The organism is Lutibacter sp. TH_r2 (genome assembly GCF_033101135.1).
Taxonomy (GTDB): Bacteria; Bacteroidota; Bacteroidia; order Flavobacteriales; family Flavobacteriaceae; genus Lutibacter.
The window spans coordinates 230,686-287,535 of the sequence record NZ_JAWMPV010000004.1 but is presented as its reverse complement, the minus strand read 5'-3'; the positions used below and the strand labels follow the sequence as shown (position 1 = coordinate 287,535).

Here is a 56,850-nt window from a genome sequence, read left to right as displayed (position 1 = left end):
TAGTTCTTGTTAAACCTTTTAATGCTTCATAAGGATTTGGATAAGCCTCTCTACGTAAAATAGTTTGAATTGCTTCAGCAACAACTGCCCAATGATTTTCTAAATCTTCAGCAAATTTAGCTTCATTAATTAATAATTTATTCAATCCTTTTAACGTAGAAGTAAATGCAATAATTGTGTGCGCAAATGGCACACCAACATTTCTTAATACTGTAGAATCTGTTAAATCACGTTGTAAACGAGATATAGGTAATTTAGCTGATAAATGTTCAAAAATTGCATTTGCAAGACCTAAATTTCCTTCGGAGTTTTCAAAATCAATAGGATTTACTTTATGTGGCATTGCTGAAGAACCAACTTCACCTTTTTTAATTTTTTGTTTGAAATAATCCATAGATATATAAGTCCAAATATCTCGGTTTAAGTCAATTAAAATAGTATTTATTCGTTTTTGTGCATCAAAAATTCCCGCAATATGATCGTAATGTTCAATTTGTGTAGTTGGAAAAGAGTGGTGTAACCCCAAAACTTTTTCAACAAAGTTAGTTCCAAAAGCTTTCCAATCTATATCTGGATAAGCAACTTTATGAGCATTAAAATTACCTGTTGCTCCACCAAATTTAGCAGCATAAGGTATATTTTGTAGTTGTTTTATTTGTTGTTCAATACGCTCTATAAAAACAAATAATTCTTTTCCTAAACGAGTAGGAGAAGCAGGTTGACCATGTGTACGAGCCAACATTGGAATATCAGCCCAAGATACTGCTAGCTGTCTTAATTTTTCTAATAAAGTTGCTAATTCAGGATAATAAACAACATCAAAAGCATCATTTAATGATAATGGTGTAGCTGTGTTATTAATGTCTTGAGAAGTTAAACCAAAGTGAATAAATTCTTTATAAGGTTCTAAATTTAATGTGTCAAATTTTTCTTTAATAAAATATTCAACAGCCTTAACGTCATGGTTTGTTATACTTTCAATATCCTTAATTTTTTGAGCATCTTTTGAAGAAAAATTGTTGTAAATATTTCTTAATGATTCAAATAAAGAAGTATCGAAGTTAGCTAATTGAGGTAAGGGAATTTCACATAAAGCAATAAAGTATTCTATTTCTACTTTTACTCTGTATTTGATTAGCGCTTCTTCCGAAAAAAAAGCCGCTAAACTTTCAACTTTACTTCTATATCTTCCGTCTACTGGAGAAATTGCATTTAAACTTGTTAAGGTCATTTGTTGTGTTTGTTTTTTAAAAACACAAAATTAATGAAATAAAGCTAAAAAAATGATATTATTTTTTGTTTATCAGTGCTAAAGTCATCTTTCCTCTAGCTTTATATGCTGCGCTTTCATTAAGTATATTTTGTTGAATTATAAGTTTTAATTCTTTGTGTACCCAATCTGAATTTTTTCCAAATAAGTAAAGTGTATTCATTGTATAAGCTTTTACAGCAACTTTATGTTGACTAATCATCCAATCAAAACCAGTTTCAATAATGGCTTCAATATGGGTATTTGTTAATTTTTTTTTAATTAAATTAGTTGTTTTACTATTGTATGCAATTGCTAAAAAATTGCAAATTTTTGAAATTGGTCTAACAGCACTTTCAAAATAAGTTTTGCCAATATTTGAGGTGAATAAATCTAAATAAGGCGCTAACCAATCAATATGTTTTTCACAAACAAGTTCTAAAACCCATGCAGCTTTTATTGAGAGTTTATTGTTAACTTCAAAAATAAGTTCTATTAAATAAGGTAGTAAATTTGGGTTTTCTAGTACTAAATTACTAACTCTATCGCGGTTTATACGTAAAGCAGTTCCGAGGTTTTCTAATTCATTAATTAAAAATTCTTTACTCATTATCTTTTTTATTTTTCTTTTTAGGTGATAGTTTATACATTAAATACCCAAATGCAAGTATTACATGAAGTACAACTACAATAACTAGTGTATAATACCAAAAATTAGAAAGTTCCATAGTAAATAAAAGTTTAGATGTAAAAAAAGAATATTTATCTTTAAGGCTTAAAAATACAAATTATGAGATATTTTAGTGTAGCAATAGCTATATTTTTGTTTTGTTTAAATGGGTTTTCTCAACAAGTATATTCAAAAAAGGAACCTTTTGCACATACATATTCAATTGTAGCTAGAGATACAGTAACTGGTGAAATGGGTGTTGCAGTGCAGTCTCATTGGTTTTCAGTAGGGAGTTTAGTTACTTGGGGAAAAGCAGGTGTTGGAGTTGTAGCAACACAATCGTTTATTAACCCTTCATTTGGACCAAGAGGTTTAAGTTTATTGGAAAATGGACTATCACCAAAAATGGCTGTGAATACGCTTTTAGAATTAGATGAAGGAAGAGAAGTTAGGCAACTAGCAATTTTAGATGTAAACGGAAATGTAGAAGCTTTTACAGGTGCAAATTGTATTCAGCCTGCAGGGCATATTGTTGGGAATAATTTTTCAGTACAAGCTAATTTAATGGAAAAAAACACTGTTTGGCCAGTAATGGCTAAAGCTTTTGAAACTACCAAAGGTACATTAGCAGAAAGAATGTTAGCGGCATTGAAAGCGGCTCAAAATGAAGGTGGAGATATACGAGGTAAACAATCTGCAGCAATGTTAGTGGTAAAAGCTAAAAGTACCGGAAATAGTTGGCAAGATAAAGTGGTAGATTTACGTATTGAAGATCACCAAAACCCTATTGAAGAAATGGAACGATTGCTAACTATCCATAAAGCTTATGAGTATATGAATAAAGGTGATTTGGCTGTTGAAACAGGAAATAACAAATTAGCAAAACAACATTATATGCATGCGCAAGAATTAAATCCAGATAATTTAGAAATGAAATTCTGGTATGCCATTACACTTGCCAATAATGGTGAATTAACAGAAGCTAAACAAATTCTGAAAAAATTGTTTTTGAAAAATGAAAAATGGAAAACCTTAACACCTAGGTTGGTAAAACCAGGATTATTAATTATTTCAGAAAAAGAATTAAACGAATTAATAAGTGATTAATTTATGAAAAAAGTTTTAGTAAGCATACTAGTTTTATTGGTTTTAATACAGTTTATAAGACCCGAAAAAAATAATCTGGAAGATTTAAAAAATGATATTTCAAACGAATTTAAAATTCCAAATGAGGTTCAAGAAATTATAAAAACATCTTGCGCCGATTGTCACTCAAACACTACAAAATATCCTTGGTATAGTGAAATTGCACCAGTTTCTTGGTATTTAGCACTTCACGTAAATGACGGAAAAGAACACTTAAATTTTTCTGAATGGATGGCATACAATAAGCATCAAAAAGAACATATTATTAGTGATTTGGAAGAAGTAATGGAGTCTCATAAAATGCCGTTAGGAAGTTATTTATTACTTCATGAAGATGCTAAAATGACGAATGAACAGTACATTGTGTTTTTGGATTGGGTAAAAACTTTAAAAAAATAAAACTATGAAAATTAATTTAATTGCTTTTATTCTATTTTTTGTTGGAATATCGGTTTCATCACAAGAAAAAATAAATCAAGTGAATGAAAAAGGAGAGCGTATTGGTGTTTGGAAAAAATACTACCCAAACAAAAGAATTAGATATGTTGGTCAATTTCAAAATGGAAAAGAAACAGGAGTTTTTAAATATTATAGTGTTAAAACATCAGAGCATCCTATTGCAATAAAAACTTTCGAGAATAATAGTAATTTAGCTAAAGTTCAGTTTTTTACGGAAGAAGGAATTTTAAAAAGTGAAGGGCAATTAGATAATAAATTACGTGTTGGAAAATGGACATATTATCAATTAGATGGAAAAACATTGTTGTCTTTTGAACATTATAAAAATGGAGTATTGGAAGGAGAATCAAAAACGTTTTATCCAAATAATCAGGTAACTGAAATTTTAAATTATAAAAATGGTAAATTAAACGGAAATATAAAACACTATACAAAAAAAGGAACTATTTTAGATGATGTAAATTATGTAGATGGTGTTTTACATGGTTTTGCTAAATATTATAATGAAAAAGGGGTTGTAATATATGAAGGGACTTATGAAAATGATGAAAAGTTAGATGATTGGAATTTTTATATAGATGGTGAACCTGCAAAAAAAGATAAAATGCGTCAGTAAATTAAAAGTATATTTTTTATAATTAAATTTAAAAAAAAAATGAGTTTTTCTAAAGTTTTTGAAAAGAATACTGAATGGGTTTCAGCTAAATTAGCTGTTGATAAAAAATATTTTAAAAAATTAGCTGAAAAGCAAGAACCCGAGATATTATTTATTGGTTGTTCTGATAGTAGGGTTAAAGTTGGAGCTATGATGGGTGTAGAACCTGGAGATGTTTTTATTCATAGAAATATTGGAAACATGGTACCAAATACAGATTTAAATGTAATGTCTGTAATTAATTATGCTGTTTCTCATTTAAAAGTAAAACACGCTGTAGTTTGCGGTCATTATTATTGCGGAGGTGTAAAAGCCGCTATGCAATCTGAAGATTTAGGAATTTTAAATCCGTGGTTACGTAATATTAGAGATGTGTATAGATTACATCATATAGAATTAGATGCCATTAAAAATGAAGACCAAAAATATAGAAGACTTATAGAATTAAATGTGCAAGAACAATGTGTTAACCTAATTAAAACGCCAGATGTTCAAAAAGCATTATTAGAAAAAAGAATTAAAGTTCACGGTTGGGTTTTTGATTTAGGTACCGGAAAATTGATAGATTTAAAAATTGACTTTGATAAAATATTGAAAGATATTATGCAGATTTATCATTTAGATACAACTTCAGAAAATTAATAGAATGCATACACCTTTAGTTTCATGTCAATGGTTATTTGATCAATTTAATAATCCTGATTTAATAATTTTAGATTGCAGTCCAGCTTCAAATAAATCGAATTTAATTCCTGAATTTACTTCAATTAAAATTAAAGGAGCAAGAATTTTTGATACTGAAAATATATTTGTAGATACTGAAAATGAAGTTCCAAATATGTTTCCTTCTGAAGCAAAATTCACCAAAGAATGCCAAAAACTTGGAATAAATAACAAAAGTATTATTGTAGTTTATGATAATCTAGGTATTTATATGAGTCCTAGAGTTTGGTGGATGTTTAAAACTATGGGACACAACAATGTTTCAGTTTTAGATGGTGGATTATCGGCATGGAAGCATTTAAAATTTCCTTCAGAAAAATATAAACAGGAAGCTTTTACAAAAGGAAACTTTAAAGCTGTTTATCATAGTAATTATGTATATAACGCTTCCTTTATGCTAAAAAATATAACTTCAAAAGCATGTGATGTAGTAGATGCTAGATCTTCTGGTAGATTTTTGGGAGAACTTCCTGAACCAAGAAAAAATATGCAAAGTGGGCATATACCAAATGCTAAAAATATACCATTTAGAACTGTTTTAGAAAATGGGTTTATGAAACCTAAAGAGGAATTAAAAAAAATATTTAATGAAGTTTTACAATCTAATAAACCTTTAATATTTAGTTGTGGTTCTGGTGTTACAGCTTGTATTATTTTGTTAGCTTCAGAATTAATTAGTGAAACACCTAAATCTTTATATGATGGATCTTGGGTTGAATGGGGATTAGGAAATAAATTTCCAGTTGATAAATAAAAAAAACTGCTCCAAATATGAAGCAGCTTTTTCTCTAAACTTATAATTAATTTTTTATTGATCTAAAGAAGGAAGTATTACTTTGTCAATAACATGAATAATTCCATTAGAACTTTGCACATTAGTTGCGGTAATAGCACTAACTCTTCCATTTGCGTCAGTTAATGTTGCTCCACCTGTAACATTAGCTGTAATATCTCCACCTAACGTAGTTATAGTCATATTATCCATTAAAGCAGAATCCATAACATTAGCACCAGCAACAACATGGTGGTTTAAAGTAGCTGTTAAAGTTGCAGTATCAATATCATCTAATCCTTCTACATTTAATTCAGTAAGTAAATCTCCAAAAGCTGTATTTGTAGGTGCAAATACTGTAAAAGGAGCAGGGTCTGTTCCATTAGCAGTTGATAATGTACTTACAAAATCTGGTTGATCATCTCTTGTTAAAGCAGCTACTAAAGTTGAAAAAGTAGAATCAGCAGTAGCAAAAGTTACAACTGTTGGTAGTCCAATTACAGCATCAACTAAATGAATAACTCCATTATCAACAATATTATCTGGGGTAGTTACTGTTGAAACTCCATTTAACGTTACTCCATTAGAAATATCAACAAACATATTCATATTTTCTCCATTTGGAGTTGCTGTAGACAGTGTACTTATGTAACCTGTACTTAAACCTGTTGATTCTACCGAACCACTAACAACGTGATTTAATAAAATTTGAGAAAGAACATCTGTAGGAACTTCATCAATAGAATTAAACCCATTGGCACTTAAAAAAGTTCCAAAAGCAGTGTCATTTGGCGCAAACACTGTAAATGGTCCATCTCCATCTAATACAGTTGCTAAATCTCCATCAGCTTTTCCTAAAGCTTCTAATAACATTCCATAGTTGTCAGAATTTTCAGATACAAAATCTACTATAGTATTAGTAGGTAATTCAGGAAGTATTACTTTGTCAATAACATGAATAATTCCATTGGCAGTTTGAACATCAACAGCAACAATATTACTCATTCTTCCATTAGCGTCTGTAAGAGTTGCTCCACCAGAAACGTTTGCTGTAATATCACCACCTAACGTAGTTACTATCATATTATCCATTAAAGCAGAAGACATAACATTAGCACCAGCAACAACATGGTGGTTTAAAGTTGCTGTTAAAGTAGCAGTATCAATATCATCTAATTCTGAAACGCCTAATTCAGTAAGTAAATCTCCAAAAGCTGTATTTGTAGGTGCAAATACTGTAAAAGGAGCAGGGTCTGTTCCATTAGCAGTTGATAATGTACTTACAAAATCTGGTTGATCACCTCTTGTTAAAGCAGCTACTAATGTTGAAAAAGTAGAATCAGCAGTAGCAAAAGTTACAACAGTCGGTAGTCCAATTACAGCATCAACTAAATGGATAACTCCATTATCTACTATATTATCAGCTCCAGTAACGCTAGAAACTCCATTAATTCTAACTCCGTTTGAAGTGTCAATATACATATTCATGTTTTCACCATTTGGGGTAGCAGTAGAAAGTGAATTAATGTAACCCGTACTTAATGAAGAAGACTGAACTGAACCACTTACAACATGGTTTAATAAAATTTGAGAAAGTACATCTGTAGGAACTTCATCAACAGAATTAAACCCATTGGCACTTAAAAAAGTTCCAAAAGCAGTGTCATTTGGCGCAAACACTGTAAATGGTCCATCTCCACCTAAAACAGTTGCTAAATCTCCATCAGCTTTAATTAATGCATCTAATAACATTCCATAGTTATCTGAATTTTCAGTTACAAAATCTACAATAGAGTTTGTAGTTGGCTCCATAATTTCATTGTCATCATCATCATCACATGATGTAAAAGTAATAGCCATAAAAGCTATAGTAATAATTGGTAAAATTGTTAGTAGTTTTTTCATAATAAGTGTTTTATTGTTTAGGCAAATATAATAATAATTAAACAAAACTGTTTAATAATATGTTAAAATTATTAAACAAGGTAAAAAAAAACAATCAAAATAATTTTTTTAGAGTCGTTAAAAAGCGTTGAAAATAAGGTTGTTAAGGGGTAAATGTAAAGTTTAGGTTAATTATTAAAAAAAGCTAAAAAAAATTCGTAAAGAAATTATAATTAGGTATATTTGCAGTAATATAAATTTTTTAAATAATAATAATGAGTAAAGGAACAGTAAAATTCTTCAATGAAAGCAAAGGATTTGGTTTTATTAAAGAGGAAGGTTCGAACAAAGAGTATTTTGTACACATTTCTGGATTAGTTGATGAGATTAGAGAAGGTGATGAAGTTGAATTTGATTTAGAAGAAGGTAGAAAAGGTTTGATGGCAGCAAATGTAAAAGTTATATAAGCATATAAAATTTATCATTTAGAACTAGAGCCTATCATTTTTATGATAGGCTTTTTTTATGGTTTCTAACAGTTAATTATTAATAGTTATGCTTAAATTTGCATATTAATTAAAAAAAAATGAAACGAGTTATTGTTGGTCTTTCTGGAGGTGTAGATAGCAGTGTAGCTGCATATTTACTAAAAGAACAAGGGTATGAGGTTATTGGGCTTTTTATGAAAAATTGGCACGATGATTCTGTTACTATCTCAAATGAATGTCCATGGTTAGAGGATAGTAATGATGCTATGATTGTAGCCGATAAATTAGGTATTCCATTTCAGGTTGTTGATTTAAGCGAAGACTATAAAGAGCGTATAGTAGATTATATGTTTAATGAATATGAAAAGGGAAGAACTCCAAATCCTGATGTACTTTGTAACAGAGAAATTAAGTTTGATGTGTTTATGAAAATTGCATTGGATTTAGGTGCAGACTATGTAGCAACAGGTCATTACTGTAGAAAAGGAGAAGAAGAAATAAAAGGAGAAAAAATTTATAAACTATTAGGAGGACTTGATAGAAATAAAGATCAATCTTATTTTTTATGTCAATTATCGCAACAACAATTATCCAAAGCATTATTTCCAATAGGGGAACTTACAAAACCCGAAGTTAGAAAAATAGCTGCAGAGCAAGATTTAATCACAGCAGATAAAAAAGATTCTCAAGGTTTATGTTTTATAGGTAAAGTTAGATTACCTGAATTTTTACAACAAAAACTACAACCAAAAGAAGGAGCTATTGTTCAAATTCCAAATAATTCAGAACTATATAATAGAGAAATTCCAAAATTTAATTCCAAAGAAGAAGAATTGGCATTTTTTTCATCAAAATTAAAATATACAATTGCTGATGGAAAAATTGTAGGAAAGCACGAAGGTGCTCATTATTTTACAAAAGGACAACGTAAAGGATTGGCAGTTGGTGGAACCATAGAACCTCTATTTGTAATTGATACCGATGTAAATGAAAATGTAATATATACAGGTGAAGGAAAATCTCATAAAGGTTTGTATAGAAACGTGTTGTTTGTGAAAAATAATGAAACCCATTGGATTAGAACAGATTTAACACTTATAAATGGTGAATCTATGCAGGTTGATGCCAGAATTAGATATCGTCAAAAATTAGAAAAAGCTACCATTTATAAAGTCGAAACTGGCTTGTATGTTGAATTTGAAAACCCACAATCAGCTATTACTGAAGGTCAGTTTGTAGCATGGTATATTGATAATGAATTACTTGGTTCAGGAGTAATTTCATAAAAAAAATGTATTTTAGAAAAATAAAACCCCAAAATTTTAATAAATTATGAAAGTAAAACTACTCATATTTTTATCCCTTTTTTCAATATTCTCAATAAATGCTCAAGAAGATGCTTGGGTATATTTTGTAGATAAACCAAATGGGGCAAACCAAATTGCGGCACCTTTAACCATTCTTACCCAAAGAGCTTTAGATAGAAGAACTAAACAATCAATTCCTTTAGATATAAAAGATGCACCATTAGAAGCAAATTATGTAGCTGCTGTTGCCAATGCAACAGGAATTACCGTTTTAGCACGTTCAAAGTGGTTAAATGCACTGCACATTCAAGGTTCAAAAACAGATATTGATAATCTAATAGATTTAGAGTTTCCAATAGGTACTAAAATTGTAAGCTCTATAGAGTTTGCAGATAGAAGTATTGCAGACACAAAAAATAGAATAGCTAAAACTCAAAAAGTTTCTAAATGGGATAAAATTGGAAAAATTAAAGCGCTTCCAAATTATGGAAATGCAACCAATCAAATTGAAATATTGAATGGAAATGTACTTCATGAAAATAATTTTACTGGAGAAGATATGTATATTGCTGTTATGGATGGTGGTTTTCCTGGTGTAAAAACGTATGAGGCTTTTAGTAACGTATACAATAGTGGACGTATACTTGGTGGTTATGATTTCGTGAATAGAAATGATGAATACGATGCCGGTATTTCTCATGGAATGAGTGTGTTATCAACTATGGCAGGTTTTTTAGAGAGTGATGGAGAAGGAACTTCAACAATAGATTATATTGGAACTGCACCAGATGCAAGTTATTATTTATTTATAACCGAAGATGGAAATAACGAGGTGCGTTTAGAAGAAAGTTTATGGGTTGAAGCAACCGAAAGAGCTGATAGTTTAGGTGTAGATGTTATTAATACAAGTTTAGGTTATTCTATATTTTTTGACAATATAGATCACAATTACGAGTATAGTGATATGGACGGACAAACAACTTTTATTTCTAGAGGCGCAGAAGTTGCTTTTTCAAGAGGTATGATTTTAGTAACATCCGCCGGAAATGAAGGAAATGATTCAAGTTGGCCTTATATTAATGCTCCCGCTGACGCGGAAAATACTTTAACAATAGGTGCAGTAGATTCATCCGGAACTATTGCTGGTTTTAGCTCTTACGGTCCAACATCTGATTTTAGAGTAAAACCAGATGTTTGTTCTCAAGGTCTAGGTTCTTATGTAGTTAATGGATCTACAAGTGTAGGTTCTGGAAGTGGAACATCTTATGCGTCACCTATTATGGCAGGAGCAGTTGCTTGTTTATGGCAAGCGTTTCCAACTAAAACAAATGCTGAAATTGTGCAATTAATTAAGGAGTCTGCTCATTTGTATAATAATCCAAACAACCATGAAGGTTATGGAATACCTGATTTTGAAAGTATTTACAACAAAGTTTTAAGTGTTCCAAATGAAGAATTAGTAAAGCAATTTACGGTTTATCCAAACCCAGTAAAAGATCAGCTTTTTATAAAATTTCCTAATAATTATGAAGAAGTTAAAGTTACCGTTTATAATGTTTTAGGAAAAATGCAACTTCAACAAGTTGTTAAAAAAGAGAGCCCTTCATTAAATATAGCGCATTTTTCAAAAGGACTTTATATGGTCAGTTTATCAAATGGAGATGTAAAAACATCGTTTAAAATATTTAAAAATTAATGACTTCTAAAATAACTTCATTATTTAAAATAAAATATCCAATTATTCAAGGTGGAATGGTTTGGAATAGTGGTTGGAAATTAGCTTCAGCAGTAAGTAATGCAGGTGGATTGGGTTTAATTGGTGCGGGTTCTATGTATCCTGAAGTATTAAAAGAACACATTCAAAAATGTAAAAAAGCTACAGATAAACCTTTTGGAGTAAACGTTCCAATGTTGTATCCAAATATTGAAGAAATAATAAAAATTATTGTTGATGAAGGCGTAAAAATTGTTTTTACTTCTGCTGGAAACCCTAAAACATGGACTACGTTTTTACAAGAAAAAGGTATAACTGTTGTTCATGTAGTTAGTAGTGTAAAATTTGCATTAAAATCTGAATTAGCAGGTGTAGATGCTGTTGTTGCTGAAGGTTTTGAAGCTGGAGGACATAATGGAAGAGAAGAGTCTACAACACTAACTTTGATTCCGATGGTAAAAGAGAAATTAAAAATTCCGTTAATTGCTGCTGGAGGAATAGCAACAGGTAGAGGTATGTTGGCAGCTATGGTTTTAGGAGCTGATGGTGTTCAAATAGGAAGTAGATTTGCTGCAAGTACAGAATCTTCTGCACATATAAATTTTAAAAATGAGGTTGTAAAAGCTGAAGATGGCGCTACACATTTAACGTTGAAAGAGTTAGCTCCAGTAAGGTTAATTAAAAACAAGTTTTACAATGATGTACAAGAGCTATACAAACAAAATCCTTCAATAGAGCAATTAAAAGAAAAGTTGGGTAGAGGTAGAGCTAAAAAAGGAATGTTTGAAGGAGATTTAGATGAAGGAGAATTAGAAATTGGTCAGGTTGCTGGATTAATTCATGAAATAAAATCAGCGGCTGATATACTAAACGAAATAGTTGAAGAGTTTACTTTAGTAAAAAACGCTTTATGCTAAAAACGCTTTTTAAAATTTCGGTTTTATGTATTGTTTTTTGTGTTGGCTTCATTCTAGTTTCAAATTATCAAATAGAAAAAACTACAGAAAATTTAACGTTCAATTCAATTGATACTATTTCTAAAAATAGAGTAGGAATTGTTTTAGGAACTTCAAAATATTTAAATAATGGAAATGTAAACTTATACTACAAATATCGTTTACAAGCTACTTATGAGTTGTATTCAAAACAGAAGATTGAATTTATTTTAATTAGTGGAGATAATAGTACCAAAGAATATGATGAGCCTTCTACTTTTAAAAATGATTTAATTGATTTAGGTGTACCTGAATCTAAAATTTATTTGGATTATGCAGGGTTTAGAACTTTAGATTCTATGGTTAGAGCAAAAGAAATATTTGGGTTACATAAGTTTACGGTAATATCTCAAAAATTTCATAATCAACGAGCGGTTTATTTAGCAAAACAATTTGATATAAATGCCATAGGTTATAACGCTAAAAATGTTTCTTCTAGATATGGTTTTAAAACAAATCTTCGTGAAAAACTAGCTAGAGTTAAAGTATTTATTGATGTTCTATTAAATGTTCAACCAAAATTTTTAGGTGAGACTATAGAAATAAAATAAAAATAAAATTTATTTTTTAATTGAAGGTTTTTTGTTTTTTGGAGGCATTGGACCTCTTAAATGGATTACCAATCCATTTAAAAAATTTCGTAAAAATTGATCTCCACATTCCATATATTTTGGATGGTCTTCACTTCTAAAAATAGCGCCAAGTTCACTTTTGCTAACTTTAAAATCAACAAGTTTACAAATTTCTATTATATCAGTATCTCGTAATTTATGTGCTACGCGTAATTTTTTAAATATATCATTATTAGATAATCCCATAAGGCAAATATAATTTTTTAAAAATCAAAAATCCAATAATTTAAATTAATCATTTTGTTGATTCATTTCTAACTGCATTTGTTTCACGGTTTGTGTACTGTTATCGTGGCTCCATCCTGGAGCGCCAAATACATACATAAATTTATGATACCAATTTTTAGATTTTTTAGTGTCGTTCCAAATGTCTTTATATTCATGCGTTAAAATCACCCAAGGATTGTAAGAGTTTGGAGCATTTGTAACTCCATATTCAATTGCAATTGTTTTATCTAGCTCTTTCCAGGTACCAAAAATTTTATCAAAAATATTTAAAAAACCACCATGATTTTTATCCATATATTCAACATTTTTAGCGTGGTGAACTTGATGCATTGTGTGTGTATTGAATATTTTTTCAATAAAGCCTAGTTTTGGAATATAAACAGAGTGTAATTGAAATTGCCATAAAGCTTCAATTCCCAAACAAACTACTACCATTTCTGGTCTAAAACCTATAGCTGGAATCCACATATAAAATAAAGGCTTGTATAAAATGGTAAACCAACCATTTCTAATAGCAGTACCTAAATTATAATTATCGGAAGAGTGGTGAACAATATGAGCAGCCCATAGAAAGCGTACAGTATGATTTTTTCTATGAAACCAATAATAGGTTAAATCGTCTAATATTTGACAAGCTATCCAAATGTACCAGGCGTACCCAAACGATTCCCATCCTAAAATATTTGTTCTGACACCGTTAATTTCAGGGTTAAACAATTCAAAAACAACATTGAATATTACAATGGCAGAAATTGTTTTAATTAAAGGAGCAATTATGGCGGAACCAAGTCCCATAAAAAAACTAGCACCTAGATCTTTCCATTGGTACAAATCTTTTTTATTGTGAGTTTTGCTATAGGAAAGTTCTACTAAAATTAGTGCTAAAAAGCATGGCACTCCGTATACTAAAGGGTTTGTAAAATCCATTTATTGATTTAATTTTTATGAAAGCTCAATTTTATAACTACCTTAAGTAAAAGTTATTGTTTTAAAGTAATTTGTTTTACAGAGTTAATTGCCAATAGCCAACATCAATCCATTTATTAAACTTAAAACCAACTTCAGTAAAATGAGCTACTTTTTTGAAGCCAAATTTTTCGTGTATTGCTACACTTGCTTTATTTGGTAATGATATTCCTCCAATAACGGCGTGTATTTTTTGTTGTTTTAATTCGTTTAAAAGATGGTTGTATAATTGTTTTCCTATTCCATTTCCAATAGCTTTTTCAGAAATATAAATAGAACTTTCTACGGTTGCATCATAAGCACTTCTAGTTTTCCAATAACTAGCATAAGCATACCCAACAACTTTATTATCTATTTCATACACAAACCATGGATATTTTTTTATAACATTTTGAATAGTTTCTTTCATTTCTGAAGCTGAAACAGGTATTAAATCAAAAGTTACAATAGTATTGTAAACATGAAAATTATAAATTTCAGCAATAGCTGAAGCATCAGATAATTTAACTTTTCGAATCATTAATTTTTCTAATTTTTTGCATTCCAATTAATACAATTAGTATTGAAAACCCGCCTCTAATCGCTAAAAATGTATTGCGATTTTCGGTGGTATAAGAAAAAATAATTCTATAAATATCATGATCTTCTAGATATTGATTTATAGTAATGTAGGTCATAAATAAACCAATAGCTATATAAATAATTCCAATTGTGTATTTCATAATTATTTTCCAAATATTAATTTAATTGCTACTAAAAGCATAAAAACTCCAAATACTTTTTTTAACATGCGTTGGTCTATTTGTAAGGCAATTTTTGAACCAATAAAACCACCAATAAAAAAGAGCAAAGAAACTATTAATGCCATTTTCCAGTTAATTTCACCTGATTGGTGATAATTATATACAGCAAAAAAAGTTACTGGAGGTAACATTACTGCTAAACTCATACCTTGTGCGTTATGCTGTGTTAATCCAAGAAAAAACACAAACATTGGAACCATTAAAATTCCACCACCAACACCAACCAATCCACTTAAAACACCTGCTAAAAGACCAATTATTATAAGTATGATTACTGTAGATAAAGTCATTTTCAAAATTATAAGTTTTTAGGAATTTTTAGTTGATATAATTTACGTGATTTATTGTTTAAATGATTCTCCCTTAACCATGGATTATGCATTTTCATTATTTTGTAATTAATTCCTAATTCTTTAGAAAAGCCTGCAATATCTGTTATTGCAGTATCAATTTCAATTAATTTAGTTGGTTGAAGTTTATACAAATCTTCAGTTTCAAAAATAAAACCATATTTTTTTGGGTTCGATAAAATTTCCTTTACAGCAACTATTCTAGGAATATATCTTTTAGTTTCTTCACCTAATAATAAATCGTAATAATCATCTACTTTTTGATCTTCCATTCTTCTAGAAATACCAGTATTTCCTGCATTGTAGGCAGCAGCAGCAGCAGTCCAACTTCCAAATCGTTTTTTAGAAGCATTTAAATAGTTACAAGCAACTTGCGTAGCTTTTTCTAAATGGTAACGTTCATCTACATTAGTATTAACTTCTAAATTATGTTCACGAGCTGTTGTTTTCATAATTTGCCAAAATCCACGTGCACCAGCAGGAGAAGTAACGTTTTGTAAACCACTTTCAATTACTGCTAGATATTTAAAATCGTTTGGAATTCCATTTTTTTCTAAAATAGGTTCAATAATAGGAAAGTATTTATGTGCTCTTTTAAACAGAAGTAATCCATTTGATTGCCAATAAGTGTTAACCAATAATTCACGATCTATTCGCTCTTTAATATCACTATTTTCTAGAGGAACTCGTTCTCCAGCAAAATCTAATTCACTTGGAACTTTTAAAGCTCGGATTTGATATGTTTCACTTGTATTAGGCGTTTCAGTATCTACATTAGAAACGTTACTTTCTTTTTTACTTGTGCTGAATATTAATAATGAACTTACTAAAATTACAGCAATTAGCCCCAAAATTTTTATTGTGTTTTTCATAACTCTACCTATTTAAAAGCTTAAAATACGATTTTTTTTAGTTGATTTTATAATAATATGATGAATTTAACAATTATACCAAATCAGCAATAATTTTACTAATAATTTTGGCTTTTGTTAGAATCATAATATGCGTTCCTTTTTCAATTTGAATGCAGTTTTTTATATGTTTAATTGGAAAAACATGATCTTCTAAACCATGAATATGAATAAGGTTTTTAGGTGCTTCTATTTGTTTCCAATGAAGTACATTGTATATTGCCCAATGCAAATAGTGTTCATCTCTAACTGAAAGATATTTTTTATAGAGTTCAATTCTTTTTTTAGCAAAATTTCCAAATGCATATTTTGAAAAATCTTCGATATTATTTATAGAAGAAGCTGGAAATAATTTATAAACTCCAGTTTTTTGAATTAGTTTTAATCTGTTTGGTAATTCATTTCTACTTTTTACACTCGAAATTAAAATTATTTTTTTAACCAAAATGTGTTTTGCCATTTCCTGAACCATAATGCCTCCAAACGAAACACCAATTAAAATTGGATTTTTTTCTGAAATTAAATCAGCCATTCTTTTGGCATAATCTTCTAATTTTTCTTTTTCAGAAAGGGGTAGTAGCCATTCTAAATAATGAAGGTCAAATTTATCTTCAGGAAATTTTAAATTTTCAAAAATTTTTGAGCTTGCACCTAATCCAGGTACAAAATAAATATGTTTTTTTGGTTTCATTAGCTATTTAAAATATCAATAACAATAGGCTTTAATCCACTAAAAAAGAACTCAACAGCAATTACCATAACAATTAACCCCATTAAACGCATCATAACTTTATTTCCAGTTTCACCTAAAAAGTCAATAATTTTACTTCCTCCAACATAAATTAAAAAGGTTAGTAAAAGTACAAATGCAATAATTCCAATTAATACAACTTGTTGTAATAGTGTATGTGAATCTTCCATTAATACAATAGCATTTGTAATAGCTCCAGGGCCACATATCATTGGGATTGCTAATGGAGTAATAGAAATATCATCTACATAAGCATCTATTTTTTTTTCATCATCAGTATGTTTTATATGCGCTAATCTAGCTTGTAACATATCCCAACCCATTGCAAAGAAAATAACACCTCCAACTATTCTAAAACTATTCACTGAAATACCGAAAAAATTAAATAATATTTTACCAGAGAAAGCGAATAAAAGTAGTGTAAAAAATGCCACAAGTGTTGCTTTTTTTGCGGTTTGCCTTCTACGTTTTTTACTTAAGTTTGTGGTCATAGACATAAACACCGGCATTGAGCTTAAAGGGTTTATTAACGTAAAAAACGATGTAAATACTAAAATAGCAAAGGTGTAAATATCTTCAGTCATAACTTATACAAATTTAGGTTCTTTTACCCAATCAAACCTTACAATTCCATCTTCATCTATTTTTGTTAATTTTATAGAATGTAATGTATTAACCAATTCAGGATTCCAAGGTGTTTTTACTTTCACATAATTTTGTGTAAATCCGTGAATATAGCCATCTTTATTCTCACTTTCAAATAGCACTGTTAATTTATTTCCTAACTGACTTTCATAAAAAGCTCTACGTTTTTTAACAGATAAACCACGTAACATTTTGCTACGTTTTGTACGTACATTTTGTGGAACAACATTATCCATTTCAACTGCTTCAGTATTAGGTCTTTCGGAATACGTAAATACGTGTAAATATGAAATATCTAACTCATTTAAATAGTTGTATGTTTCTAAAAAGTCTTCATTTGTTTCACCTGGAAAACCAACAATAACATCAACACCAATACATGCATTTGGCATTTTTTGTTTTATAGCAGTAACTCTATTGGTGTATGTTTCTTTTAAATAACGACGCTTCATTAGTTTTAATAATTTGTCGTTTCCACTTTGTAAGGGAATATGAAAGTGTGGTACAAAACTTTTAGATTTAGATACAAAATCTATGGTTTCATTTTGTAATAAATTGGGCTCTATAGACGAAATTCTTAAACGGTGAATACCATTTACTTCATCTAAAGCTTTTACCAAATCTAAAAAAGTGTGTTCGTGTTTTTTATTTCCAAATTCACCTTTACCATAATCACCAATATTTACTCCAGTAAGTACAATTTCTTTAATACCTTTTGCTGAAATTTCTTCAGCATTATTTAATACATTTTGAAGTGTATCACTACGAGAAATTCCTCTAGCTAAAGGAATAGTGCAATATGTACATTTATAATCACAACCATCTTGAACCTTTAAAAATGCTCGGGTTCTATCTCCAATTGAATACGAACCAACATAAAAATCTGCATCTTCAATTTCGCACGAATGTACTTCGCCCATATCGTTTTTAGAAAGATCGTTGATATAATCGGTTACTTTAAATTTTTCGGTAGCACCTAAAACCAAATCAACACCATCTATATTGGCTAATTCTTCTGGTTTAAGTTGTGCATAACAACCAATAGCAATTAAAAATGCTTTGTTGTTCTTTTTTAATGCCGATTTTACAATTGTTTTAAATCGTTTATCTGCATTATCTGTTACAGAACAAGTGTTAATTACGTAAATATCAGCTTGTTTTTCAAAATCAACACGTTCAAAACCTTCATTCTGAAAACTTCTTGCAATTGTTGAGGTTTCAGAAAAATTTAATTTACAACCTAAAGTGTAAAAGGCTACTTTTTTTTGTCCGTTCATTCTTGTACATTTATCGAGTGCAAAAGTACTCAATTAAACGATGATAGCAAAAACAACAAAGCCTCCTTATTATGCGGTAATTTTTACTTCTGAAAGAACTAAAAATAACAATGGATATTCAAAAACCGCTATTAGAATGGAAGAATTAGCTAAAAAAGAAGCTGGTTTTTTAGGAATGGAAGCTGCAAGAAGTGAACTTGGAATTACAGTTTCATATTGGAATAGTTTAGAAGCTATTCAACATTGGAAAGAGAATGTAGCACATTCAGAAGCAAGAGAAAAGGGTAGAAGCGATTGGTATAAAGCTTTTAAAGTTAGAATTTGTAAAGTTGAAAAAGAGTATGGGTTTGAGAAGTAATACGTTGTTGTTGGTTTTTAGTTGTTGGTTTTTAGTTAGTTGTAAAATTGAAACTAAAAAATATAGCGATTCTCAAGTTTTTAGGTATAACGAGCATGCAAATATTGCAACTTTAGACCCTGCATTTGCTAAAGATTTGCGAACCATTTGGGTTACAAATCAGTTATTTAACGGCTTGGTAAAATTAGATGAAAAGTTAGAGGTGCAACCTGATATTGCAACTTCTTGGACAATTTCAGAAGACGGAAAAACATATACATTTAATTTAAGAGAAGATGTAACTTTTCATAAGCATATATTATTTGGAAAAGATTCAACTCGAACAGTTGTGGCTAGTGATTTTGAATATAGTTTTAATAGATTGCAAGATCCAGCAGTTATTTCACCAGGTAAATGGGTTTTGGAGTTTGTAGAAGAGTTTAAAGCATTGAATAATAGTACATTTGTAGTTCAATTAAAACAACCATTTCCTCCATTTTTAAGTTTAATGAGTATGAAATATTGCTCTGTACTTCCAAAAGAAGCTGTTGATTATTTTGGTGATAATTTTAGGTCAAATCCTATTGGTACAGGTCCTTTTCAGTTTAAGCTCTGGATTGAAAATACCAAATTGGTATTTAGAAAAAACCATTACTATTTTGAAAAAGATGAAAACGGAGTTAAGTTACCGTATTTAGAAGCTGTTTCTGTAACGTTTTTACCAGATAAGCAAAGTGAGTTTTTACAATTTATTCAGGGGAATTTAGACTTTATGAGCAGTATTGATGCTTCTTATAAAGATGATTTATTAACTTCAGAGGGAAATTTACAAGAACGACATGCTAATAAAATTGATATGATTTCTGGACCTTATTTAAATACTGAATATTTAGGTATTTATTTAGATGCTGAAGAAACCGAAGTGAGTTCAGTAAAAATTAGAAAAGCTTTAAATTATGGTTTTGATAGAGTAAAAATGATTCGTTATTTACGAAACGGTATTGGAACGCCTGCTGTAAATGGTTTTATTCCAAAGGGTTTGCCTAGTTTTACTAACATGCAAGGATACACATATCAACCTGAAAAAGCAAAAGAGTTAGTACAATCTTATATTAAAGAAACAGGTAATTTAAATCCGTCAATAACAATTAGTACCAATAGTCAGTATTTAGATTTATGTGAGTACATTCAGCGTGAAGTTCAAAAAACAGGATTAGAAGTACATATTCACGTAATGCCTCCTTCAACTTTACGCCAAACAAAAGTACAAGGTAAATTAAGTATTTTTAGAGGAAGTTGGGTTGCAGATTATCCCGATGCAGAGAATTACTTATTTATATTTCATAGTAAAAACTTTTCGCCAAACGGACCTAACTATGTACATTATAGTTCAAAAGAATATGATAATTTGTATGAAAAAGCGATTAAAATTACAGATGCTAAAAAAAGAAGATTGCTATATAACCAAATGGATAGTTTGGTAATGGAATCTGCAGCTGTAATACCTTTATATTATGATGAGGTGGTGCGTTTTACACAAAAAAATATTTCAGGTTTGGGTATTAATCCCATCAACCATTTGGATTTAACTCGTGTAAAAAAAGATGAAGCAATCTAAATAGTAAAATTTTGTCAACCTGAAACAAGTTCAGGTTGACAAGTTTCTAGACTTTTTATAAAGCCTTGTTTTTTAAATGAATAGTTTGAATAGCTCTAGGTGCAATTTGAGTTGCATAAGTATCGGCTTCCAATGCTATTGATATTTCATAAGCTTCATTATTATTGTTATAAACAACAATAACAATTGAGCCATCGGTATTTTTTGCAGCGGTATAAATAAGCCCTTCTGTTTTATCTCCTTTCAATGTTATTCTATGTGCATTTGGACGGATAAACTTACTAAAGTGACTTAATAAATAATAGAGCGGAGTGTAAATAACTTCGTCAGTATTTGGATTGATAAGTACAGGTGCACTATTAAAATTGTTGTAGGGATTTGGTTTACCTTCATTACTTAAAATGCTACACCACTCAACATACCCTTGAGTACCATTATTTAAATCTGTAATTATATCGTAAGCATAAGTTTCAAAAGGTACAAATGTACCAGCATAGTCAGTACTTGCTCTCCAGTATTGACCAATAGGGTCGTTAGCATCAATATCGATACTTGATTCAGAATGAATTATTCCTTTATTTGGCCAATTTTGTTGTAATTTATTTACTTCATCAGCATAGTAATTATTTTCTTTAAGCTTTGAATTTGTATACCAATGAAAAGCAGTTCCCCAAGCATATTTTGAAGCTTCAGGATCATTGTAAGTTGGTTTTACATAATCAATCATAGTTGACTTATTGTGGTCATAAAGTAGTACACGTAATCCGGCATCCAAATCATTAAGGTTAAGATGACCATCTTTTACAAGTTGAGGTCCTAGGTAATCTCTCAAAAAGGTTCTACCTTGTTCAGGAGTAAAACCATTACTATCCCAAGCAGCATCATGATAATGGAGTGGTTCATTCTGTGGTGTCATTCCCCAAAGAGTAATTCCTTTTTCGGCATAAGCACTTACATATTTTGATAAGTATTTAGCCCAAAGTCCGTAATATTTAGGAAGTAAACTTCCGTTAGTCATTTCAGCAGTTTCACCTGATTTCATCCAAGAAGGAGGACTCCAAGCTGAAGCGATAATTTTAAAGTCTGCACCAGGTATACCAGATGCTTCTATAATCATTGGGATTATATCGTAACTAGGTTCTACTAATTCAATACCACGCACTTGATCGTTTTCATCGCCAGTAAATCCTCTTATATCTTCATAAATACTGAAAGTTGAAAGATCTTCATCACCTTCTTCAATGTATGTGTAGTGGTTGTTTGAATAATCACTACTATTAATATGAGTTCGTGTAAGGGTAAATCCAGCACCTTCTGTTGGACTGAACATTTTAGTTAATACTTCTTTACGTAATTCTACTGGGATAGTTGCCAAATTCCATGCTGAAGATTCTGTAAATGAAGCACCGAAACCGATATACTTTTGAAATTCTTCATTAGGAAGCAATTCTAAAGTTACTTTTTTTACTGGTAAAGTGTTGGTTTTAGTTTTTTCATTAGTTATTAATTTTAAGTTATCTCCAGCTTGTGATGTTTGGTAAATATTTGTTGTATAATTTTGATGAGGGCTTTTAGGAGTGCAACCTATAGTTAAAATATAAATAATGAAGGCATATAAAACTGTTGCTTTTATATGGGAATTATTTTCAATTTTTTTAAAACTATTTAATTTCATTGTTTTTATAATGTTGAAAAGTTTGTTAAACGCTATAATTTTTTTATAAAGAACAAATTTAGGAAATAAAATTGCATAGCATTTATAAAAAAGACTGTAATTATTCTCAATTTTTTTATTGAAATGGTTCTATAAAAACGTTAAAAGTGTTGAGCCCATTTGAAGTATTAAACAATTCTTTTGAAAGCATTGCTTTTGCTACGTATGGATAAGCAGTAATTGGCTCTATACATAACATATTATTTACAGGAGTCCACAACATAAAATTTTTAAAACCCGTAGTTTTTATACGTAGATTTAAACCAGTAGCTTTAACTAACAAAATTTCATTAGTATTTAAAACGGGATAAGCAATATCGCCACCTTTTATAATTTCAGGAATAGAAATTTTTTGAGTTTTAGAGGATATTACTTCGTCTAATTCTCCATTTAATTTAAAAGCTGGATGATAACCAAACATAAAAGGCATCTCTTTTTCAGTAGTAATTTCAAACGTAATTTTTAATAATTTATTCGATAATTCTATAATTTTTTTAAATGTAAAACTATACGGCCAAGAAACAAGTCTAACATTAGATTTTTCAGGATATTTTGAATTTTCAATAGCTGTATAGGCAGTATATTTTTTTATAAAAATACAGCTATTTTCAGTTTGATTTTTAAGCGTATAGTTTAACTCTCGTAAAAGTCCATGCTGATCTTGGTTGTAATTTCCTTTTGGAGTTAAAACACTAAAATTATTAGGTTCAGTTGGACCAATAATTGGAAACATTTCCGTGTCAGAATTTCTCCACCCAGGATTTCCTTTTTGATGAATCAATTCTTCATTATTAAAAGCATAGCTAACCAATTCTCCTTTATCAATTTTAACTTTTGAATTTTTGTCTGGGCTAATTAATGTAATTGTATTCATAAAACTTTAAATATTTTTTATATTACAAATATAGAGTATCCTTTTTTTAATTGTTATTTCATTTTTTATTAGAATTTAAAACTGTCTGTAACAGTTGTAAATCTTATTTTTTATGGATGTTATAATTCAATTTATTTTAGAATCATTATAAATTACTATTACCTAAAAAAATCTATGTTACTAAATTTTAGGCTACTATATTTTTTTAGTGGTTTTTTATGTAACATTTGTTCATCATAATGTAACATTTGTTTAATTTTATTTTTGAAATAGTAAGATATTTATACACGTTAAATTTTGATTTAATAGGAGTTAACTATTTTTTTTGTCTTTTTTATTATTAAGACTTTTTACTCTTTTATTAGTCGGAAAATACAAATTTAGAACTCTGGTAGAATAAATTTAAAATGTGTATAAATGTATAGATCAATAGCTATTGTAATCGGGATTATTATTGCTTTGTTGGTGGCAGTAAATGTTTTTCATAGTGATGAACCAGCCAATTTAAAATTGGAAATGTTAAAGCAGGAATATGCATTTAAACCTGTTCCTTCTGTTGATCATCATAAGTTAGCTATTTTACAAGCTCAATTTAAAACTCCTCAAGAAGTAACGGAAACTTGCCTTACTTGTCATACCGAAACTCATAAAGAGATTATGTCTTCATCGCATTGGAATTGGGATAGACTTTCTTACGTTAAAGGTAAAGGTGTTTATACATCTGGTAAAAAAAATGTAATGAACAATTTTTGTCTTGGCTCTAATTCAAATGAAAAGGCTTGTGCTAAATGCCATATTGGGTATGGAATGGGTAGCGACGAATTTGATTTTGCAAATGCTAGAAATGTAGATTGTATGGTTTGCCATGATAATAGTGAAGAATACTTAAAAGGTGCTTCTATGGCAGGATATCCAGATAGATCTGTTAATTTACACAATGTAGCACAAAGTGTAGGTATGCCAACTAAAACAAACTGTGGTTCTTGTCACTTTTTTAGTGGAGGAGGTAATAATGTTAAGCATGGAGATTTAGAAGTAGCTCAACTTTCATGTGATAGAGAGGTTGATGTACACATGGCTTCAAACGGATTGAATATGGAATGTGTTGCTTGCCATACTGCACAAAATCACCAAATAAAAGGAAAACTTTATTCAGTTTCAACAAATAACATAGATCGTTCTAATTGTGCAGATTGCCATACTAGTACTCCACATTTTTCAGATGTGTTAAACCGACATGGCTCAAAAATAGCATGTCAAACATGTCATATTCCTGAATATGCAAAAGTTAATTCAACAAAAATGTCTTGGAAATGGTCTGAAGCAGGAAAATTAAAAGATGGTTTTCCTTACGAAGAAGAAGATTCTTTAGGAAACCATAACTATATGTCTATAAAAGGGGCTTTTGTTTGGGAACGAAATGTAAAGCCAGATTATGTGTGGTTTAACGGTACAGCAGAACAATATAGATTGGGAGATAGTATTACCGAAGTTCCAGTTCAAATGAATACACTTCACGGTTCGTATAACGATAAAAATTCAAAAATAATTCCTGTAAAAATTCATACAGGAGATCAGATTTATGATACAGAATATAATCGTTTAATTCAACCATTATTATATGGTGATGAAAAAGGAGATGGTGCATATTGGAATGACTTTAATTGGGATAAAGCCATAAAAAAGGGAATGGAAATAACAGGTGAGCCTTTTAGTGGAAATTATGACTTTATTGAAACAGAAATGTATTGGCCATTAAATCACATGGTTTCTCCAAAAGATAAATCATTAAGTTGTGTTGATTGTCATACAAGAAATAATGGTCGTTTAGAAAAATTAACAGGTTTTTATTTACCAGGTAGAGATACTAATTCAACGTTAGATTTGATAGGAAAATGGTTGTTAATAATAACGGTTTTAGGTGTAGCTGGTCATGCACTTATTCGTGTAGGTCAAGATTTTATCAATAATAGGTATAAAAAACAAGTTATTGATTATTCTAAAAAAGAATTAAAAGATAGGTTAGATTCATAAAAACAATTTATAGTAAAATTAATATGAGTAAAGTATATATTTATAAGGGATTTGAGCGATTTTGGCATTGGGCACAAGCCTTGCTAATAATGTTTTTAGCAATCACAGGATTTGAGGTACATGGTACTTTTGAAATTTTTGGATTTGAAAAAGCTGTAGAATTTCATAGAACAGCTTCATGGTTACTTATTGGACTTATTATAATTTCTATTTTTTGGCATTTTACCACAGGAGAATGGAGACAATATATTCCAACAACAAAAAAATTGAAAGAACAAATTATGTACTATTTAGTAGGTATTTTTAAAGGTGAACATCATCCAACAGCAAAAACTCAACTTCGAAAATTAAATCCTTTGCAGCGTATTGTTTATTTGGCTTTTAAATTAGTACTTATTCCAATGACTTTAATTTCTGGAATATTATACATGTTATATAAAACATTTGATGAGAATAACATGGTAGTTGTTGAAGACTACCCTTTAGAAAGTATTGCTTTTTGGCATACTTTGGGTGCAATTTTATTAATTGTATTTTTAATAATACATGTATATATGACTACTACAGGAGAAACTCCAACATCAAATATTAATGCAATGATTACTGGATATGAAGATTTAGATGATGAAGAAGAATCTGATGAACAACACAAAGAAGTAAACGAGAAAACAAACAATATAAAAAAGTAAATAAATGAAATCGATAGCATACATGAATCCATATTTGGCAGGCTTTATACTAGGATTAGTTTTACTGGGAACTATTTATGTAACAGGTAGAGGACTTGGAGCAAGTGGAGCTGTAAAAAGTGTTGCATTAAGTACAATTGCTGAAGTAGCACCTGATCACACAGCAAATACAAGTTATTTAAAAGAATATTCAGAAACCCATGATGGACCTTTAAAAGATTGGCTTGTTTGGGAAGTAATAGGAGTTATTATAGGAGCTTTCTTTTCTGGAGTTTTAGCAAAACGTGTAGGTTTACAAATAGAGCATGGACCTAAAATTAATAATAGCTTGCGTATTGGTACTGCTATACTTGGAGGCTTATTATTTGGTTTAGGCTCTCAATTAGGACGAGGTTGTACTAGTGGTTCAGCTTTAAGTGGAATGGCAGTTATGTCGTTTGGAGGTATCATTACAATGTTGGCCATATTTGGGTCGGCGTATGCATTTGCATATTTTTTTAGAAATCTTTGGTTAAAATAATATAGATATGGGACCATTAGTACCTTTTATTTTTAGTAACGAATTTAGTCTTGTTGTAGCACTTATATCCGGAATTGGTTTTGGGTTTGCATTGGAACAAGCAGGTTTTTCATCTACAAAAAAATTAGTGGGTTTATTTTACGGATACGACTTTACAGTTCTTAAAGTATTTTTTACAGCTGGAGTTTCCGCTATGATTGGTGTGTTATTATTAGCACATTTTGGATTTCTTGATATTAGTTTAATATATGTAAACCCTACTTTTTTATGGGCAGCACTAGTTGGTGGAGCCATTATGGGATTAGGCTTTGTTATAGGAGGCTTTTGTCCTGGAACAAGTATTTGTGCAGCATCTATTGGAAAAATAGATGGTTTAGCATTTGTTTTTGGTTCAGCACTTGGAGTTATAATATTTGCTGAAGCATATCCATTTTTTAAAGATATTTATTTAGCTGAAAATTGGGGACCTGTACTAATTAACGAACAACTTGGAATGTCTAAATTAACCTTTGCTTTTGTGCTTACTGCAATTGCTTTTATTGCTTTTTATTTGACACATAAAATTGAAAATAAGGTTAATAATCGTCAATTTAACTTTTCTAAAAAGAAATTAATTGTATATGGTTCTGGTATTTCGTTAGCATTTATATTATTGATATTAATTTCAATAACACCTTCAAAAAATGAAATGATTGCTAAAAGAATACAAGATCCTGAAATACAGCAAAAAACTATTTTTAATGAAATTGATTCAGATGCTCTTGCATTTGAGATAGCTAACAATTATTATAAAATTAATGTAATAGATGTTCGAACACCTGAAGCATACAAAGCATACCATTTACCAATGGCAATTAATATTCCGTTTAAAGATCTTGGAAAAAGAGAATGGCATAAAATATTTACACAAAATTTAAAAACAAATTATTTTTATGCTGATGAAGAAAGTTTAGTAAAATCTACTTATTTGTGGGCAGAGTATTTAGGTAAATCTGATAATTATATTTTAACAGATAATTCTGATAAATTTAAACAGCAATTTTCAACAAATATAAAAATGCCAAATGGAGATTCTAAACATGAATTAGATATTTATAAGTACCGTAAAGGATTAACTGATAAAATGGAAGTTTTAACTGAAGCACTTAAAAATTTATCTGCTCCAATAAAAGTAAAAGTAGTTAAAATTAAAGGAGGTTGTAGCTAGATTTGTTTAGTATAAATTTTAGATAAAAAAACAGGAAAGCTATTTAGTATAACTTTCCTGTTTTTTTTTATTCGATATAACTGAATTGCATACTCAATTCAATAGGAATAAGATTATTTATTATTTTCAACTATATATTCAGTCATTTTTTTTATTAGATGAACTCTATCGTAACCGCGTACATTGTGTTCGTGCATTGGGTAAGTGAAAAAGTCTATTTGTACTTTGTTAGTCACGGCTTCTTTTAGTAAATCCATACTGTGTTGAGGTACAACAACAGGATCTATACTTCCGTGAATAATAAGCATTTTTCCATCTAAATTTTTAATATAGTTAGCAACCCTAGCTTTTTTATAACCTTCAGGGTTTTCTTGTGGCGTATCCATATAGCGTTCGCCATACATTACTTCATAATATTTCCAATCAATAACAGGTCCACCTGCAACAGCTGTTGTAAAAACTCCAGGATTTCGCAGCATTAAACTTGTAGTCATAAAACCACCATAACTCCAACCGTTCACAGCAATTCTATCACTATCAACATAGTTTAACGATTTTAAATATTCAATTCCTTTTAATTGATCACTAATTTCTGCATTACCAACATTTCTATGTATTACGCTTTCAAATTTAAAACCTCTGTTGGCAGAACCTCTATTGTCTAATGTAAATACAATATAGTTTTCTAACGTTGCAAAAGCTGGCATCCATAAACTAGAACCACCAAGCCATGAATTTGTATTCATTTGCGCGTGTGGTCCACCATAAACATATACTAAAACAGGATATTTTTTTGAAGTATCAAAATTGGCTGGTTTGGTAATTTTACCATATAAATCGGTTCCATCATCAGCTTTAAGAGTTAAAAATTCGGTAGTTCCTATTTTGTAATCTTTTAAAGGGTTTTCTTCTGAAAGAATTTGTTTAGATTTTAGCGTTTTTGTTGAAACTATATCAATATTAGTAGGTATTGATAAGCTAGAATAAGAATCTATTAAATATGTTCCGTTAGTATTTAATTGTGTTCTATGTGTACCAACCTCATTAGTTAATTTTGTGTATTTCTCATTTTTTAAATCTACTTTAAACGTGTGTTTTTCTCTAGCGTCTTCTCCAGTTCCTGAAATAAACACATTTCTTCCTTTTTTATCGAAGCCTAAAATATCTTGAACAACCCAATTGAATTTTGTTACTTGTTTTTTAAGTTCACCTTCAACGGTATATAAGTACAAGTTCATAAAACCATCACGCTCACTAAACCATAAAAATTCAGTTTCAGAATTTGGTAAAAAAACGGCATCGTGCTCTGGTTCTGTCCATTTATCGCTAGTTTCTTCAAATAAGGTATTTACTTTTTTTCCTGTTAAAATATCATATCTATTATACCATACATGGTTTTGACCACGGTTTACTTCAGCAACTAACACATATTTTTCGTCTGGTGTCCAAGTTAAATTTGTAAGGTAATGTTCATCTGAAGTATCAATATCTAAATATATAGTTTTACTATTTTTAAGGTTGTAGATACCAATTTTGGCTTTTTCACTTCCTTGTCCAGCCATTGGATATTTTATATTTTTTAATGAAGCAGGATAGGTTGTAATGTCAACTAAAGGATAATCTGTTACGTTGCTTTCATCTTTTTGATAAAAAGCTAAATAATTACCTTCTGGACTCCAAAATATTCCTTTGTAAATACCAAATTCACTTCGGTGAATAGTTTGACCAGAAACTATATTTTTATCTTCAATTGTTGTTACGGCTATTTTAGAATTATTAGTTGTAGCAATAAATAAATTATTGTTAATAGTGTAAGCAACGGCTTTAGCTTTTTTGCTAAACTCTTGATTTTGAGCTTCTGAATCCCAATTAATAGTAAAACTTTTTTGGTTTTGAACAGTGTTAAATACTTCAATACCATTTCTAGTATTAAATGTAATATCAGCTAATGAAATTGAAGCTAATCGTGGAAAACGTTTTAAATCTGGGTAGGTTTTTTGTAATGTTTCTAATGTAAGTTTTTTGTATTCTTCGTTAGTTTCAGCTGCAAAAAAAACTAAATCATTGTTTTTTTGATATACATAGGTGTCAGAATCTTTTACCCATTTTAAGTTTTGCAATCCCATAGGATATAAACCTTTGTAATATCCTAAAACAGCATCGTCAATAGTTAAGGTTTTTTCTTGAGAAAAGCTGATAAAAAAAGTACAGAAAAGTGCAAGCGCAATTAATTTTTTCATAAAATAAAATAGTTTTGTGTAATAAAACAAAGTTATAGAATAATGATTTAAAAAATGATAGAATATTAAGGTTTTACAACGTTATTCTTGCCATTATTGGATAGTGGTCGCTATATTTAACCTTATACGTTTTAAAATTGTTAATTTCTATGCGTTCATCGGGTAAAATAAAATCTATTCTAAAAGGAAAAGCGAGGTCGTAGGTTTTTCCAAAACCAGCTCCAGCTTCTTGAAAAGCATCGTTTTTTCCTTCTATTAATTCATTATAAGCCCAAGAGAATGCAGTGTTGTTGAAGTCTCCACAAATTATTGTTTTATAATGTATTTTAGATTGATGCTGTTTTATTAATTCAACTTGGTTTGCTTGAATTTTAAAAGCGTTTTCTACACGTTTACGTACTTTTTCAGTATTTTCTTGACTTATTTCTTCTTCTTTAAGGTTTATTTGAAGTGATTGTAAATGAATATTGTAAACTCTAACAGTATCTTTATCTTTCAAAATATCGACAAAAATAGCATTGTTGTTTGTTGAGTTAGAAAAGTTCAAAGATCCTTTATTTATTATTTTATAATTGGAAAAAATTGCTTGTCCAAATAAACTTTTTTTATTTTTTGAAAATGTGTGTTTGTATGTAAACTTTAAAGCTGAATTTTGATCGTTAGAGTATTCTTGTAAGCATAAAATATCCGGTTGTTTGTCAGTAATAAATTCAACTATTTTTTTATCAATATTATCTTCATTTATGTTTTTATATTTATTAAACATTCTAACATTGTAGCTCAACACTTTAGTATCTGACGTTAATAAAACTTTTTTTTCGTTAAAAGTATAAAGTTTAGAAACGTATTGAAATCCAATAGCTAAAACAAAAACTGAAAGTATAAATTGTTTTTTTAGTTTTAATAACCAATAAATGGCAAAAAGTATATTGATAATTATTAAAAAAGGAATAGTTAAACTTATAGTTGCTATTATGTGATAACTATTAGGCGAAATAAAATAACTTAAATAGGAGAGTAGCAGTAATGTTGCCAAAATTGAATTGACAAAAAACATAAATTTATCTAGTAGGGATAAGTTTTTCATATTATTTTTTTCCTGCTCTAAACAAGTAATCTTTTTCTTCTTTGGTTAAAGCGTTGTATCCAGATTTGCTTATTTTATCTAAAATATCGTCAATTTTACGTTGTTTTGTTTTGGAAACGTCGTTTGCAGTTCTTCTTTTAGATTTATAAACTGTTTTTAAATTAGATGTTTTTTTAGGTTTAAATAGATTGGAAAAATAGTCGATTATAGTTTCAAACCATTTGCCAATATCATTTCCAGCACTTAATTGTTTAGCATACACAAAGCCAAAAGCTGCACCTGCTATATGTGCAATTGCACCTCCATTTTCTACGTTGGCTAATTGTAAAATACTTAAACCAATCCAAATAACTGCTAAAACCCATAATTCTACACTACCTATAAAACGGAGTTGTATAGCGTATCTAGGTATTTTAGTTGCGATACCTATAAAAATGGTACTAACAGCCGCAGAAGCACCAATTAAAGGACTTCCAGTTTTATTTGTTATATAATAATTTAGTAAAAAAGCAATGGCTCCAACTATAATACCTAAAAAGTAAAAGTTTAAAAATTGTTTTTTGGTATGAAAATTTAAAAATAAGTTTCCTAAATAATATAAAACTAGTAAGTTAGATAAAATATGCCAAATACTTAAATGAAGAAAGCCATACGTAATTAAGGTCCATGGTTTTGTAATAAATTCATCAAATGAAGCTGGTAGTCCAAACCAATTAATAATAAAACCTTTAAACAGATTTGTAATTAAAAGCATAAGCACATTTATATAGATGATTTTTTCAACTATATTGGCTTTGTAATAGGCTTGTTTTATTTCGTTTAATATATTCATTCTAATCCCAACGTCTAAATTGATGTTGTTTCCAGTAATATGCAATTAAAAATCCAATTAGTGCGCCACCAACGTGAGCAAAATGTGCTACACCACCTCCAAATAATGAAAAACCTGTGACACCTGAAAATAAATCTAGTAAAATTAATCCAGGTATAAAATACTTGGCTGCTACTGGAACAGGGAAAAATATCAATCCTAATTTAGCATTAGGAAACGTCATTCCAAAGGCAACTAAAACACCATAAACAGCTCCTGATGCACCAACGGCAGATGTGTTATATATTTCGTTCGCTTTTTGTAGTGTTTCGTTTTCATATTGAACAGTAGCATTCATTAACGAATAAATTTCTTCAGAGGAAGCTCCTAATTTTATAAGTTCATTAAAAGCAGAATTAAATTGAAAATAATTTACTAATGTATAAATAATTCCTGCTCCTAAACCTGCAGAAAAGTAGAAGAATAAAAACTTATTTCTTCCCCACATTTGTTCTAAAGGTGTACCAAAAGCCCATAATGCATACATATTAAATAGTATGTGCATAAATGAAAATTGGCTGTGCATAAACATATGTGTAATAAATTGCCACAATCCAAATTCTGGGTTTTTAGGGAAATGCAGTGCAAATAAATTTTGCAAATCAAAATCCAATAATTTTGGAGCAATAAATAACAATACATTTATAATAATAAGATGCTTAATAGCCTCTGTAAGTTTGTTCATCATAGGTTTAACAATTTAATTGTTAAAATTTTTATCAATTTCTTCTAAAGCAATAGTAACAAATGTTTTTTTACCAAACGGTGATACATCGGGTTGTTTGCATAAAAATAACTTATTTACAATTTCTTCTTGTTCTTTTGCATCTAATTTTGTGCCAGTTTTTATAGCTAAACTTTTTGCTAAACTTTTTGCCATTATGTCTAGTTGGCTAAAACTAGTGTCAGGAATGTCGTTTTTTATATCATCTAATAATTGTTCAATTATTATGGTAGTTTGACTTTCAGTAATACTTACTGGAATTCCTGTAACTACAATGTTTTCATTAGAAAAAGTACCAAATAAAAAACCAATATTTTCTAAATCTTCCTTAATTTCTACAATTAAATTAAGATCTGTTTTACTAAACGAAATTTCTTGAGGAAATAGTAATTGCTGACTTGCGGCATCTCTAACGGTACAGTTTTCTAAAAATTCTTCATATAAAATACGTTGATGTGCTAAATTTTGATGAATATATACAACACCAGATTTTATACTACTAACAATATATTTTTTATGAACTTGATATGTTTTAGCGGCTGATTTCTCTTCTGAAAATAATGAAGAATTTACAGCTTCAGATTCAACTTCAATATTTTCAACATTAATACCCGTATATAAACTTTCCCAATTTGAAGTTTCTCGTTTAAACGGGAAATTAATACTTTTTTGTTCTTCTTTTTTAAAAGGATTAAACGATGGGTCTACTGTTACTTTTGGGGTAGAAGGTGATGATTTATGTTTAAAATTATATGGAGTATCTAAACTTGCATCTCTGTTAAAATCTAGTACAGGAGCAACGTTGTATTGTCCTAAACTATGCTTTATAGTTGATCGCAGTATAGCATATAATGTTTTTTCATCATCAAATTTAATTTCTGTTTTTGTTGGATGAATATTTATATCAATACTATTTGCGGGTACTTCTAAAAATAAAAAATAGGAAGGGTGAAAACCATTCGAAATTAATCCATCAAAAGCACTTGATACAGCATGATTTAAATAGGCGTTTTTTATAAATCTATTATTTACAAAAAAGAATTGTTCACCACGTTTTTTCTTTGCAAATTCTGGTTTAGCAACAAATCCTGAAATTTTTACAACATCAGTATTTTCTGTTATAGGAACCAGTTTTTCGTTGGTTTTTTTACCTAAAATAGCAACTATACGTTGACGTAAATTACCGGCAGTTAAATTATAAACTTCACTATCATTATGGTGAAATGAAAAAGCAATTGAAGGATGCGCTAATGAAACTCTCTGAAATTCATTAATAATATGTCTAGTTTCAACAGTGCTCGATTTTAAAAAATTTCTTCGAGCAGGAATATTATAAAATAAGTTTTTTACAGCTACTGAAGTTCCTATGTTTGCAGCAATATTTTCTTGAGAAACAATTTGTGAACCTTGAATTTTTATAAAAGTACCTAATTGATTTTTTTCTTGTTTTGTTTTTAAATCTACATGTGCAATAGCGGCAATAGAAGCCAATGCTTCGCCACGAAAACCTTTGGTGTGTAAATTAAATAAATCTTCAGCTTTTTGAATTTTAGAAGTAGCATGGCGTTCAAAACTTAAACGAGCATCGGTAACACTCATTCCTTTTCCATTATCTATAACCTGTACTAATGTTTTTCCAGCATCTATAACAATTAATTTAATAGTATCTGCTCCAGCATCAATAGCATTTTCAAGTAATTCTTTAACAACCGATGCTGGTCTTTGAACTACTTCTCCTGCTGCAATTTGATTTGCAACATGATCTGGTAAAAGCTGAATGATATCTGGCATTAAAAAGGTTTCGTGAAAATGGATAAATCAAAATCGATAATAAGTAGAAAAACTAAAACTAAAATAGCTATAATAATTAAAATTGTTTTGTTAAAACCATAATTTTCAGATGTTTTCATTTCATCTAAAGCAGTATTGATTTTTCCTTTTAAATTTTTTTTAGGACCTATGGTAGTTCTGTGTTCGTCAAATCTATTTTTAATTTCATAAGGATTTCCTTCACCTTTGAAATATCTAGGTTTGTAATCGAATTTTTTATTTTTCCGTCTTGTTAAAATTCCCATAATAGTCAAATATACTTAAAAAATAAGATATTCTAATGCGATTAAAAATGTAAAAAAAAGTTAAAGTTTTTTATAAAGAAGACTTTACAAGGTCTGCCATTTTAATTGCAGCAATAGCACATTCAACACCTTTATTACCATGTTTGCCTCCAGAGCGCGCAATAGATTGTTCCATGTTATTATCTGTTAATACACAGTATATTACTGGAACTTTGTACTGAATGTTTAAATCTTTTATACCTTGAGTTACTCCATCGCAAACAAAATCAAAATGTTTTGTTTCGCCTTGAATTACACTTCCAATAGCAATTATAGCGTCTACTTTTTGTGTTTCAAGCATTTGTTTACAGCCAAAAATTAATTCAAAACTGCCAGGAACGTCCCATTTTATAATGTTTTTTTCTAAAACACCATTTTCTAAAAAAGCTTCAAAAGCTCCTTTAAATAAGTTATCTGTAATGTTTGGATTCCATTCAGAAACAACAATCCCAAATCGAAAATTTTTCGCATTTGGGATTGTCGCTTTATCGTAATATGATAGGTCAGTTGTAGCCATACAACTATTTATTGTTTTGCAAATTTTGCTTTATTGATGTAGATATCAATTTTTTGAGCTTCTGTAGCATTTGGATAATCTGTTTGAATTCTTTCAAATAAATCTAGTGCTTTTCCATAGTTACCTAAATCCATTGCAGTATTACCTGCTTTAAATAAGTATAATGGAGTAGAAAAATTGTTATCTCTTAAATTAGCAGCTTTTAAATAATAATCTAAAGCGTCTTCTGGTTGATTTAAATCAGCAAAAGCATCTCCAATAGCACCTTTAGCAGTTGGGCCTAATAATTCATCTTCAGAAGAGAATTTTTCTAAATGAGAGATAGCTTCTTCATAGTTTTTCATTTTTAAATATGAAATACCAGCATAATAATTTGCTAAATTTCCGGCAGAAGTTCCACTGTATTCACTTGCTATATCAACAAAACCGTATTTTCCGTCAGTTCCATTTAAACCTAATGTAAATAAAGAATCTACAGCAACACTACTAGACATTGCTTGGTTAAAGTAAGTTTTTGGAAAAGCTAATTCATTTGCAGCTTCTTTTTCACTAGGTTCCTTAACATATTTAGTATATGCCATATAACCTAAAATTGCAGCTACTATTAGTCCTAAAACAACAAAAATTGCGTTTTGGTGTTTTATTACCCATTGTTCCGATTTTGAAGCAGTTTCATCTAAAGTGTTAAAAACTTCAGCAGTAGTTGATTGTGATTCAGCTGATTGCTGTTGGTTTTTCTTTACTTTACTTCCAGTCTTTTTATACGTTGCCATTAATTGTAAAATTTGTAGGCGCAAAAATAGCCTTTTTAATTGAAATGTAAAAATACAAAAGGGTCTAAATTCTCAATTATTTTCAATAATTTTAGCGATTCAAAAAATATAAATGCATTTACAGAAATTAAGTTTACTAAATTTTAAAAATTTTGAAACCCAAAACTTTTGTTTTCAAGAGAAAATAAATTGTTTTGTGGGTAACAATGGTGTTGGAAAAACAAATGTATTAGATGCAATATATTACTTGTCTTTTGCTAAAAGTTACTTCAATCCAGTTGCTTCTCAAAATATTAAGCATAATGAAGATTTTTTTGTAGTTGAAGGTGAGTATAAAATGCCAGAGAAAACTGAAACTGTTGTTTGTAGTTTAAAGCGAGGAAGTAAAAAGGTGTTAAAACGAAATGGCAAAGTGTATGAAAAGTTTTCTGAACACATTGGTTATTTTCCGTTAGTAATTATTTCTCCAGCGGATAGAGATTTAATTGTTGAGGGTAGTGATGTAAGACGAAAATTTATTGATAGCGTTATTTCTCAAAGTGATAAATCCTATTTACAATATTTATTAAATTACAATAAAGTATTAGCGCAACGTAATTCATTATTAAAATATTTTGCAGCTAATAGAACTTTTGATGCTATTAATTTAAAAGTTTATAATGAGCAGCTAAATACGTATGGTTCAGAAATTTTTAAAAGAAGAAATTTATTTTTAGAAGCATTTATACCTATTTTTGAAAAGCGTTATCAAGTAATATCTAATAATAACGAGAAAGTTAATTTAGCCTATAAATCTCAATTATTAAATACAGATATGCTATCTTTATTTGAGCAAAGTTTAGAGAGAGATAGAATGTTGCAATACACCAGTGTTGGTGTGCATAAAGATGATTTACAGTTTGAAATTGATGGTTACCCTATTAAAAAATTTGGTTCGCAAGGTCAGCAAAAATCATTTTTAATCGCGTTGAAACTTGCTCAATTCGATTTTATAAAAAAACAAGCAAATGTAAAACCAATTTTATTGCTTGATGATATTTTTGATAAGTTAGACGATACTAGAGTGGCGCAAATAATTCATTTAGTAAATAATAATGAATTTGGACAACTTTTTATAAGTGATACACATAAAGAACGTACAGAAGAAGTAGTTAAAGCTACCAATAAACCCTATAAAATTTTTGAACTGTAATGGCAAAACGCTTAAATGAATTTCAGTCTATTGAAGAGCTGATGAAAAATGTAATTGTAGAAAATAAGCTTACCAAAGGTTTAAATCAACTTTCGGTAAAAGAAGCTTGGGTGAAATTAATGGGGCAAGGAGTAGAATCGTACACAAAGCATATTGAATTAAAAGGAAAAACACTTTTGGTAAATTTAACTTCATCTGTTTTACGTGAAGAATTAAGCTACGGAAAAGAAAAAATTGTTAAAATGATGAATGAAGAATTGGGAGAAGAGCTAATATCAAAAATAATATTGAGCTAAAAAAATCCGTTTAAAAAACGGATTTTTTATAAATGTATTTTTTAAATTTTTTAAAAGAAATTACCAGAAAACACTTCTCTTCCAGAAAAATGGAAAGCGCTTTCAATTTCGGAATTTTCATTGCTGTCAGAACCATGAATGGCATTGTTACCAATAGATTCAGCATATAATTTTCGAATAGTTCCTTCTGCAGCTTCAGCAGGATCAGTAGCGCCAATTAAAACTCTAAAATCTTCAACTGCATTGTCTTTTTCTAAAATAGCAGCTACAATTGGACCGCAAGTCATATAATCAACTAACTCTCCAAAAAATGGACGCTCTTTATGAATTTTGTAAAATTCTTCAGCACCAGCTCTAGTTAATCTAGTCATTTTCATTGCTACAATTTTAAAGCCTGCAGCATTTATTTTTTTTAAAATAGCACCAATGTAACCTTTGTCAACAGCATCTGGTTTAAGCATGGTGAACGTTCTGTTTGTAGTCATAATTATATTTAATTAAGGTGAACAAATATAGTATTCTTCTGTAATATACAATGTTACTTCATATATTTTTGTGTGTAAGTGCGGTATAATACATTTTTTTCTCCTCTAATTTCCATAGTAATTTTAGAATTAATTAAATCAAATTTTAAAATACCAAAGCTTTTTTTAGCTATTACATCAACAATTCTATACGGATTTTCTTCTCCACTATAACTAGTGTATGAATGTGTCATTCCACTCGATGTAAAATCTATTAATGGATATTTTAAGCCTTCTATATTTTTTGACGAAATTTCAGAAATATGTCTGTCTCCAGATAAAATTAGTGCATTTTTTGTATTAGTTTCAACTAAAAGTCTCTCTAATTTTTCAACCTCATTAGGCATATTTCCCCATGTTTCAAAACCATGTTTATTAGATAAAAACTGAATGCTACTCATTATAACAGTATAATCTGATTTTGAGTTGTGAAGTTGATCTTTTAACCAATTCCATTGCGTTTCACCTAGCATTGAGTTGTTACTATTTAAGTTAGGTTTGTAACGTTTTTTAGAGTTATTATCAGCAGTTAATTCAGTTCTAAAATAACGTGTATCTAAAACAATTACTTTAATTATTGATGTATTAACTGCAAAATCTTTTGCAAAATAAACACCTTCTTGTTTTCTTCTTGGACTATTTTGAGGAACATCTAAAAAATCCAAATAAAGCTGTTGAGATTCTTTTTTATATTTATAGTCTCTACCACCATCATTTTTACCAAAATCGTGGTCGTCCCAAGTTCCTAAAACTTCAACATTTTTAATAAAATTAGAGTAATGTTTATTGTTTTTTTGAAGCTGATAGTTGTTTTTTAAATAGGTCATATCTTCTGTGTCAGAATAAATAATATCACCACCCCAAATCCAAATATTTGGATTGTTTTTAGAAATTTCTTTCCATAAATTATTTTGAAGATTTTGATTGTTACAAGAGCCAAATGCAATAGTAAAACCTGAATTTTTTATAGGATTAGACGCATTTTTTTCTTCCACTGGTTTTGGTTTACATAGTATAAACAAGAAAAAAACAGGAAGTATTTTTAGAATAAATTTCATGCTAACTATTTTAAGTCATCTTTAACAAATATAGAGAATCAAAGCTAATAATATACATTATTATATTGTATATTCGCAGCATATGAATAAAAATGATATTAAAGAAATTAAGGAACTGCTTTTAGAGCATAAAAACATTGTAATTGTTCCTCATAGAAACCCTGATGGAGATGCTATAGGTGCCTCGTTGGCTTTATATCATTATTTAAATGATAAAGGTCATACTGCAACTGTTGTAGCTCCTAATGATTATCCAAATTTTTTGAAATGGTTACCAAATTCAAAAAACACCATTAAATTTGATATGCAAAACAGGCAATCAAAAGAAGCTCTTGATGTTGCAGATATTGTGTTTTTATTAGATTTTAATGCGTTGCATAGAGTAGGTGATGATATGCAAAATACTTTAGAACAATATGTTGGAACTTTTATTATGATTGACCATCATCAAGAACCCGATACTATTGCAAAATATTTGTATTCAGATACTTCTATATGTTCAACATGCCAAATGGTATATCAATTTTTTGAAATGTTGGAAGATGTAGATGCAATTACTCCAGAAATAGCTACGTGCTTATATACAGGTATAATGACTGATACTGGTTCGTTTAAGTTTTCTTCAACAACAAGTAAAACACATAGAGTTATTGCCAATTTAATTGATAAAGGAGCAAAAAACGATAGAATTCACAATAATGTATACGACACTAATTCTTATGGAAGGCTTCAATTATTAGGAAGAGCCTTAAGTAATATGGTGGTAATAGAGAAATTAAAAACAGCATATATTACTTTAAGTCAGAGCGATTTAGATGAGTTTAATTACCAAAAAGGCGATACAGAAGGTGTTGTAAATTATGCTCTTTCTGTTGAAGGTGTAGTTTTTGCTGCTATTTTTATTGAAGATGTAGATCAGCAAATAATAAAAATCTCATTACGTTCTAAAGGAAAATTTTCAGTAAACAAATTTTCACGAGCACATTTTAATGGTGGTGGACATGATAATGCAGCTGGCGGAAGAGAAACAATTTCATTAGATTCAACAGTTTCTAAATTTTTAAGTATTTTACCAGATTATAAAAAAGATTTATTGTACTCGTATGAAGGTTAAAATTCTTTTCATATTCATTATATTAATAACAGTTTCTTGTTTAAATCCAGTTCCAAGAAAACCAATAACAAGAAAAACGTCCTCTTTTATTGAAGAATCAGTTGCATTCAATAAAAAAATGAATGCTAAAGAAGAGTCCGAAATAAAAAGAGTAATAGCATTAGATTCTATTTATACCTATAAAACATCTTCAAAAGGCTTTTGGTATACGTATACAAAAAAAAGTGAAACTGTTTATACACCTAAATTTGGTGATGAACTGAAGTTTACATACCAAATTGAAGACTTGTATAACAACATAATTTATAGTTTTAACGAAGTTGGGGAAAAAAGTTATGTTGTAGATCAACAAGAAATTGTTGAAGGTTTGCGCAATGCATTAAAACTAATGAAAGAAAACGAAGAGATAACTTTTTTATTTCCATCGCATAGAATGTATGGATATACTGGAGACGAAAATAAAATTGGTAGTAGCCAATCATTAAAAGTAAAAGTTCAATTAATTAAAATAAATAAAAAAAATGAAAGTAATTAAGTATGTTTTAGCAAGTTTAATTGTTTTAGCAACATTAGCATCTTGTAATAACGGAAGAGTCACTAAAAAATCGTTAGAAACTGAAATAGATTCAGCTAGTTACGCATTAGGTTTAAATGCTGGAATACAGTTAAAGCAAAATTTTGATGAAATGGATGTTAATTTATTTTTTCAAGGATTTGAAAATGGTGTTGATTCTACAGCTTTTTTAATGGAATCTAAAGATGTTAAAGTCTTTTTAAATAAATTTTTCAGAAATCTTCAAGCTAAAAAACAAGAACAACAACGTGCTGAAGCTTTAAAAAAGGTTGAAGTTGAATTTGCAGATGTAAAAGTAGCGAGTATTAATTTTTTAGACGAAAATAAAACTAAAGAAGGTGTAAAAACTACCGATAGTGGTTTACAATATATTGTTTTAAAAGAAGGTGTAGGCAATAGTCCTGTTGCTGCCGATAAAGTGAAAGTGCATTACCACGGTACATTAATTGATGGTACAGTTTTCGATAGTTCAGTTGATAAAGGAGAACCTGCAACATTTGGTGTTAGTAGAGTAATAAAAGGATGGACTGAAGGTTTGCAGTTAATGAATGTAGGGGCAAAATATAGATTTTTTATTCCTCAAGAATTAGCGTATGGTGCTTTTCCTAGAAAAGGTGGTAAAATTAGACCTTTTGATGCTTTAATTTTTGATGTTGAAATGTTAGAAATTATTGAAGCAAAGCCTAAATCAAAAAACTAAATAATGAAATTTGTTAAATACTTTATTGTATTTTTAGTAGTAGCTTCTTCTTGTAAGCCTACAGAATATACACATTTAGAAGATGGTATGTATGCGAATATGCATACAAATAAAGGAGATATTTTACTTAAACTTGAATTTGATAAAACACCAATAACAGTTGCAAATTTTGTTTCTTTAGCAGAAGGTACAAATGATTTTGTTGTAGATTCATTAAAAGGAAAACAATACTATAATGGTTTAAAGTTTCATAGAGTTATACCAGATTTTATGATTCAAGGTGGAGATCCTACAGGAACAGGATCTGGTAGTCCAGGATATAAGTTTGAAGATGAATTTCCAAAAGATGAAAAAGGAGATTTATTACTTAAACATAATAAACCAGGAATTTTATCAATGGCTAATTCTGGTCCAACTACTAACGGAAGTCAATTTTTTATTACACATAAAGAAACTCCGTGGTTAGATGGTAAACATACTGTATTTGGTGAAGTAATTGAAGGTCAACAAGTAGTGGATTCTATTGTGAAAGACGATTTTATAAAAGAAGTTGAGATTGTAAAAATTGGTAAAGCTGCACGAAAGTTTAAAGCTGGTAAACAATTTAACTCTTATTTTAAAAACCTTGAAGTAAAAGAAAAAGCGAAAAAGGAAAGAATGAGTAAGATTTTAGCTAAAACCAAACAAATGTTTGATGAAAATGCTAAAAATGCTATAGAATTACCTTCAGGCTTAAAATATGTAATTACAGAAACTAAAAACGGAACTCAACCAAAAACCGGAGCAGATGTAAAAGTTGCATGTGCTGGATACTTTACCGATGGAAATTTATTTTGGACTACTTGGAAAGAGTTGGCTGAAACTTACGAAATGTATGATCACCGTCAAGACTCTCAAGGTGGTTACGCACCAATTCCAACTGTTTATAGTAATGAAGCTCGATTAATACCTGGTTTTAGAGAAGGTTTACAACAATTAAAGTATGGAGATAAAGCTTTATTGTTTATTCCATCTCATTTAGGTTATGGAGCAACTGGAGCAGGTGGTGTTATACCTCCAGATACCGATTTAGTTTTTGAAATTCAACTTATTGAAGAATTATAACACTAATATAAATTAGAATTTAATGTTAGAATCTATTCTAAATAAAGATATTGAATTACTAATTTATTTAAATAATTTAGGAACTATACAATGGGATAGCTTTTGGATGTTTGTTACAAACAAATTCAGTGCTATTCCATTATATGTTCTATTACTTTTTTTTACATACAAAACACTCGGCTTAAAAAAAACCATTGCAGTTGTTTTGTGTATTGCTATTTTAATAGCCGTTTCAGACCAAACAAGCCAATTGTTTAAATATGGATTTAAACGATTAAGACCTTGTCATAATGCTGAAATTAAAGGATTAATTAGACTTGTTAAAGAAAGCTGTGGAGGAAAATATTCCTACTTTTCTGCTCATGCAGCTAACTCAATGGCAATTGCCATATTTTTTGGAAAATTATTAAAAAGTAAGTTTAAATTAATTGCACCTCTTTTACTTATTTGGGCTTTACTAGTAGGGTATAGCAGAATTTATATTGGTGTTCACTTTCCGTTAGATGTATTAACAGGATTTTTATTTGGAATACTTTATGCATCCATTTTTTATTATTTAGTAAAGCTTTTATTTAAAAAAATAAAGAGTTAGTAAATTTCTTTTTTGTTAAAAGGATTTAAAAATATTAAAAGGAATATTACAGCAAAAGAAAGCTCGTAAATTTCCCATTTTCTATTTGAGTCCATAAAAATTAATAATGAAGTTCCTACTAAAAAAGCAATAGTATGGTGCCATTTTACAATTGGAACTGCAAACATGGTAGCTAGATTTTTTATCCAATTAACTTTTCTATATAAAAAAGGAGTTATAATAAGGTATAAAACAAGTATTAATGTTAGTAATTGACTAAAAATAACCTTGTTTACTTTTTTGCCTTCAACTACTAAATTGTGTAAGTTGGTTTCACCTTGCGCATTGTTTTCAATAAAATATTCAGAAGATTCGACATTAAAAATACGTTGTCCCCAAGAAATTTCTTCACCAGCTCCAAAAAGAAATACACAAGCCATTAAAAAAACACCAATTTTCCAAGTTGTACTTTTTGATTTAAAAAATTTAATAAATCTGCTAAATTGTAATAAACTAATACAAGCTAAAAAAATAGCTGTAGCGTTTTCAGCAATCCCATCTTCGGCAGCGTAAACAGTATCAAAATAATTTAAATCTGTTTGTGCAAAGTAAATTCCAACAGCAAAAACTAATAATAAAATGCTATAAGTAACTTTATCTAATGTGGTAAGATTTTTTAAATTCATAATGCAAAAATACTATTTTTTTGAAACTATATAACACTGTCTAATTAAACGTTCTCTAATTTTTTTACCCACATTTAAATTGTAGGTTTCTACATAATTAAGTGTATAATTTTCTCCAACTAATTTTTTTAACAAGGGAACATCATCATTAAGTACTAAAATTCCAAATTTGTTTTCCGAAGGTAAAACAAGAGATTCATTTTTATAGATATTTTTAATTTGTCCGTTGTATTGCCAAATTAACTCTGGAGTTACTTCATGGATACTATAAACTTCTATGTTATTTTTAGCTTGTATTTGTTTTAAATTATGAATAGAATTATAATTATCTTTGTTTTCAATACTTTTTGAAATTGGAAATCCAAAACTAAATGCAAAAAACATAAATAAAACAGTAGCAAAAAAAACATTTTGCATTTCTTTTGAACGCAAATTTTTAATAATAATAACTCCAATTATAATTAAACTAGTCGATGTAAAAAGGTAAGGTATTAAGTAGGAAGTAAAATTATCTTTTAAAAGAAAATACAAGCCTATAGGTGCAATTAATCCAATTAAAGCGAATAAGCCAAAATTAAAATACACAGGCAATGTTTCTGCTTTAGACTTTATATTTTTGAATTCTTTAATTAAATATTCAATGTAAAATCCTGTATTCAAAGCTAAAGGAATTAAAACAGGCATTAAATATCTCGATTTTTTTTCAGGAATTACAGAAAGTAGTATAACAGCTAAAATAGTCCACCAAAAGGTAAATTTATATTCTTTTTTATAAGTTGTTTTTTTTATAATATAGGGATAAAGTAAACCTATAAAAGCTGGGATTGTCCATATTCCAGATTGTGTAAAAAAGCTCCAATAATAATAAAATGGTTTTACATTGTAACTGCTCCAATTAGCAGTTTCTTTAGTGGCAATTTTTAAAAATGCGTTTGGATCGGAATATCTAACATATAAATACCACCAGCCGCCAATAACAGTAAATAAAACAATCCAAATTAATAATGGTACTATTTTAGTTTTAATTGATTTGAATTTGTAAAAAATACCATAAGAAAGTATAAAAGGTAAAAATAAGGCATATAATGCAACTGGTCCTTTACTCATTATGGATAAAGCAACGCATAGTGCAGAAATAGTTAAAAACTTCCAATTATTACTTTTAAGTTCCAAAAATTGAAGTAAATAATACAAGCCAACAAGCATAAAACCGTGTGCGTAAATATCCCAAGGCGCTTCGTTTATAATTCCAATAACATAAAACGAAGTAATTAAAATTAGTCCATTATTAAAACTATGATTTCTGTTAAGGTTTAGTTTTTCGGAAAATTTAAATGTGAAAACGCCTAAAATTAAAATCATTAATACGGCAGGTAATCGTAGTCCAAAAAATGTTTTTATTCCAAATATTGAAGCTGAAATTGCAGAAAGCCAAGTAGGTAAAGGTGGTTTTTGGTAACGTGGTTCACCATTCATGGTTGTTAATAGCCAATTTCCATCTTCTAACATTTCTTTAGCAGTAATAAAATTACGCGCTTCCATAATGGTTAAATTAGGAATGTTTAAGTTTGGAAGTAGCATTAGTAATACAACTACTGAAAGTATTAAAAGCGGGTATTTTGAAATATATTTTTTCATTTTAATAGTAAATGGTGTAATTTCCAAATTCTTTTTGATTATTCAGTTTATTAGCCAATATATTTAACGTATCGGGCAAAGTATCTTTTCTACGCTTAATTATGAAAAGATTTTCTTTGTTGAAGCGTTGAATTCTTGCTCTATCAACTTCATCAAAATAATTAATTAAATTCTTTTTCCATTTTTCGTTTTTTTCAAATTGAATGTCACGATTTGCATTGTATTGACCATGGTTAATAGTTACAATTTCTTGATTTAGATAAAACGGTATTGAAGGTAATAAATAATTATAAACAAGCACCTTTTTATTTTTTTTAGAATTACTTTTTATAAGTTCAGCAATCGGTTTTACAGAGTTTACTAGTAATTCATTTTTTCCAAATACGTGGTTTGCAGAAGAGATAATTAAAAGCATAAATAAAACACCTAAATATGCAGGTTTTAAAACGTTAGCATTTTTAATTTTCTTTTCTATTAAAATTGAGCAGAGTCCAAAAAACAGAACTATACTTAATGTTTTTATAAGTGAAGTTTCAATACCAAAATTTATTATTGATGATAGTAATATTCCCGTACTAAACAATCCAATAAGTATTAAAAATGCAAGAGATATGTTTTTAATACCTTTTAAAGAAGCTTTAATTAATTGTTTAGCAGAAAAAATAGCAATTATAAAAAATAAAGGTAAAATATATAATATTAATTTTGAAGTGGAAATCGAAAGAATTAAAAATAGTACGCTAAAAGTAATTAATAAAACAGCATCAGTTTTTTTGTCATAAATAATAGCTTTCAGTCTATTTTTAAAGTAAGTAATTAAAAAAAGTGTCCATGGAAGTGAAAGTACTGGAACTAATACAAGATAAAACCAAAAAGGTTTTTCTCGGTTAAAATTATTTTTTGAAACACGTTCAACTAATTGTGTATTTATAAAATAATCTAGTAAGTCTTTATTACTTAAAATTACAGCTAAATACCAGCTTGCCGAAACTATTAAAAACAATAAAAATCCTAAAAATTGATGGATAGAAACTTCAATTTTTTGTTTATTTATTAGTGTGTAAGTAATTATAAAAATAACTGGTACAATAAACCCAACTGGGCCTTTTGTTTCAAAAATAAATCCTAAAAAGAGGTAGAATAGGTAGAGGAAATATTTTTTTGAAGTTGCTTTGTAGTTTAGCCAAAAGTAAATAGAACCAAGAATAAACGTGGTTAAATAAGCGTCGGTTGTTAAAGATCTAACAGCTATTATAGCTATTGGAAATGAAAAATAAATAAGCGATGCCGCAAATGCTAGTTTTTCATTTTTATATAAAAGTAAGGTGATTTTAAAAATAAAAAGTAGTTGAAAAATAAGTGCTACTTGCAAAAAAAAACGTGCACCAAATTCATTTACACCAAAAATACTGTAACCTAAAGCCGTTAAATAATAAGTAACAGGAGGTTTGTGTAAATGTTTAATTCCTAAAAGTGTTGGATTTATATAATCGCCAGAAATATACATTTCTTTGGCAATTTCTGCATATCTAGCTTCGCTGCTATCTGTTAAACCCCAACTGCCTAAAAATAGGAGTAATGTTATAAAAACAAGTCCTAAAAATATGTACAGTTTATTTTTCATAAATAATTATGAAGTTTTTTTAGATAACATAATGTTTCTAAAGTAAATAACACTTCCCATAATATGTCCAACAAAAAGAACAGGATCTTTACGTAAAATGGCATAAATTAAAATCATAAGTGAACCTACTAAACTTAATATCCAAAATCCTAACGGTAAAATAGATTCTTTACTTTTTTCAGAATATAGCCATTGGTAAATAAATCGTAATGTAAAAATAATTTGGGCTACACTTCCCCAAACTAATAGCCATAAAGGAATTGCTTCATTTTTGAAAAGATTGTTTAAATCGTAGGTGTTATTATTAAAGGTGTAAGCAATAATTATTGCAGGAAACACCCATAAAAACCATTGTACTAATTTTGGTATTTTTTGCCATTTACCCTGAAATTGTAAATTTCTAATATAAATAAAGTAGGTTAAACCTTGACCTAGCATTATGGCAAAATCATCACGTAAATAACCATAAATAAAAAGTAAAAAAGAGGCAATTAAACTCAATACCCAAAATAGAGAAGGCGTTAGTACTTTTTTATTTTTTTCTGAAATAATCCATTGTAAAATTAATCTTCCAGAAAAAAGAATCTGGGCAAAAAAACCAATGCTATATACCAACCAGTCAGCCATTAACCTTTTTTAGCAACTGAATAATTAATGTATTTTTTCTTCATCCATAAATATGCGAAACAATCCATTAAAGGTCCAAGTAGGCGATTCCATAAGCCGTATTTGGCTTCACCAGCAATTCTAGGAAAGTGCTGAACAGGAATTTGTTTTATGTTGCCGTTTTGTAATAAAATCATGGCAGGTAAAAAACGGTGTAAACCTTTAAACATTGGAATATTTTTGGCGTATTCAGTTTTAATAACTTTTAAAGGGCAACCTGTATCATCCATTCCATCATGAGTAAACGATCTTCTAATGCCATTTGCAATAGTTGAAGACATATTTTTTACAAAACTATCTTTTCTATTTGCTCTAACTCCGGTTACTAAATCATATTCACCAATTTCTTTTAATAGTAAATTAAAATCTTCTGGAGCAGTTTGTAAATCGCTATCAATATAACCAACTAATTCAGTATCTGTATTGTTAAAACCTGCTGTAATAGCAGCACTTAATCCACAATTTTTTTCAAAACTGATAAACGTAAAATCTGAATTGTTAGCACAAATTTCTTCAATTAATTGTTGGCTGTTATCTTTACTTCCATCATTTACAAAAAGAATTTTTGTTTTTTTTGAAGCAATATTTATATATTTTGTTAGCTCTTCTTCAACACGTTTTAAATTGTCTTCTTCATTATATACCGGAACTACAATTGTAAATTGGTAACTCATTTAATTATGGGTTTATACTTTAACTAGATAATTAATTAAATAGTATTTAAAAATTTCGGTAAATTTAAAATATTTATTTAGATAAAAATGCTGCATGCTAATTTAAGTGGCTATTGATTGGTGAAAGTTAGTTGATTTTACCATTATTTTTTTATTTTATAACTGTTAATCAATTATCTAGTCTAGATAAGTTAAGGTTTTTTTAAAATTTATTAAACTTCGTTTCATTTATTTATTGTTAGTATATTTACACACTTAAATAGAAGCATTAATTAATGGAATTATATAAAACAAATACACTTAAAATATACAATTCTTTAACCAAGAAAAAAGAAGAATTTAAACCAGTTGTTGAAGGTAAAGTTGGAATGTACGTTTGTGGACCAACGGTTTATAGCAATGTGCATTTAGGTAACGTAAGAACGTTTATGTCTTTTGATATGGTGTTTCGTTACTTAAAACATTTAGGGTATAAAGTACGTTATGTTCGAAATATTACCGATGCTGGCCATTTAGAAAATGATGCTGATGCAGGTGAAGATAGAATTGCTAAAAAAGCACGTTTAGAACAAATAGAACCTATGGAAGTTGTGCAACGCTATACAGTTGATTTCCACGAAACGCTTCAAAAAATAAATAATTTACCACCAAGTATTGAGCCTACAGCAACAGGACATATTGTTGAGCAAATTGAAATTATAAAAGATATTTTAGATAAAGGTTTGGCTTATGAAGTAAATGGTTCGGTGTATTTTGATGTATTGAAGTACAACGAAACTGAACATTACGGAATTCTTTCAGGAAGAAATATTGAAGATTCTATTCATAATACAAGAACGTTAGACGGACAATCTGAAAAGAAGAACCCACAAGATTTTGCGCTATGGAAAAAAGCAGATGAACGTCATATTATGCGTTGGCCTTCACCTTGGAGCGATGGTTTTCCAGGTTGGCATTTAGAATGTTCAGCTATGAGTACAAAATATTTAGGTGAAACATTTGACATTCACGGTGGTGGAATGGATTTAAAATTTCCGCATCACGAGTGTGAGATTGCGCAGTCTAAAGTTAAAAATGGTGTAAATCCTGTAAATTATTGGATGCATGCCAATATGTTGATTTTAAATGGTCAAAAAATGGCAAAATCTACTGGGAATTTCATTTTACCAAATGAAATATTTTCTGGAGATAATAAAATTTTAAGCAAAGCATTTAGTCCAAGTGCAACTCGTTTTTTTATGTTGCAAGCTAATTACCGTAGTATTTTAGATTTTACAAGTACAGGGTTAGAAGCTTCAGAAAAAGGTTATATAAAATTAATGGAAGCAGTTTCATCGTTAGATAAAATTGAAGCTAGTAAAGAATCATCAATAAATATTTCTGAATGGAAACAGAAATGTTACAATGCTATGAACGATGATTTTAACACACCAGTTTTAATTGCTAATTTGTTTGATGCCGTTAAGTTTGTAAATCTATTATTAGAGAAAAAAGCAACCATTTCTGCTGAAGATTTAGCAGCGTTTAAAACTACAATTAATGCATTTGTTTTTGACGTTTTAGGACTTCAGAATGAATTGCAACAAGATAGTTCAGATAAATTGTCTGGTGTTGTAGATATGCTAATTGATATGCGTAAACAAGCTAGAGAAAATAAAGATTGGGCATTATCTGATAAAATTAGAGATGAATTAGCCGATTTAGGAATTCAGCTAAAAGATGGAAAAGAAGGAACATCTTTTTCTGTGAATTAGGAAAAAGAATAATTTTAAAATTCAAAAAATAGCAATATGTCATTCTGAACTTGTTTCAGAATCTCACCAAGTTATTACACATATATAGTATGAGCCTGAAATAAGTTTAGGTTGACGATTTTTTTGAAACAACAAATTTGAATAGTAAAATTTGAATAAAGTAACCAAAATACTAGCAATTCCATTTATATGGTTGGTACGTTTTTACCAAGCAGCAATTTCGCCTTACACACCATCGAGTTGTAGATATTCTCCAACATGCTCAAGTTATACGCTGGAAGCTTTACAAAAACACGGTATTATAAAAGGTGGTTGGTTAGCTTTAAAACGAATAGGAAGCTGTCATCCTTGGGGAGGAAGTGGTTATGATCCAGTTCCGGAGAATGAGGAAGAAAAACAAAAGAAAACTAATTAAACAATTAAAGTTTACACAATAAATTATATATGACATTTTTACAAATAGATTGGAATCCAGCACCAGAATTATTTAAAATAGGCTCGTTTGCCATTCGTTATTACAGTTTAATGTTTGTAATTGCGTTTACATTAGGTTTATATTTAATGAAGAAGATTTTTATTAATGAAAAACTTCCTTTAGAGTTGTTAGATAAACTATTTATGTATATGGTGCTTTCTATTTTAATAGGAGCACGTTTAGGACATTTCTTGTTTTATGAACCAGCAGCTTTAATAGAAAGACCGTTAGAAGTAATTTTACCTTTTCAGTTTTCACCAACATTTAAGTTTACGGGTTTTGCGGGTTTAGCAAGTCATGGAGCAGCTATTGGAGTAATTTTAGCACTGTACTATTTTAGTAAAAAGATTCTAAAAAAACCAGTATTATTTATTTTAGATAGAATTGTAATTCCATCAGCAATTGGTGGAGCTTTTGTGCGATTAGGAAATTTAATGAATTCTGAAATTATTGGAAAACCTACAAATTCAGATTATGGTTTTGTTTTTCAACGTTTAGGTGAAGATTTTCCGCGTCATCCAGCACAACTATACGAAGCAATATGTTACGTTGTAATATTTGCTATTCTTTGGTTTGTTTATTGGAAAACAGACAAAAAACAAAAATTAGGTTATTTGGTTGGATTGTATTTTGCGCTAACGTTTTCAGCTAGATTTGTAATAGAATTTTTTAAAGAAGCACAAGTTGATGATCGAGCTACGTGGGCATTAAATACTGGTCAATGGTTAAGTATTCCTTTGGTAATGATAGGTTTATATTTTATGTTTAGAAAAACAAAAGCTTAATAATTACTAAAACCATTTGCTATGAATTGGGTTTTAGGACTTGCTATAATTATTACTGTTTATTTTTTAATTTCTAATTATTCTAATAAAAAGAAGTATAAAAAATTAAAGAAAGAATTATTAAAAAATTGGGGAAAACCTAAAAAAAACAGCTATTACAATTTTAATTTAATTGCGAATTATTTTAATAATTACCAGCCTAATTATAAGCCTTTTCATAGAGTCTCGGATAAAGTAAAGTCTGATTTAGACATTGATGAAGTTTTTAAATCTATAGATAGAACTACCTCTAAAGTAGGGCAACAATTTTTATATTTTAAATTCAGAACAATTGGTAGTTTAGAAAATTTAGTAGCTTTTGGTAAATTAACTAATGCTTTTAAAAAGAATAAAAGCAATGCTGTAAAGTGTCAACTAATTTTATCAAAATTGAGTTCTCATAATTCGTATGATTTAGAAAAACTTATTACTGAAAAACCTATTGCAAAACCTAAATATTTAAAATTGATTTATGCTTCGTCAATTGGATCTATTTTATTTATAATTTTAGGTTTTTTTAATCCTATATTTTTTCTTTTTCTACTTCCTCTTTTTTTTATAAATACAATTTTTCATTACAAAAATAAAGAGAATGTAACCTATTATATTAGTGCAGTTAATCAACTTTCTAAAGCATTAAAAGTTGGGAAACAACTCTCAAATTTTAATGAAGTAAAGCAACATTACACCTATTTTTCATTTCTAAAAAAAGTGAATTCAATTCAGTTAAAAACTGAATTTATAGGATTTGAAAATTATTTAGTAAATGAATATGCGTTACCTATTTGGTTATTAATTGAATTAATTAAAATTCAATTTATGGTTGAATATATATTCTTTTTCTCTTTTGTAGATGCTGTAACTAAAGAAAAAAAGAGTATTAATAAATTATTTCAGTTTATTGGAGAAATTGATTCAGCTATATCTGTAGCTTCTTTAAAATCAGATAGTTTACAGTTATGTGAGCCTGAATTTACAAATAAAAAACAAGTTGTAGTAAATCAAATTTCACATCCGCTAATAGAGAATTGTGTTTTAAATAATGTACTGTTAAACAATAAAAGTTTACTGCTAACTGGCTCCAATATGTCAGGTAAAACTACTTTTATAAGAACAGTTGCTATAAACGCTATTTTAGCTCAAACATTAAATATTTGTTTTGCAAAAGAGTACAATGCACCATATTTTAAAATTTATTCTTCTATTCGAATTACGGATGATTTACTAGACAATACAAGTTATTATTTAGAAGAAGTTTTAACAATAAAAGAACTTATTTCAAAATCAAATACAGCTGAACCTTGTTTATTTATTTTAGATGAAATTTTTAAAGGAACAAATACTGTTGAGCGGATTTCGGGTGGAAAAGCTATTTTATCTTATCTAAATAAAGGAAACAATGTAGTTTTGGTTTCTACGCATGATATTGAACTAACCGATTTATTAAAAACAGAAAACTATCAGCTATTTCATTTTTCAGAAAAAATTGAAAATCAGCAATTAATATTTGATCACAAATTAAAAGAAGGTAAGTTAAAAACTAGAAATGCAATTAAAATTTTAGAATTGTATAAGTATCCTTCTGAAATAATAGATGATGCTAGAGATATTGAAACCACATTTAATTAAAACTCACTAGTAAAGTGAAGTTTAACGGTTGGATATTTACTCTGTGTCATTTGAATAGTAAAAGCAGAATCTGCTAAAAACACCAATTGTCCTTGTTTATCTTTAGCTAAAAAGCGTTGTTTTACACGTTTAAATTCTTTAAACTCTTCATTTTTCTCATCTTCAGGTTCTACCCAACACGCTTTATGTACAGGTAAATTTTCGTAACTACATTTTGCACCATATTCGTGTTCTAATCTATGTTGAATTACTTCATATTGTAAAGCTCCAACAGTTCCAATTATTTTTCTTCCGTTTAAATCTAACGTAAATAATTGTGCAACACCTTCATCCATTAATTGATCTAAACCTTTATATAGTTGTTTTGCTTTTAAAGGATCAGCATTATTTACATAACGGAAATGCTCTGGAGAAAAGCTTGGGATACCTTTAAAGTTTAAGTTTTCACCTTCGGTTAATGTATCTCCAATTTTAAAATTACCTGTATCTTGTATACCTACAATATCTCCAGGAAAAGATTCATCTACAATTTCTTTCTTTTCAGCAAAAAATGCATTTGGACTTGAGAATTTCATTTTTTTATTTAAACGAACATGTAAGTATGGCGCATTTCGTTTAAAAGTTCCTGAAACAATTTTTATAAATGCTAATCTATTTCTGTGGTTAGGATCCATATTTGCATGAATTTTAAACACAAAACCTGTTAATTTTTCTTCTTTAGAATCTACCAAACGCTCTTCCGATTTTTTTGGTTGAGGTGAGGGAGCAATTTCAATAAAGCAATCTAATAATTCTTTAACACCAAAATTATTTAAAGCTGAACCAAAAAATACAGGTTGTAATTTACCTGATAAATATTCTTCTTTATTAAATTTAGGATATACTTCTTGAACCAATTCTAACTCTTCACGTAAAGTTTCAGCAGCTTTATTTCCAACAATTTCATCTAATTCAGGAACAGAAATATCTGTAAATTCAACACCTTTAGAAACAGTTTGTTTATGATCACCAGAAAAAACATTAATCTTTTTTTCGTAAACATTGTAAATTCCTTTAAAATCGTAACCCATTCCAATAGGGAAACTCAAAGGAGTAACACGCAAACCAAGTTTTTGTTCAACTTCATCTAACAAATCAAATGCATCTTTACCTTCACGGTCTAATTTGTTTATAAAAACAATCATTGGAATGTTACGCATTCTACAAACTTCAACCAATTTTTCAGTTTGTTCCTCAACACCTTTTGCAACATCAATTACTACAATAACACTATCTACGGCAGTTAACGTTCTAAATGTGTCTTCAGCAAAATCTTTATGACCTGGTGTATCTAAAATATTGATTTTCTTATCTTTATAAATAAAAGCTAATACAGAAGTGGCAACAGAAATTCCTCTTTGGCGTTCAATTTCCATAAAATCGGAAGTAGCACCTTTTTTTATTTTATTGCTTTTAACAGCTCCTGCTTCTTGTATGGCACCACCAAAAAGTAATAGTTTTTCAGTCAAAGTAGTTTTACCAGCATCGGGATGCGAAATAATACCAAAAGTTCTTCTGCGTTGTATTTCTTTTAAAAAGCTCATCTATAAAATTTTGTGGTGCAAATATAGTTTTTATAGTTGAAAAATCTAAAGTAAGGTTTACTAAAAGTACCGACTTATAAAGTCAATTTTGTAGATTTGTAGCTATGGCAGAAGAACAAGTAATTTTAGTAAATGAAAATGATGAGCAAATAGGCTTAATGGCTAAAATGGAAGCTCATGAAAAAGCCTTACTTCATAGAGCATTTTCGGTATTTGTATTTAATAGTAAAAACGAATTAATGTTGCAACAAAGGGCAGCGGATAAATATCATTCACCTTTATTATGGACAAATACTTGTTGTAGTCATCAACGCAATGGTGAAAGTAATTTAGAAGCAGGGAAAAGGCGTTTACAAGAAGAAATGGGATTTGTGTGTGAGTTAGAAGAAAAAACTTCTTTTATATACAAAGCACCGTTTGATAATGGTTTAACTGAACACGAATTGGACCATGTAATGGTTGGGTATTATAATGAAGACCCAATAATTAATAGGGAAGAGGTAGAAAGTTTTAAATGGATGTTGGTTGAAGATGTAAAAAAAGATATGGCTGAAAAACCAGAAATTTATACCGAATGGTTTAAGATTATTTTTGAAAAATTCTATGAATTTATAAAGCAATAATATGAAAGTAACTGTTAATAGAAAAGCACATTTTAATGCAGCTCATAGATTGTACAACGCTGAATGGACAGATGCTAGAAATGCAACTGTTTTTGGTAAATGTGCCAACCCTAATTATCATGGGCATAATTATGAGTTGATTGTAGCTGTAAAAGGTGAGATTCATCCAGAAACAGGTTTTGTAATGGATATGAAAGTTTTAAAACAACTTATTGAAACTGAAATTGAGGAAAAATTTGATCATAAAAATTTAAATGAAGAAGTTGAAGAATTTAAAACGTTAAATCCAACTGCTGAAAATATTGCAGTAATTATTTGGAATAAATTACGTTCCAAAATTGATGCTAAACTAGAAATTACTATTACTTTATATGAAACACCTCGAAATTTTGTAGTGTATTCTGGAGAGTAAAATTTAAGAAAGAAATGTAAAAAAAAGCCTGCTAAATTTTAGCAGGCTTTTTTTTTAAGTTTTATTTTTTAGGAACTTTACAAGTATTTATTCCAAAAATAGAATATAAGGGACAATTACTAATAACACTGGTAAATAAAAATACACCACCAATTATTAATGCAATTATACCCACAGTTCCTGATATTGTTCCAGTAAAATATAGAACTGCTATAACAATTGCTATAATAACTCTAATTATTTTGTCTGCAGAACCCATGTTTTTTTTCATAATTGATTGTTTTTAGTTAAAGTCTAAAGTTACTCTTTTTTTTGCTTGTTCAGTTCATCTTGTAACTGTCTACGTACTTTTTGTTCACGTTCAAGAGCAGTTTTTCTATGATTTTCAAATTCTTCTTCAGTCTCTTTCAATCTATCTTTAACTTCTTTGGTAATTGAATTACTTTGCTTAAATCTACCAATAAAAATAATTAATAACGCAATTAAACCTCCAATAATAGAGAACATAATTGTTTTAAAAAGTCCTTTTTTTATTTGAAGACCTAAAAGTGAAATACTTTGATTTTCATTTGTTAAACTAGTTACAGTTTCTTTTGCACTTGCAATAGCTGTAGTTAAACTATCAATTTTACTTTTTTGCGAGCTTATTGTTTTATAGTTGACTATAATTTCATTTTCTGAAACTTTTAATGAATCAGATACATTTTTTTTCAGTTTTAATATCCAAGTTGAAGGAACTACTTTATATTGTTGATATTTATTAGATTTATTAAATAAATATTCAAACTGATTTTCAACAGAACCTGTATCTATAAATTTTTTGGTTGCTTGGCTAAATACCGAAGTTGAAATAAATAATAATACGATTGCTGTTAAGCAAAAATTTCTCATAATATATGTTTTGAACTATAACGAACCTTATTTTTACTTATTGTTGTTGTAGTAAATTTCTAATTGTTTTATAAATGCTTCTTTTTTAGCATCTGAAGCTAAAGAATATTGAAAAGAATTTTTAGCAAGTTCATAAATTTCCTCTTTAGTTAAATCTAATGCTTTTTGAATTTCAATAAAGTTCTGATTTACTTGTCCACCAAAATATGCAGGATCATCAGAGTTTATGGTTGCTTTTAGTCCTTTTTTTAGCATATTTTTTAAAGGATGATCTTTTAAATCTTCAACAACTTT

General features: G+C 29.0%; 63 protein-coding genes (2 of these 63 cut by a window edge). 29 read left to right on the top strand and 34 right to left on the bottom strand.

Annotated elements, in window-relative coordinates:
• The 3 genes in view from purB to R3X25_RS13050 are tightly spaced (at most 58 nt apart) and all read right to left on the bottom strand, a layout consistent with a single transcriptional unit that may run on beyond the window.
• Positions 1-1,231: the 5' portion of an adenylosuccinate lyase gene (gene purB / locus R3X25_RS13060; RefSeq protein WP_317675364.1), read on the bottom strand. 113 nt of this gene lie to the left of the window's left edge; 1,231 of the gene's 1,344 nt are visible here — the first part of the coding sequence; its start codon is at positions 1,229-1,231; its stop codon lies off the left edge, out of view.
• Positions 1,232-1,289: 58 nt separating this feature from the next.
• Positions 1,290-1,859, bottom strand: coding sequence for an adenylosuccinate lyase (locus tag R3X25_RS13055; RefSeq protein WP_317675363.1), 570 nt, complete (start codon positions 1,857-1,859; stop codon positions 1,290-1,292).
• Entirely contained in the window at positions 1,852-1,977 is a 126-nt protein-coding gene (locus R3X25_RS13050; protein ID WP_317675362.1) for a hypothetical protein, read from the bottom strand. Before R3X25_RS13050 ends, R3X25_RS13055 begins: the two co-directional genes overlap by 8 nt.
• 62 nt (positions 1,978-2,039) lie before the next feature.
• Between R3X25_RS13050 and R3X25_RS13045 the strand changes: the two genes are divergently transcribed.
• From R3X25_RS13045 to R3X25_RS13025, 5 genes are read left to right on the top strand one after another with little or no spacing between them, the layout of a single operon-like run.
• Positions 2,040-3,026 carry a DUF1028 domain-containing protein gene (locus R3X25_RS13045; RefSeq protein WP_317675361.1) on the top strand — a complete coding sequence of 329 codons (987 nt, stop codon included), beginning with the start codon at positions 2,040-2,042 and terminating at the stop codon, positions 3,024-3,026.
• Positions 3,027-3,029: 3 nt separating this feature from the next.
• Positions 3,030-3,464 (top strand): heme-binding domain-containing protein, encoded by a 435-nt coding sequence (locus R3X25_RS13040; RefSeq protein ID WP_317675360.1) that lies wholly within the window; start codon positions 3,030-3,032, stop codon positions 3,462-3,464.
• 4 nt (positions 3,465-3,468) lie between these two features.
• Positions 3,469-4,140, top strand: coding sequence for a toxin-antitoxin system YwqK family antitoxin (locus R3X25_RS13035; RefSeq protein WP_317675359.1), 672 nt, complete (start codon positions 3,469-3,471; stop codon positions 4,138-4,140).
• A gap of 39 nt (positions 4,141-4,179) precedes the next feature.
• Positions 4,180-4,821: a carbonic anhydrase gene (locus R3X25_RS13030; RefSeq protein ID WP_317675358.1), complete on the top strand. Its 642-nt coding sequence runs from the start codon at positions 4,180-4,182 to the stop codon at positions 4,819-4,821.
• Positions 4,822-4,825: 4 nt separating this feature from the next.
• Positions 4,826-5,656: a sulfurtransferase gene (locus R3X25_RS13025; RefSeq protein ID WP_317675357.1), complete on the top strand. Its 831-nt coding sequence runs from the start codon at positions 4,826-4,828 to the stop codon at positions 5,654-5,656.
• Between the two features lie 54 nt (positions 5,657-5,710).
• Here the strand turns inward: R3X25_RS13025 and R3X25_RS13020 are convergent, their stop codons facing one another.
• Positions 5,711-7,579 carry a fasciclin domain-containing protein gene (locus tag R3X25_RS13020; RefSeq protein ID WP_317675356.1) on the bottom strand — a complete coding sequence of 623 codons (1,869 nt, stop codon included), beginning with the start codon at positions 7,577-7,579 and terminating at the stop codon, positions 5,711-5,713.
• 254 nt (positions 7,580-7,833) lie between these two features.
• On the opposite strand from R3X25_RS13020, the gene R3X25_RS13015 reads away from it, so the two are divergent.
• From R3X25_RS13015 to R3X25_RS12995, 5 genes are all read left to right on the top strand, one after another.
• On the top strand, positions 7,834-8,025 hold the full coding sequence (locus tag R3X25_RS13015) for a cold-shock protein (protein ID WP_317675355.1): 192 nt from the start codon (positions 7,834-7,836) through the stop codon (positions 8,023-8,025).
• Between the two features lie 119 nt (positions 8,026-8,144).
• Positions 8,145-9,332 (top strand): tRNA 2-thiouridine(34) synthase MnmA, encoded by a 1,188-nt coding sequence (mnmA, locus tag R3X25_RS13010; protein WP_317675354.1) that lies wholly within the window; start codon positions 8,145-8,147, stop codon positions 9,330-9,332.
• Positions 9,333-9,378: 46 nt separating this feature from the next.
• Entirely contained in the window at positions 9,379-11,049 is a 1,671-nt protein-coding gene (locus R3X25_RS13005; protein ID WP_317675353.1) for a S8 family serine peptidase, read from the top strand.
• Positions 11,049-11,984, top strand: coding sequence for an NAD(P)H-dependent flavin oxidoreductase (locus R3X25_RS13000; protein WP_317675352.1), 936 nt, complete (start codon positions 11,049-11,051; stop codon positions 11,982-11,984). The genes R3X25_RS13005 and R3X25_RS13000 overlap by 1 nt, the downstream gene beginning before the upstream one ends.
• Positions 11,978-12,613, top strand: a complete 636-nt coding sequence (locus R3X25_RS12995) for a vancomycin high temperature exclusion protein (RefSeq protein ID WP_317675351.1) — start codon at positions 11,978-11,980, stop codon at positions 12,611-12,613. Before R3X25_RS13000 ends, R3X25_RS12995 begins: the two co-directional genes overlap by 7 nt.
• A 9-nt stretch (positions 12,614-12,622) precedes the next feature.
• On the opposite strand, the gene R3X25_RS12990 is transcribed toward R3X25_RS12995, so the two are convergent.
• The 9 genes from R3X25_RS12990 to mtaB all read right to left on the bottom strand — a co-directional run bounded on the left by R3X25_RS12990 (position 12,623) and on the right by mtaB (position 18,625).
• A complete protein-coding gene (locus tag R3X25_RS12990; protein WP_317675350.1) occupies positions 12,623-12,880 on the bottom strand; it encodes a DUF1456 family protein in 258 nt (85 codons plus the stop codon).
• A gap of 45 nt (positions 12,881-12,925) precedes the next feature.
• Entirely contained in the window at positions 12,926-13,849 is a 924-nt protein-coding gene (locus tag R3X25_RS12985) for a sterol desaturase family protein (RefSeq protein ID WP_317675349.1), read from the bottom strand.
• Positions 13,850-13,925: 76 nt separating this feature from the next.
• Entirely contained in the window at positions 13,926-14,408 is a 483-nt protein-coding gene (locus R3X25_RS12980; protein WP_317675348.1) for an arsinothricin resistance N-acetyltransferase ArsN1 family B, read from the bottom strand.
• The gene (locus R3X25_RS12975; RefSeq protein ID WP_317675347.1) at positions 14,392-14,610 is read right to left on the bottom strand and encodes a hypothetical protein; all 219 of its coding nucleotides are present in this window, start codon (positions 14,608-14,610) and stop codon (positions 14,392-14,394) included. Before R3X25_RS12975 ends, R3X25_RS12980 begins: the two co-directional genes overlap by 17 nt.
• 2 nt (positions 14,611-14,612) lie before the next feature.
• Positions 14,613-14,981 (bottom strand): sulfite exporter TauE/SafE family protein, encoded by a 369-nt coding sequence (locus R3X25_RS12970; protein WP_317675346.1) that lies wholly within the window; start codon positions 14,979-14,981, stop codon positions 14,613-14,615.
• An 8-nt stretch (positions 14,982-14,989) separates the two neighbouring features.
• Positions 14,990-15,913, bottom strand: a complete 924-nt coding sequence (locus R3X25_RS12965; protein ID WP_317675345.1) for a lytic transglycosylase domain-containing protein — start codon at positions 15,911-15,913, stop codon at positions 14,990-14,992.
• A gap of 73 nt (positions 15,914-15,986) precedes the next feature.
• Positions 15,987-16,643, bottom strand: a complete 657-nt coding sequence (locus tag R3X25_RS12960) for an alpha/beta hydrolase (protein WP_317675344.1) — start codon at positions 16,641-16,643, stop codon at positions 15,987-15,989.
• Complete coding sequence (locus R3X25_RS12955) at positions 16,643-17,287, bottom strand: MarC family protein (protein WP_317675343.1); 645 nt, start codon at positions 17,285-17,287, stop codon at positions 16,643-16,645. The genes R3X25_RS12960 and R3X25_RS12955 overlap by 1 nt, the downstream gene beginning before the upstream one ends.
• Before the next feature lie 3 nt (positions 17,288-17,290).
• A complete protein-coding gene (gene mtaB, locus R3X25_RS12950) occupies positions 17,291-18,625 on the bottom strand; it encodes a tRNA (N(6)-L-threonylcarbamoyladenosine(37)-C(2))-methylthiotransferase MtaB (protein ID WP_317675342.1) in 1,335 nt (444 codons plus the stop codon).
• Between the two features lie 40 nt (positions 18,626-18,665).
• Here mtaB and R3X25_RS12945 point away from each other — a divergent pair, with 40 nt between their 5' ends.
• Positions 18,666-18,983: an antibiotic biosynthesis monooxygenase gene (locus R3X25_RS12945; RefSeq protein ID WP_317675341.1), complete on the top strand. Its 318-nt coding sequence runs from the start codon at positions 18,666-18,668 to the stop codon at positions 18,981-18,983.
• Entirely contained in the window at positions 18,967-20,580 is a 1,614-nt protein-coding gene (locus tag R3X25_RS12940) for an ABC transporter substrate-binding protein (protein WP_317675340.1), read from the top strand. Before R3X25_RS12945 ends, R3X25_RS12940 begins: the two co-directional genes overlap by 17 nt.
• 55 nt (positions 20,581-20,635) lie before the next feature.
• Here R3X25_RS12940 and R3X25_RS12935 read toward each other — a convergent pair whose 3' ends face one another.
• Both R3X25_RS12935 and R3X25_RS12930 read right to left on the bottom strand, forming a co-directional pair.
• Entirely contained in the window at positions 20,636-22,255 is a 1,620-nt protein-coding gene (locus R3X25_RS12935; RefSeq protein WP_317675339.1) for a glycoside hydrolase family 30 protein, read from the bottom strand.
• Between the two features lie 115 nt (positions 22,256-22,370).
• Positions 22,371-23,168, bottom strand: a complete 798-nt coding sequence (locus tag R3X25_RS12930) for an aldose 1-epimerase (protein WP_317675338.1) — start codon at positions 23,166-23,168, stop codon at positions 22,371-22,373.
• A gap of 417 nt (positions 23,169-23,585) precedes the next feature.
• Here R3X25_RS12930 and R3X25_RS12925 point away from each other — a divergent pair, with 417 nt between their 5' ends.
• The 4 genes from R3X25_RS12925 to R3X25_RS12910 are packed head-to-tail and all read left to right on the top strand — an operon-like array spanning position 23,586 to position 27,618.
• Positions 23,586-25,202, top strand: a complete 1,617-nt coding sequence (locus tag R3X25_RS12925; RefSeq protein ID WP_317675337.1) for a tetrathionate reductase family octaheme c-type cytochrome — start codon at positions 23,586-23,588, stop codon at positions 25,200-25,202.
• Positions 25,203-25,225: 23 nt separating this feature from the next.
• The gene (locus tag R3X25_RS12920; RefSeq protein WP_317675336.1) at positions 25,226-25,891 is read left to right on the top strand and encodes a cytochrome b/b6 domain-containing protein; all 666 of its coding nucleotides are present in this window, start codon (positions 25,226-25,228) and stop codon (positions 25,889-25,891) included.
• Positions 25,892-25,895: 4 nt separating this feature from the next.
• Complete coding sequence (locus R3X25_RS12915) at positions 25,896-26,411, top strand: YeeE/YedE thiosulfate transporter family protein (RefSeq protein WP_317675335.1); 516 nt, start codon at positions 25,896-25,898, stop codon at positions 26,409-26,411.
• A gap of 7 nt (positions 26,412-26,418) precedes the next feature.
• Entirely contained in the window at positions 26,419-27,618 is a 1,200-nt protein-coding gene (locus tag R3X25_RS12910) for a YeeE/YedE thiosulfate transporter family protein (protein WP_317675334.1), read from the top strand.
• Positions 27,619-27,731: 113 nt separating this feature from the next.
• On the opposite strand, the gene R3X25_RS12905 is transcribed toward R3X25_RS12910, so the two are convergent.
• The 8 genes from R3X25_RS12905 to R3X25_RS12870 all read right to left on the bottom strand — a co-directional run bounded on the left by R3X25_RS12905 (position 27,732) and on the right by R3X25_RS12870 (position 35,944).
• Positions 27,732-29,858: a S9 family peptidase gene (locus tag R3X25_RS12905; RefSeq protein ID WP_317675333.1), complete on the bottom strand. Its 2,127-nt coding sequence runs from the start codon at positions 29,856-29,858 to the stop codon at positions 27,732-27,734.
• A 73-nt stretch (positions 29,859-29,931) separates the two neighbouring features.
• Entirely contained in the window at positions 29,932-30,945 is a 1,014-nt protein-coding gene (locus R3X25_RS12900; protein ID WP_317675332.1) for an endonuclease/exonuclease/phosphatase family protein, read from the bottom strand.
• Between the two features lies 1 nt (position 30,946).
• Positions 30,947-31,777 (bottom strand): rhomboid family intramembrane serine protease, encoded by an 831-nt coding sequence (locus R3X25_RS12895; protein WP_317675331.1) that lies wholly within the window; start codon positions 31,775-31,777, stop codon positions 30,947-30,949.
• A gap of 1 nt (position 31,778) precedes the next feature.
• The gene (locus R3X25_RS12890; RefSeq protein WP_317675408.1) at positions 31,779-32,501 is read right to left on the bottom strand and encodes a rhomboid family intramembrane serine protease; all 723 of its coding nucleotides are present in this window, start codon (positions 32,499-32,501) and stop codon (positions 31,779-31,781) included.
• Between the two features lie 15 nt (positions 32,502-32,516).
• Positions 32,517-34,331 carry a DNA mismatch repair endonuclease MutL gene (gene mutL, locus R3X25_RS12885; protein ID WP_317675330.1) on the bottom strand — a complete coding sequence of 605 codons (1,815 nt, stop codon included), beginning with the start codon at positions 34,329-34,331 and terminating at the stop codon, positions 32,517-32,519.
• Positions 34,331-34,615 (bottom strand): riboflavin synthase subunit beta, encoded by a 285-nt coding sequence (locus R3X25_RS12880; protein ID WP_317675329.1) that lies wholly within the window; start codon positions 34,613-34,615, stop codon positions 34,331-34,333. The genes mutL and R3X25_RS12880 overlap by 1 nt, the downstream gene beginning before the upstream one ends.
• A gap of 70 nt (positions 34,616-34,685) precedes the next feature.
• Positions 34,686-35,171 (bottom strand): 6,7-dimethyl-8-ribityllumazine synthase, encoded by a 486-nt coding sequence (gene ribH, locus R3X25_RS12875; protein WP_317675328.1) that lies wholly within the window; start codon positions 35,169-35,171, stop codon positions 34,686-34,688.
• A gap of 8 nt (positions 35,172-35,179) precedes the next feature.
• Positions 35,180-35,944, bottom strand: a complete 765-nt coding sequence (locus R3X25_RS12870; protein WP_317675327.1) for a tetratricopeptide repeat protein — start codon at positions 35,942-35,944, stop codon at positions 35,180-35,182.
• 112 nt (positions 35,945-36,056) lie between these two features.
• On the opposite strand from R3X25_RS12870, the gene recF reads away from it, so the two are divergent.
• The gene (recF, locus tag R3X25_RS12865) at positions 36,057-37,136 is read left to right on the top strand and encodes a DNA replication/repair protein RecF (protein WP_317675326.1); all 1,080 of its coding nucleotides are present in this window, start codon (positions 36,057-36,059) and stop codon (positions 37,134-37,136) included.
• On the top strand, positions 37,136-37,432 hold the full coding sequence (locus tag R3X25_RS12860; RefSeq protein WP_317675325.1) for a DUF721 domain-containing protein: 297 nt from the start codon (positions 37,136-37,138) through the stop codon (positions 37,430-37,432). Before recF ends, R3X25_RS12860 begins: the two co-directional genes overlap by 1 nt.
• Positions 37,433-37,482: 50 nt before the next feature.
• Here the strand turns inward: R3X25_RS12860 and R3X25_RS12855 are convergent, their stop codons facing one another.
• Positions 37,483-37,917, bottom strand: coding sequence for a nucleoside-diphosphate kinase (locus tag R3X25_RS12855; RefSeq protein WP_317675324.1), 435 nt, complete (start codon positions 37,915-37,917; stop codon positions 37,483-37,485).
• A gap of 53 nt (positions 37,918-37,970) precedes the next feature.
• On the bottom strand, positions 37,971-39,014 hold the full coding sequence (locus R3X25_RS12850; RefSeq protein ID WP_317675323.1) for an alkaline phosphatase D family protein: 1,044 nt from the start codon (positions 39,012-39,014) through the stop codon (positions 37,971-37,973).
• 82 nt (positions 39,015-39,096) lie between these two features.
• On the opposite strand from R3X25_RS12850, the gene R3X25_RS12845 reads away from it, so the two are divergent.
• Genes R3X25_RS12845 through R3X25_RS12825 form a run of 5 tightly spaced genes read left to right on the top strand, consistent with a single transcriptional unit; the run spans position 39,097 to position 43,098 of the window.
• Positions 39,097-40,128, top strand: coding sequence for a bifunctional oligoribonuclease/PAP phosphatase NrnA (locus R3X25_RS12845; protein ID WP_317675322.1), 1,032 nt, complete (start codon positions 39,097-39,099; stop codon positions 40,126-40,128).
• The gene (gene gldI, locus R3X25_RS12840; RefSeq protein ID WP_317675321.1) at positions 40,118-40,663 is read left to right on the top strand and encodes a gliding motility-associated peptidyl-prolyl isomerase GldI; all 546 of its coding nucleotides are present in this window, start codon (positions 40,118-40,120) and stop codon (positions 40,661-40,663) included. Before R3X25_RS12845 ends, gldI begins: the two co-directional genes overlap by 11 nt.
• Entirely contained in the window at positions 40,650-41,402 is a 753-nt protein-coding gene (locus tag R3X25_RS12835; protein WP_317675320.1) for an FKBP-type peptidyl-prolyl cis-trans isomerase, read from the top strand. The genes gldI and R3X25_RS12835 overlap by 14 nt, the downstream gene beginning before the upstream one ends.
• A gap of 3 nt (positions 41,403-41,405) precedes the next feature.
• Entirely contained in the window at positions 41,406-42,506 is a 1,101-nt protein-coding gene (locus tag R3X25_RS12830; protein WP_317675319.1) for a peptidylprolyl isomerase, read from the top strand.
• Positions 42,507-42,528: 22 nt separating this feature from the next.
• On the top strand, positions 42,529-43,098 hold the full coding sequence (locus R3X25_RS12825) for a phosphatase PAP2 family protein (RefSeq protein ID WP_317675318.1): 570 nt from the start codon (positions 42,529-42,531) through the stop codon (positions 43,096-43,098).
• Here the strand turns inward: R3X25_RS12825 and R3X25_RS12820 are convergent.
• Genes R3X25_RS12820 through R3X25_RS12800 form a run of 5 tightly spaced genes read right to left on the bottom strand, consistent with a single transcriptional unit; the run spans position 43,095 to position 48,365 of the window.
• Entirely contained in the window at positions 43,095-43,763 is a 669-nt protein-coding gene (locus R3X25_RS12820; protein ID WP_317675317.1) for a hypothetical protein, read from the bottom strand. The genes R3X25_RS12825 and R3X25_RS12820 overlap by 4 nt on opposite strands.
• A gap of 12 nt (positions 43,764-43,775) precedes the next feature.
• Positions 43,776-45,401: a glycosyltransferase family 39 protein gene (locus R3X25_RS12815; protein ID WP_317675316.1), complete on the bottom strand. Its 1,626-nt coding sequence runs from the start codon at positions 45,399-45,401 to the stop codon at positions 43,776-43,778.
• Between the two features lies 1 nt (position 45,402).
• Positions 45,403-47,025 (bottom strand): glycosyltransferase family 39 protein, encoded by a 1,623-nt coding sequence (locus R3X25_RS12810; RefSeq protein ID WP_317675315.1) that lies wholly within the window; start codon positions 47,023-47,025, stop codon positions 45,403-45,405.
• 6 nt (positions 47,026-47,031) lie between these two features.
• Entirely contained in the window at positions 47,032-47,652 is a 621-nt protein-coding gene (locus tag R3X25_RS12805) for a lipid-A-disaccharide synthase N-terminal domain-containing protein (RefSeq protein ID WP_317675314.1), read from the bottom strand.
• Positions 47,652-48,365 (bottom strand): glycosyltransferase family 2 protein, encoded by a 714-nt coding sequence (locus R3X25_RS12800; protein WP_317675313.1) that lies wholly within the window; start codon positions 48,363-48,365, stop codon positions 47,652-47,654. The genes R3X25_RS12805 and R3X25_RS12800 overlap by 1 nt, the downstream gene beginning before the upstream one ends.
• Before the next feature lie 275 nt (positions 48,366-48,640).
• Between R3X25_RS12800 and cysS the strand changes: the two genes are divergently transcribed.
• The 4 genes from cysS to R3X25_RS12780 all read left to right on the top strand — a co-directional run bounded on the left by cysS (position 48,641) and on the right by R3X25_RS12780 (position 53,047).
• The gene (gene cysS / locus R3X25_RS12795) at positions 48,641-50,119 is read left to right on the top strand and encodes a cysteine--tRNA ligase (RefSeq protein ID WP_317675312.1); all 1,479 of its coding nucleotides are present in this window, start codon (positions 48,641-48,643) and stop codon (positions 50,117-50,119) included.
• 151 nt (positions 50,120-50,270) lie between these two features.
• On the top strand, positions 50,271-50,534 hold the full coding sequence (gene yidD / locus R3X25_RS12790; RefSeq protein WP_317675311.1) for a membrane protein insertion efficiency factor YidD: 264 nt from the start codon (positions 50,271-50,273) through the stop codon (positions 50,532-50,534).
• A 29-nt stretch (positions 50,535-50,563) separates the two neighbouring features.
• Positions 50,564-51,379: a prolipoprotein diacylglyceryl transferase gene (lgt, locus tag R3X25_RS12785; RefSeq protein ID WP_317675310.1), complete on the top strand. Its 816-nt coding sequence runs from the start codon at positions 50,564-50,566 to the stop codon at positions 51,377-51,379.
• A gap of 21 nt (positions 51,380-51,400) precedes the next feature.
• Positions 51,401-53,047: a MutS-related protein gene (locus tag R3X25_RS12780; protein WP_317675309.1), complete on the top strand. Its 1,647-nt coding sequence runs from the start codon at positions 51,401-51,403 to the stop codon at positions 53,045-53,047.
• Here the strand turns inward: R3X25_RS12780 and R3X25_RS12775 are convergent.
• A complete protein-coding gene (locus tag R3X25_RS12775) occupies positions 53,044-54,630 on the bottom strand; it encodes a peptide chain release factor 3 (protein ID WP_317675308.1) in 1,587 nt (528 codons plus the stop codon). The genes R3X25_RS12780 and R3X25_RS12775 overlap by 4 nt on opposite strands.
• Positions 54,631-54,734: 104 nt before the next feature.
• Here R3X25_RS12775 and idi point away from each other — a divergent pair, with 104 nt between their 5' ends.
• Together idi and R3X25_RS12765 are read left to right on the top strand one after the other, a co-directional pair.
• Positions 54,735-55,253 (top strand): isopentenyl-diphosphate Delta-isomerase, encoded by a 519-nt coding sequence (gene idi / locus R3X25_RS12770; protein ID WP_317675307.1) that lies wholly within the window; start codon positions 54,735-54,737, stop codon positions 55,251-55,253.
• Position 55,254: 1 nt separating this feature from the next.
• The gene (locus R3X25_RS12765; RefSeq protein ID WP_317675306.1) at positions 55,255-55,665 is read left to right on the top strand and encodes a 6-pyruvoyl trahydropterin synthase family protein; all 411 of its coding nucleotides are present in this window, start codon (positions 55,255-55,257) and stop codon (positions 55,663-55,665) included.
• Between the two features lie 61 nt (positions 55,666-55,726).
• Here the strand turns inward: R3X25_RS12765 and R3X25_RS12760 are convergent, their stop codons facing one another.
• The 3 genes in view from R3X25_RS12760 to R3X25_RS12750 are tightly spaced (at most 33 nt apart) and all read right to left on the bottom strand, a layout consistent with a single transcriptional unit that may run on beyond the window.
• The gene (locus tag R3X25_RS12760; protein ID WP_317675305.1) at positions 55,727-55,936 is read right to left on the bottom strand and encodes a DUF2892 domain-containing protein; all 210 of its coding nucleotides are present in this window, start codon (positions 55,934-55,936) and stop codon (positions 55,727-55,729) included.
• A gap of 29 nt (positions 55,937-55,965) precedes the next feature.
• On the bottom strand, positions 55,966-56,556 hold the full coding sequence (locus tag R3X25_RS12755; protein ID WP_317675304.1) for a hypothetical protein: 591 nt from the start codon (positions 56,554-56,556) through the stop codon (positions 55,966-55,968).
• 33 nt (positions 56,557-56,589) lie between these two features.
• Positions 56,590-56,850: the final stretch of an adenosine deaminase gene (locus tag R3X25_RS12750; RefSeq protein WP_317675303.1), read on the bottom strand. 747 nt of this gene lie beyond the right edge of the window; the window shows 261 of its 1,008 coding nt (coding positions 748-1,008); its start codon lies off the right edge, out of view; it ends in the stop codon at positions 56,590-56,592.

Excerpts from the sequence above, each read along its gene's own strand:
- R3X25_RS13055 (WP_317675363.1), bottom strand. The coding sequence starts at position 1,859 with ATGAGTAAAGAATTTTTAATTAATGAATTAGAAAACCTCGGAACTGCT.
- R3X25_RS13050 (WP_317675362.1), bottom strand. The coding sequence starts at position 1,977 with ATGGAACTTTCTAATTTTTGGTATTATACACTAGTTATTGTAGTTGTA.
- R3X25_RS13045 (WP_317675361.1), top strand. The coding sequence starts at position 2,040 with ATGAGATATTTTAGTGTAGCAATAGCTATATTTTTGTTTTGTTTAAAT.
- R3X25_RS13040 (WP_317675360.1), top strand. The coding sequence starts at position 3,030 with ATGAAAAAAGTTTTAGTAAGCATACTAGTTTTATTGGTTTTAATACAG.
- R3X25_RS13035 (WP_317675359.1), top strand. The coding sequence starts at position 3,469 with ATGAAAATTAATTTAATTGCTTTTATTCTATTTTTTGTTGGAATATCG.
- R3X25_RS13030 (WP_317675358.1), top strand. The coding sequence starts at position 4,180 with ATGAGTTTTTCTAAAGTTTTTGAAAAGAATACTGAATGGGTTTCAGCT.
- R3X25_RS13025 (WP_317675357.1), top strand. The coding sequence starts at position 4,826 with ATGCATACACCTTTAGTTTCATGTCAATGGTTATTTGATCAATTTAAT.
- R3X25_RS13020 (WP_317675356.1), bottom strand. The coding sequence starts at position 7,579 with ATGAAAAAACTACTAACAATTTTACCAATTATTACTATAGCTTTTATG.
- R3X25_RS13015 (WP_317675355.1), top strand. The coding sequence starts at position 7,834 with ATGAGTAAAGGAACAGTAAAATTCTTCAATGAAAGCAAAGGATTTGGT.
- mnmA (WP_317675354.1), top strand. The coding sequence starts at position 8,145 with ATGAAACGAGTTATTGTTGGTCTTTCTGGAGGTGTAGATAGCAGTGTA.
- R3X25_RS13005 (WP_317675353.1), top strand. The coding sequence starts at position 9,379 with ATGAAAGTAAAACTACTCATATTTTTATCCCTTTTTTCAATATTCTCA.
- R3X25_RS13000 (WP_317675352.1), top strand. The coding sequence starts at position 11,049 with ATGACTTCTAAAATAACTTCATTATTTAAAATAAAATATCCAATTATT.
- R3X25_RS12995 (WP_317675351.1), top strand. The coding sequence starts at position 11,978 with ATGCTAAAAACGCTTTTTAAAATTTCGGTTTTATGTATTGTTTTTTGT.
- R3X25_RS12990 (WP_317675350.1), bottom strand. The coding sequence starts at position 12,880 with ATGGGATTATCTAATAATGATATATTTAAAAAATTACGCGTAGCACAT.
- R3X25_RS12985 (WP_317675349.1), bottom strand. The coding sequence starts at position 13,849 with ATGGATTTTACAAACCCTTTAGTATACGGAGTGCCATGCTTTTTAGCA.
- R3X25_RS12980 (WP_317675348.1), bottom strand. The coding sequence starts at position 14,408 with ATGATTCGAAAAGTTAAATTATCTGATGCTTCAGCTATTGCTGAAATT.
- R3X25_RS12975 (WP_317675347.1), bottom strand. The coding sequence starts at position 14,610 with ATGAAATACACAATTGGAATTATTTATATAGCTATTGGTTTATTTATG.
- R3X25_RS12970 (WP_317675346.1), bottom strand. The coding sequence starts at position 14,981 with ATGACTTTATCTACAGTAATCATACTTATAATAATTGGTCTTTTAGCA.
- R3X25_RS12965 (WP_317675345.1), bottom strand. The coding sequence starts at position 15,913 with ATGAAAAACACAATAAAAATTTTGGGGCTAATTGCTGTAATTTTAGTA.
- R3X25_RS12960 (WP_317675344.1), bottom strand. The coding sequence starts at position 16,643 with ATGAAACCAAAAAAACATATTTATTTTGTACCTGGATTAGGTGCAAGC.
- R3X25_RS12955 (WP_317675343.1), bottom strand. The coding sequence starts at position 17,287 with ATGACTGAAGATATTTACACCTTTGCTATTTTAGTATTTACATCGTTT.
- mtaB (WP_317675342.1), bottom strand. The coding sequence starts at position 18,625 with ATGAACGGACAAAAAAAAGTAGCCTTTTACACTTTAGGTTGTAAATTA.
- R3X25_RS12945 (WP_317675341.1), top strand. The coding sequence starts at position 18,666 with ATGATAGCAAAAACAACAAAGCCTCCTTATTATGCGGTAATTTTTACT.
- R3X25_RS12940 (WP_317675340.1), top strand. The coding sequence starts at position 18,967 with ATGGGTTTGAGAAGTAATACGTTGTTGTTGGTTTTTAGTTGTTGGTTT.
- R3X25_RS12935 (WP_317675339.1), bottom strand. The coding sequence starts at position 22,255 with ATGAAATTAAATAGTTTTAAAAAAATTGAAAATAATTCCCATATAAAA.
- R3X25_RS12930 (WP_317675338.1), bottom strand. The coding sequence starts at position 23,168 with ATGAATACAATTACATTAATTAGCCCAGACAAAAATTCAAAAGTTAAA.
- R3X25_RS12925 (WP_317675337.1), top strand. The coding sequence starts at position 23,586 with ATGTATAGATCAATAGCTATTGTAATCGGGATTATTATTGCTTTGTTG.
- R3X25_RS12920 (WP_317675336.1), top strand. The coding sequence starts at position 25,226 with ATGAGTAAAGTATATATTTATAAGGGATTTGAGCGATTTTGGCATTGG.
- R3X25_RS12915 (WP_317675335.1), top strand. The coding sequence starts at position 25,896 with ATGAAATCGATAGCATACATGAATCCATATTTGGCAGGCTTTATACTA.
- R3X25_RS12910 (WP_317675334.1), top strand. The coding sequence starts at position 26,419 with ATGGGACCATTAGTACCTTTTATTTTTAGTAACGAATTTAGTCTTGTT.
- R3X25_RS12905 (WP_317675333.1), bottom strand. The coding sequence starts at position 29,858 with ATGAAAAAATTAATTGCGCTTGCACTTTTCTGTACTTTTTTTATCAGC.
- R3X25_RS12900 (WP_317675332.1), bottom strand. The coding sequence starts at position 30,945 with ATGAAAAACTTATCCCTACTAGATAAATTTATGTTTTTTGTCAATTCA.
- R3X25_RS12895 (WP_317675331.1), bottom strand. The coding sequence starts at position 31,777 with ATGAATATATTAAACGAAATAAAACAAGCCTATTACAAAGCCAATATA.
- R3X25_RS12890 (WP_317675408.1), bottom strand. The coding sequence starts at position 32,501 with ATGAACAAACTTACAGAGGCTATTAAGCATCTTATTATTATAAATGTA.
- mutL (WP_317675330.1), bottom strand. The coding sequence starts at position 34,331 with ATGCCAGATATCATTCAGCTTTTACCAGATCATGTTGCAAATCAAATT.
- R3X25_RS12880 (WP_317675329.1), bottom strand. The coding sequence starts at position 34,615 with ATGGGAATTTTAACAAGACGGAAAAATAAAAAATTCGATTACAAACCT.
- ribH (WP_317675328.1), bottom strand. The coding sequence starts at position 35,171 with ATGGCTACAACTGACCTATCATATTACGATAAAGCGACAATCCCAAAT.
- R3X25_RS12870 (WP_317675327.1), bottom strand. The coding sequence starts at position 35,944 with ATGGCAACGTATAAAAAGACTGGAAGTAAAGTAAAGAAAAACCAACAG.
- recF (WP_317675326.1), top strand. The coding sequence starts at position 36,057 with ATGCATTTACAGAAATTAAGTTTACTAAATTTTAAAAATTTTGAAACC.
- R3X25_RS12860 (WP_317675325.1), top strand. The coding sequence starts at position 37,136 with ATGGCAAAACGCTTAAATGAATTTCAGTCTATTGAAGAGCTGATGAAA.
- R3X25_RS12855 (WP_317675324.1), bottom strand. The coding sequence starts at position 37,917 with ATGACTACAAACAGAACGTTCACCATGCTTAAACCAGATGCTGTTGAC.
- R3X25_RS12850 (WP_317675323.1), bottom strand. The coding sequence starts at position 39,014 with ATGAAATTTATTCTAAAAATACTTCCTGTTTTTTTCTTGTTTATACTA.
- R3X25_RS12845 (WP_317675322.1), top strand. The coding sequence starts at position 39,097 with ATGAATAAAAATGATATTAAAGAAATTAAGGAACTGCTTTTAGAGCAT.
- gldI (WP_317675321.1), top strand. The coding sequence starts at position 40,118 with ATGAAGGTTAAAATTCTTTTCATATTCATTATATTAATAACAGTTTCT.
- R3X25_RS12835 (WP_317675320.1), top strand. The coding sequence starts at position 40,650 with ATGAAAGTAATTAAGTATGTTTTAGCAAGTTTAATTGTTTTAGCAACA.
- R3X25_RS12830 (WP_317675319.1), top strand. The coding sequence starts at position 41,406 with ATGAAATTTGTTAAATACTTTATTGTATTTTTAGTAGTAGCTTCTTCT.
- R3X25_RS12825 (WP_317675318.1), top strand. The coding sequence starts at position 42,529 with ATGTTAGAATCTATTCTAAATAAAGATATTGAATTACTAATTTATTTA.
- R3X25_RS12820 (WP_317675317.1), bottom strand. The coding sequence starts at position 43,763 with ATGAATTTAAAAAATCTTACCACATTAGATAAAGTTACTTATAGCATT.
- R3X25_RS12815 (WP_317675316.1), bottom strand. The coding sequence starts at position 45,401 with ATGAAAAAATATATTTCAAAATACCCGCTTTTAATACTTTCAGTAGTT.
- R3X25_RS12810 (WP_317675315.1), bottom strand. The coding sequence starts at position 47,025 with ATGAAAAATAAACTGTACATATTTTTAGGACTTGTTTTTATAACATTA.
- R3X25_RS12805 (WP_317675314.1), bottom strand. The coding sequence starts at position 47,652 with ATGGCTGACTGGTTGGTATATAGCATTGGTTTTTTTGCCCAGATTCTT.
- R3X25_RS12800 (WP_317675313.1), bottom strand. The coding sequence starts at position 48,365 with ATGAGTTACCAATTTACAATTGTAGTTCCGGTATATAATGAAGAAGAC.
- cysS (WP_317675312.1), top strand. The coding sequence starts at position 48,641 with ATGGAATTATATAAAACAAATACACTTAAAATATACAATTCTTTAACC.
- lgt (WP_317675310.1), top strand. The coding sequence starts at position 50,564 with ATGACATTTTTACAAATAGATTGGAATCCAGCACCAGAATTATTTAAA.
- R3X25_RS12780 (WP_317675309.1), top strand. The coding sequence starts at position 51,401 with ATGAATTGGGTTTTAGGACTTGCTATAATTATTACTGTTTATTTTTTA.
- R3X25_RS12775 (WP_317675308.1), bottom strand. The coding sequence starts at position 54,630 with ATGAGCTTTTTAAAAGAAATACAACGCAGAAGAACTTTTGGTATTATT.
- idi (WP_317675307.1), top strand. The coding sequence starts at position 54,735 with ATGGCAGAAGAACAAGTAATTTTAGTAAATGAAAATGATGAGCAAATA.
- R3X25_RS12765 (WP_317675306.1), top strand. The coding sequence starts at position 55,255 with ATGAAAGTAACTGTTAATAGAAAAGCACATTTTAATGCAGCTCATAGA.
- R3X25_RS12760 (WP_317675305.1), bottom strand. The coding sequence starts at position 55,936 with ATGAAAAAAAACATGGGTTCTGCAGACAAAATAATTAGAGTTATTATA.
- R3X25_RS12755 (WP_317675304.1), bottom strand. The coding sequence starts at position 56,556 with ATGAGAAATTTTTGCTTAACAGCAATCGTATTATTATTTATTTCAACT.